Here is a 52,587-nt window from a genome sequence, read left to right as displayed (position 1 = left end):
CTCGATGACGGACGGCTATGACTGCTACCAGAACGCGCTGGCCGAGAGGGTCAACGGGATCCTGAAGATGGAATACCTGCTGCAGACTCCAGCCGATCTCAAGCAAGCGAGGCGCATGGTGAGCGAGTCCGTGCGCCTGTACAACGAGAAGCGGCCACACCTATCCCTAAAATACGAAACTCCCGATGCCAGGCACCGGGCGTCTCTGGCCGCCCACCGGCGGCCGGCAACAAGTCCCGAACAGGTGTCAACCTAAAGCAGGACGGGTCACTGTTCGGCTCAGCGACATAAAGGAGGAGGCGCGGGCGCGGCGCTCACCCGGGGCGCGGGTCTCACCCGCGCCGGGGGACAGTCGCTGAGACGAACAGTCCCGGTCTGATCCGGCAAGAAGGCAGCGAGCGACGCCGAGTGGCCTTGGGCCCTCAGCCCACGACCTTCAAGCTCGGCGCGCCCCGTTCGAACATGTCCCCGAACCGGGCCCGGATCGAAGCCTCGATCCCCGCCGCATCCAGCCCCTGCAGCGCCAGCAGCCGCGCCGGGTCGCCATGCGGGGCGTACTCGTCGCGCAGGCCCAGTTGCAGCACCGGCTTGACGATGCCGGCCGCGTGGAGCGCCTCGGCCACCGCGCTGCCCGCGCCGCCCATGATCACGCCCTCTTCCACCGTGACCAGCGCATCGTGCGAGGCGGCCAGTTGCTGCAGCAGCTCGGTGTCCAGCGGCTTCACCCAGCGCATGTTGGCCACCGTCAGGTCCAGGCGCTCCGCGGCCTGCAAGGCCGGATGGAGCAAGGTGCCGAAGGCCAGCACCGCGACCTTCTGGCCCTTGCGCCGCAGTTCGCCCCGGCCGAAGGGCAGCGGGTGCAGGCCCGCTTCCACCGGGGTGCCGACGCCGGTGCCGCGCGGATAGCGCACGGCTACCGGGTGCGCCTGCTGGTAGGCCGTGGTGAGCAGCTTGCGCGTCTCGTTCTCGTCGGACGGGCAGGCGATGCTCATGTTCGGGATGCAGCGCAGGTAGGCGATGTCGTAGGCGCCCGCGTGCGTCGGGCCGTCGGCGCCGACCAGGCCGGCGCGGTCCAGCGCGAACACCACCGGCAGGTTCTGCAGCGCCACGTCGTGGATCAACTGATCGTAGGCGCGCTGCAGGAAGGTCGAATAGATCGCCACCACCGGCTTCAGGCCCTCGCAGGCGAGGCCGGCCGCGAAGGTCACCGCGTGCTGTTCGGCGATGCCGACGTCGTGGTAGCGGTCCGGGAAGCGCTGGTGGAATTCCACCATGCCGGAGCCTTCGCGCATCGCGGGCGTGATGCCCACCAGCCGGTGGTCCTGCGCCGCCATGTCGCACAGCCACTGGCCGAACACCTGGAAGAAGGCCGGCTTGGGCGGCGTGGAGGGCTTGACCAGGCCCACCGCCGGATCGAACTTGCCCGGTCCGTGGTAGGCCACCGGGTCGGCCTCGGCCAGCTTGTAGCCCTGGCCCTTCTTCGTGACCACGTGCAGGAACTGCGGGCCCCGCAGCTGCTTGATGTTCTGCAGCGTCGGGATCAGCGACTCGAGGTCGTGGCCGTCGATCGGGCCCACGTAGTTGAAGCCGAACTTCTCGAACAGCGTGGCGGGCACGACCATGCCCTTGGCGTGTTCCTCGATGCGCTTGGCCAGCTCGAACAGGGGCGGGGCCACGTGCAGCACCTTCTTGCCGATGTCCTTGGCCGCCGCGTAGAAGCGGCCGCTCATGAGCTGGGCGAAGTAGCGGTTCAGCGCGCCCACCGGCGGGCTGATCGACATGTCGTTGTCGTTCAGGATCACCAGCAGGTCGGTATCGGCCACGCCGGCGTTGTTCAGCGCCTCGAAGGCCATGCCGGCGGTCATGGCGCCGTCGCCGATCACGGCGATGCAATGGCGCTGCTCGCCCTTCTGCCGGGCGGCCACCGCCATGCCCAGCGCCGCGGAGATGCTGGTGGAGGAATGGGCCGTGCCGAAGGTGTCGTACTCGCTCTCGGCGCGTTGCGGGAAGCCGGCCAGGCCGCCCAGCTGGCGCAGCGTGGGCATGCGCTCGCGCCGGCCGGTCAGGATCTTGTGCGGATAGGTCTGGTGGCCCACGTCCCACACGATGCGGTCGTGCGGCGTGTTGTAGACGTAGTGCAGCGCGATCGTGAGTTCCACCGTGCCGAGGTTGGAGCTCAGGTGCCCGCCGGTGCGGGCGACCGATTCCAGCACGTAGGCGCGCAACTCGTCGGCCAGCGGGGCGAGCTGGGTGCGCGGCAGCCGGCGCAGGTCGGCCGGGTCGTTGATGGTTTCCAGCAGCGTAGCCATGTGTTTTGGTTTTCAGTTCTCGCGGTGTACCACCATCTCGGCCAGCGCGAGAAGGGCGCGCGTATCGGCCAGGCCGGTGGTCCGCAGCGCCGCACGCGCCTGCTCGAGCAGTTCCGAGGCGTAGGCGCGGGCGCGGGCCAGCCCCAGCAGCGAGACGTAGGTGGGCTTGTCCTGGGCGGCGTCCTTGCCGGCGGTCTTGCCCAGGGTCGCGGAGTCGGCGGTCACGTCCAGGATGTCGTCGACCACCTGGAAGGCGAGCCCCAGGGCGGCGCCGTACTCCCGCAGCCCGGCCAGCGCCTGCGCGTCGGGCTCGCCGCACGCGGCGCCCATCATCACGCTGGTCTGCAGCAGCGCGCCGGTCTTGAGGCGGTGCATGTGGCGCAGCTCGGATTCGGTGAGCGCCTTGCCGACGGCGGCCAGGTCGATCGCCTGCCCGCCGGCCATGCCCGCGTGGCCGGCGGAAAGAGCCAGCAGGCGGCACAGGCGGGCCTGGGTGTGTTCGGGGATGCGGGCGTCCGCCGGGGTCAGCAGCTCGAAGGCCAGGGCCTGCAGCGCGTCGCCGGCGAGCAGCGCGGTGGCCTCGCCGAACTGCACGTGCACCGTCGGCTTGCCGCGGCGCAGGACGTCGTTGTCCATGCACGGCATGTCGTCGTGCACCAGCGAATAGGCGTGGATCAGTTCGACCGCGCAGCCGGCTCGCAGCGCCGCCTCAGCGTTGCCGCCCACGGCCTCGCAGGCCCCCAGCACCAGCAGCGGCCGCAGCCGCTTGCCGCCATCGAGCACGGCGTAGCGCATGGCATCGCCCAGGTCGGCCGGCGCGTTGGTGGGAACCCAGGCCGACAGGGCCTGCTCCGTCCGATCGAGCCGCTCGGCCGACCAGTCCTTGAGATCGAAGGTCACGGAAAGCACCTCCGAGCTTCGCTCTCCGCTGCGAGCGCCTTCGGGCGGCCGGGCCGCGCTCACTCGCTCGCCCACGGCTTCAGCACGCCCGCATCCAGCACCTTGATCTGCTCCTCCACGGCCTGGAGCTTGTCCCGGCAGAACTTCAGCAGCTCGGCGCCGCGCTCGTATCCGGCCAGGAGTTGTTCCAGCGGGAGCTGCCCGGACTCGATGCGGCCGGTGAGCTGTTCCAGTTCCTCCATGGCCGCTTCATAACTGGCAGGGGGGGCTAGAGGGGGCTTGGACATGAATTCTTGGAGGCGAAACCCTGGATTTTAGATGGACGGGCCCCAAGTCCCCCCGGGGGGTAGAATCCCCCTGCCTTCCTGTCGCGCTTCCACGCGCGGCCCTGCCCCTTCATAGGGGGAGTCTCTAGGTCAGGTGAAATGTCTGATTTAAGTCTTCAGTTACAGCAGGCCGCAAGCCAACTCCCTGTCAGCAGTTATTTCGACGAAGCGCTCTACCAGCGCGAGTTGGAGCTCATCTGGCAGCGCGGGCCCCGTTACCTGGGGCATGAACTGCAAGTGCCCGAAATGGGCGATTACCACACGCTTTCGCACGAAGGCGAGGGGCGCGCGCTGCTGCGCACGCCGCGCGGCATCGAGGTGATCTCCAACGTCTGCCGGCACCGGCAGGCGGTGATGCTGCGCGGCCGCGGCTCGGTGCACGGCAAGCCTTCCTCGGGAGGGAACATCGTGTGCCCGCTACATCGCTGGACCTATAGCGCCGGCCAGCACTGCCAGGCCGGCACGCTGATGGGCGCGCCGCACTTCGCCACCGATCCCTGCCTGAACCTGAAGAACTACGGGTTGCAGGCCTGGAACGGGCTGATGTTCGAGAACAACGGCTTCGACGTCGGCGGCGCTCTGGCGAAGCTGGGCCCCCGGGGCGACCTCGATTTCTCCGGCTACGTGTACGACCGCACCGAACTGCACGAGGTGGACTACAACTGGAAGACCTTCATCGAGGTCTACCTGGAGGACTACCACGTGGGCCCCTTCCATCCGGGCCTGGGCAACTTCGTCACCTGCGACGACCTGCGCTGGGAGTTCGGGCGCGAGTACTCCGTGCAGACGGTGGGCCTGGCCGGCAAGCTGGGCAAGCCCGGCTCCGACGTCTACCGCAAGTGGCACGACCAGGTCCTGCGCTACCAGGACGGCACCCTGCCCCGGCACGGCGCGGTGTGGCTCACGCTGTACCCCAACGTGATGGTGGAGTGGTACCCGAACGTGCTGGTGGTCTCCACGCTGTTCCCCAAGGGCCCGCAGAAGACGGTCAACGTGGTGGAGTTCTTCTACCCCGAGGAGATCGCCGCCTTCGAGCGCGAGTTCGTCGAGGCCCAGCAGGCCGCCTACATGGAGACCTGCATCGAGGACGACGAGATCGCCCTGCGCATGGATGCCGGCCGCAAGGCGCTGATGCAGCGCGGCGACAACGAGGTCGGCCCCTACCAGAGTCCGATGGAAGACGGCATGCAGCACTTCCACGAGTGGTACCGCGATCTCATGGGGCCGAACGCACCCCGTGCCTGAGTGACGTCTCCCGCGAGCAAGGCCTGATGCAGGCCCTCTGGATGCTGGCCGCGTCGCTGTTCTTCGCGACGATGGCGGTCTGCGTGAAGTTCGCCTCGGCGTCCTTCCACGCCTCCGAGCTGGTGTTCTGGCGCGGCGTGATCGGCATGGCCGTGATGGGCCTGTGGGCGCGCTCGCAGCGCACCCCGCTCGCCACCCAGTACCCCGGCATGCACGCCTGGCGCAGCCTGGTCGGCGTGCTGTCGCTGGGGGCGTGGTTCTACGCCATCGCCGGCCTGCCGCTGGCCACCGCCATGACGCTCAACTACATGAGCAGCGTCTGGATCGCGGCCTTCCTGGTGGGCGGCACCCTCATCGCATGGAACCCGCGCTCCGGCCAGCCGCTGCCCGGCCGCCAGGGGGCGCTCGCCATGACCGTGCTGGCGGGCTTCGCCGGCGTCGTGCTGATGCTGCGGCCGACCATGGAGCAGCACCAGGTCTTCGCCGGGCTGGTGGGCCTGCTGTCGGGCCTGCTGTCGGCGTTCGCGTACCTGCAGGTGATGGCGCTCGGAAAGATCGGCGAGCCGGAGGTGCGCACGGTCTTCTACTTTGCCGTCGGCTCCGCGGTGGCCGGCGCCGCCGGCATGGTCGCGGGCGGCATGTCCCCCTGGAACTGGGGCTCGGCCCTGTGGCTGCTGCCGATCGGCCTGTTCGCTTCGCTGGGCCAGTGGTGCATGACGCGCGCCTACAGCCACGGCGCCACGCTGGTGGTGGCCAACCTGCAGTACTCCGGCATCGTGTTCGGCGCGCTCTACAGCCTGCTGCTGTTCGGCGACCGGATCCCGCTGGCGGGCTGGGGCGGCATCGCGCTGATCCTGGGCAGCGGAATCGCCGCGACCGTGCTGCGGGCGCGGGCGGCGCCCGATGCGCCGGCCGAAGAACACTGAAGCAGAATATACGGATGCACACCACCCTCATCTCCGCCGAGCAGCTTCGCGACCTCATGGGCGCCCGGGCCCGCCTGATGGTGTTCGACTGCAGCTTCGACCTGATGGACCACGCGGCCGGGGAGAAGCAGTACCTGCAGGCGCATATCCCCGGAGCGGTGTACGCGCACCTGGAGCACGCGCTGGCGGAGCCGCCGCAGCCCGACCCGAAGGGCAACCTGCTCCCACGCGCGGACGCCGCGTCGGGCGGGCGCCATCCCTTGCCCAGCCGCGAGAAGTTCGCCATGTGGCTGTCGGGCGTCGGCTTCGCCAACGACATGCAGGCGGTGGTGTACGACCGCAACGGCAACAACTACTGCGGCCGGCTCTGGTGGATGCTGAAGTGGGTCGGGCACGACGCGGTGGCGGTCCTCGACGGCGGGCTGAAGGCCTGGAGGGACGCCGGCGGCGAGCTGTGCTCCGGCGCCGAGCCCTCGCACTTCCAGACCAACTTTCTGCCGCGGCCGCCGCTGCGCACGCTGGTGACGACGGGGCAGGTCGCGCGTGCGCTGGGCGAACCGGGGCAGACGCTGATCGATGCGCGGGCCACTGCGCGCTACCGCGGCGACGTGGAGCCGCTCGACCCGGTCGCCGGCCACATTCCCGGCGCCCTCAACCGCCCCTTCGGCAGCAACCTGGGGCCCGACGGCCGCTTCAAGCCGCCGCAGGAGCTGCGGGCCGAATTCGAGCAGCTGCTCGCCGGCCGCGACCCGAAGACCGTGGTGCACCACTGCGGCAGCGGCGTGAGCGCCGTGCCGAACCTGATCGCGATGGAGCTGGCGGGCTTCGGCCCGACCGCGCTCTACGCGGGCAGCTGGAGCGAGTGGTGCCGCACGCCGGGGCTGCCGGTGGAAAAGGGCTGAGGGCCGCCCAGAAAAATGCGCCAGCCGGCGGCTGGCGCTCTCCATGATGCGAGGGGCGCGCTTCAGCGCTGCCCAACCGCGTTGCCGGGCGTGCTGTTCGTGCTGCCGTCCAGCGCGGGGCTGCCGCCCATGGCCGCCGTGCCGGCGTTCGCCTTCTTTTCCGCGTCGAGGCCGCCGTTGAGGCCTTGCCCCGGCAGCGGCTGCGGATTCGTGCCGGCCGCCGTGGTGCCGACCGTCGTGTCGGGGGCCGCATCCGGCCTGGGTTCCACCTGCTTGCCGCACGCACCCAGCGCCAGCGTGCAGGCAGCCACCAGGAGCGCAAGGGCCCCGGAGCTGCGTTCCATCGTCACTGCGTGGTCGTGGTGGCGCTCGGGGTGCTCGAGGACGAGCTCATGTCGCTGCCCGGCGTGGAAGCCGTGCCGGCGCCCATGGAGGTGCCGCTGCCGGTCGTGCCGGTCGTGGTGTCGGTGCTCGAGGGCGTGGTGGGCGCCGTGCTCGCCGTGCTGCTGGTGGTGTCGCTCGGCGGCGTGGTCGTCGACGGCGTGGTGCTGGAGGTGGTCGACTCGGTCGTGGTCGACGTCGCATCCTCGCGCTTGCTGCAGGCGGTCAGGGACAGCGCGGCGATCAGGGCCAGGGCAGCGCATTGCGTGATCGGAGATTTGATCATCAGGAAACTCCTTGAGGGGTTGTATCGAGAGAGGGTGGACAGCGTTCCCGCTGCCTGCGGCTCACTTTAGTGAGGGAGGAGGCCGGCCGTGTCGTCTCGCACTGTCGAAGGCTGTAGGACGGGGCACGGCCGCCGCGAGCCTTGTCACGGCCGTTACGCCTCAGGCACGGGGAAGGCGATGGATGGCGTCGTCCCGCAGCGCTTGGGGCGCGGCGCGTTCGCGATCGCACCGGGCGCCTGGTTCCTCCTGGAGTCCCACTCTAGGAAGGCGGCTGCGGTGCGGTGTGTCGGTGCGCACGGGGCACCGGTGTAGGAAGGGGCATGATGTCAGGCCCGCGGACGGGCCGCACGCAGCGCCTTCTCGTAGGCGGCCATCAAGGGCGTCACGGATACGCCGTGGACCGCGATGGACGTCACCACGACTGCCAGGGTGAGCGCGATGAGGCGCTGCGCCAGCGCCGGGTCCAGCCCGTGGTTCACCGCGAAGGTCAGGTAGTACAGCGAGCCCACGCCGCGGATCCCGAACCAGCCGATCAACCAGCGCTGCCCGCGCGACACCGGCGAGCCCGCCAGGCCCAGCCGCACCGACACGGGCCGGATCCCCAGCAGCAGCAGGGGCACGAACCACCACGCGGCGGGGTCCCACTGCACGGCCCACAGCAAGGCGCCGATGGCGATCACGATGGCCACCTCGCCGATGCGCTCGGCCTGCTCGTTGAATCCCAGCACGGCCTGCGCCATGAAGCTCGGCGCATGCTGCGGGTCCACCGCCACCGTTTCCGCCAGCGTGCGGTCGGGGTGGATGAGCGCCTGTTCGACGGCGGACGCGCTGGCGACCGGCCCGGCCTGGCGCTGCTGCAGCCGGCGCAGGGCCACCCCGGCGGCGAACACCGCGAGGAAGCCGTAGGCATGCAGCAGCAGCGCAACGCCATACGACAGCGCGATCAGGCCGAGCGCGAGGAAATCGTCCAGCCCGACGGCCTCCTTGTGCTCGCGCCGCAGGTGCAGCACGAGCCGGCCGATGGCCATGCCGAGCAGCCAGCCGGTGCCCAGGCCCGCCCCGGTCGCCCACAGCACGTCGACGGCCAGCCAGCGCCAGCCCCACTCGCCCAGCTCGTGCAGGCCCAGCAGGCCCAGGCCCAGCATGACGAAAGGGAAGGCGGAGCCGTCGTTGAGCCCTCCCTCCCCGGTGAGCGCGAAGCGCAGCTTGTCGCGGTCGCTCGGGTCCTGCACCTGCACTTCCGACGCGAGAACGGGATCGGTGGGCGCCAGGATCGCACCCAGCAGCACGCAGGCGCCCAGCGGCAGGTCCAGCCAGAGCCATGCGCTACCTGCGATCAGGCCGACGGTGAGCACCATCGAGCCCACCGCGAGGCGCACGGGCAGCGCCCAGCGCCGGTCGCGCAGGCCGGGACTGAGCTTCAGCCCCGCGGTGAACAGCGACAGCAGCACCACGATCTCCGAAATGCGCTCCAGCACGGGCGCATGGGTGCGGGCGTCGGTGCGCAGCAGTTCGAGCCCGATCGGGCTCACCGCGATGCCGACTAGCAGGTAGAGCATGGCGGTCGACAGCGGCAGCCGCTTGAGCACGGTCGAACCGAGTGCCATCAGCACGAGCAGGAGGCCGACGATCAGGGCCCAGAGCGCGGAGTCCATGCCGGACGATTCTGGGCTAGAGAAGGTCGAGCGCGCGTCGGAACTCTTCGCGATAGAGCGGGAACTCGTGCACGTCGTCGTGCCCAGCGCCCGGCACGACGAGCAGCCGCGCCGACGGCAGCACCTGCTGCAGGCGCTGCGAGTGGCGCAGCGCGATCAGCTTGTCGGCGTCGCCGTGCACCAGCAGCACCGGGCCGGCGATGCCGGGCAGGTGGCTGCCAGTGTCCAGCGGATAGCGCAGCAGCGCGCCGGGCACCCAGGGATAGACCTCCGCCGTCAGCTCGCGCAGGCTCGAGTAGGGCGAGACCAGCACCGTGAGGTCCGGCGCCCGCCCTTCGCGCGAAAGCTGCTCCGCCAGGTCGGCGGCCAGCGCAGTGCCCAGCGATCGGCCGTAGAGGACGAGGCGCTTGCCGGGGTACTGCTGCGAGAACACGTCCCAGACGGCACGCATGTCGGTGCGCAGCTGCTGCACGTCGGAAATGGCGCCGGTGCTCTTGCCGTAGCCGCGGTAGTCGGGCATCACCAGGTCGAAGTTGGCGGCGCGGTAGAAGTCGGCGTTGCTGAACCAGCCGGCGAGATTGCCGGCGTTGCCGTGCAGGAAGAACACCACGCCCTTCGGTTCAGGCAGCTTCAGCTGCAGCACCGACAGCCGCGCGCCGGGCACTTCGACCGTGTGCTCGCGGATGTCCGGCGAGCTGGCGAGCTCGTAGTGCGCGGGCAGCGGCGCCGGGAAGAACATGAGGCTCTCCTGGCGCCACCAGAGGAAGGCGAGGAGCGTGGCGTAGACCAGGAGCACGAACAGCAGCGCGACGGAGACTGCCTTGAGCATGGCAGGAGCTTAGCCCCCCGCCAGTTCCTTCGTCATTCCCCGTGGGGATGACGAAGGGGCATCACAGCCGGTGCAGCGCCGCAGACAAGGCCTTGCGCACCGTCTCGAACCGGTGCACGTCCGAGTGCCCCGCGTCCGTCACGCGCACCAGGTGGGCGCTGCGCATGGCGCTGCACAGTTTCTCGCTGTGGTGGATCGGGATCAGTTCGTCCTTCTCGCCGTGGATCAGCATCACCGGGCCGAGCAGCTTGGCCGCGTGTTCCAGCGTATGCAGCGGATAGCGCAGCACCTGCGTCGGCACCCACGGATAGAGCTCCGCCGCCAGCGCCTTCATGCTGCTGTAGGGCGACACGAGCAGCGTCAGGTCGGGGGCCCGCCCGTCGGAGCACAGCCTCGCGGCCAAGCCCGCCGCCAGCCCGGTGCCGAGCGACTGGCCCGAGATCACGACCCGCCCGCCCTCGTACATGGGGGCCACCTGCTGCCATACGGCTTCCACGTCGGCGCGCAGCTGTTCCTCGCTCTCGATTTCTCCGGTGCTCTTGCCGAAGCCGCGATAGTCGAACATGACCACGTCGAAGTTCGCCTGCCGGAAGGCGTCGAGCTCCACGAACCACTTCTTCAGGTTGCCCGAGTTGCCGTGCAGGAAGAAGAACACGCCGCGCGGGTTCGGCAGCCGCATGTGCGCGCCCGATAGCCGCGCCCCCGGCACGTCGACGAAGAATTCGAAGGTGTCGGGATCGGTGCACACCGGTTCGTCCGGCGGCAGCTTGTCGGGTTCGAACAGCAGCCGTTCCTGGCGGAAGTAGAGCCAGCCGACGGCGCCGGCATAGACCGCGCCGATCGCCAGGAGGACGGCGGCGGAGAACATTGCGTAAACCATGTTGCCTCCCCCGCGCAGGGTCTTAGCGATGACGTTTGGCATCGGGATCGCTCGGTCCGTTGCGGTCGGACATTCCCGGGTTCGGCGAACCCAGCCGGCCCGCGTCGCTCGGGTTCTTCTCGTTCCAGCTGCGACCCGCGTCGGTCACCTTGCCGCGCGGATGGACCATGTCGGTCCCGTCGTCGAAGTCGAGTTCGCCGCCGGCCGCGGGGCGGTCGTCCGCGACGCCGTGGTCCCGCTCGTTGACGCCGGAGGGCGCCACCAGGTCGGGCTGCTCGTCGCTGGTGATGCCGATCTTGCCGGGGCCGTCGCCACGGTAGCCCTGGGTGGAAGCAGATTCGCCGGCCTTCGGCATGCCCTTGCCCTCGCCGGCCTGGGGGCGTTCCTGGTCCTTGCGCGGGATCCCGTCTCGGGGCTGTTCCTGGTTGGCCATGGCGGACTCCTTTGCTGCTGTTTTATCTGGCGGACTTTTGGCCCGCATGCCTCAAAGTGTTGGCGAACTATTCACGGCAGACCTGTCGGGTTTGCCCGGGGAGTTGCGTAGGAGGCTGGCGCGGCGGCCGGCAGGAATGGCAGGAGGCCGGCGCGCAGGAGGGGCGGACCGGGCGCGCAGGCCTTCAGCCCGCGCGGTACAGCGCCCGCAGGCGCTCGCGCTCGGCCGGCCCGAGCGCGAGGCCGTCGCGGAAATAGGCCTCGAGCGAGCCGTGGCTCCGGTCCACCTCGTCGAAGGCCGCGCGGAGGAATCCGGGCTGGACGCGCCATAGAACCATCATGGCCTCGCGCGACAGGCCCATGCGCGGTTCCCGAGGTAACACGAGTCGCTCATTGGTGAGCAGGTAGTCGTGCATGACCTCCTCGTCGCCGGCGCCCACGGCCTTCAGCAGCAGCGCGGCGGCGAAACCGGTGCGGTCCTTGCCGGCGGTGCAGTGGAACACCGTGGGTTCGTCGGACGCCAGGAGATGCGCAAAGAAGTCGGCGAATCGCGCGGTGTTGTGGCGCACGAACCCGCGATAGGTTTCCTGCATGTGGGCGGTGACCTCGTCGCCCGTGAGGCGGTGGCCGGCCGCGAGCAGGTCGGCGAGCTTCTGCACGATCGTGGGTTCGATCGGCAGGGAATGGACCGTGACGCCCGGCAGCCGGCAGGCCGCCGACGCGCGCTCCTGCACGCCGCGGAAGTCCAGCACGCGCGTCACGCCGAGCGCGACGATCTGGCGCGCATCGGCTTCGTCGAGGGCACCGAGGTGGTCGGAGCGGAACAGATTGCGCAATGCGCCGGTGGCCTCGGCGGCGCCGACCCGGCGGAAGTTGGCGGAACTGGCGAAACGCATCTTCCGATTGTCAGGGAGACCGCGGCGCCCCGAAAGGCAAATGCCCGCTTGCTCCTTGGGTCTGTGGATATCGGGGCCGCCGCCGTTTCGACTTCGCTTCGGCCACACGGTCAATCCAGGCAGGCAGGGCGTGGGGCCTGTCGGTACGCTCAGTGCTTCCGCGTAGGAATCGCCCTGCCCGCGGCTTGCTCAGCGCCAGGCGGCGCGCGCGCGGTCGCGCACCTGCATCACCGGCGCCGTGGACGGGGTCGCCGCAAGGCTGCCGGCCGGGGCATGCGGCCACGCCACCGGCTCGAAGTGCTTCGTCATCGCCTCGGTGATGAAGCGCGAGCGCCCCGCGTACACATGGCGGTCGCCGCCACCCGACTGCTGCGAGACGTAGAAGCGCTGCGGCACCAGCAGGTGCAGCTGCTCCTTCGCCCGCGTCATCGCGACGTACAGCAGCCGGCGCTCCTCCTCGATCTCCTCGGTGGTGCCGGTGGCCATGTCGCTGGGGATGCAGCCGTCGACGACGTTCAGCACGTGCACGGCCTTCCACTCCTGGCCCTTGGCGCTGTGGATCGTCGACAGGATCAGGTAGTCCTCGTCGCGCAGCGGCGGGCCGCTCTGGTCGCTGGTCACCTCGGGCGGATCGAGCGTCAGCTCGGTCAGGAAGCGCTCGCGGCTGCCGTAGCCGGCGGCCAGGCGCACCAGCTGCTCCAGGTCCAGCTTGCGCACCTGGGCGTCGTCGTGCAGGCGTTCCAGCACCGGCAGGTACCAGGCCTTGGCCAGCTCCATGTCGGCGGGCCAGGCGAGTTCCGCGTCGTCCAGCTTCGCGTACAGCGACGCGAGTTCCGTCCAGCCTTCCCGGGCCGCGGCGGGCGGCTCGAAGGACTGCAGCGCCTGCTGCGGATCGCCCGCCTCCCCCATGGCATCGAGCAGGCGGGTGGCCGTCGCCGCGCCGATGCCGGGCACGAGTTGCGCCACGCGGAAGCCGGCCATGCGGCTGCGCGGGTTCTGCGCGAAACGCAGCACCGCCATCAGGTCCTTGATGTGGGAGGCCTCCAGGAACTTGAGCCCGCCGAACTTCACGAAGGGGATGTTGCGGCGCGCCAGTTCCAGCTCCAGCGGCGCGCTGTGGTGGCTGGCGCGGAACAGCACCGCCTGCGCCTTCAGCGCGGCGCCGGCCTCGCGCTGGCGCAGCACCTGGTCGGCGACCCAGCGCGCCTGCTGCGCCTCGTCGGGGACGAGCACCAGCTGGGCGCGCTGCGACGAAGCCTTGTCGGTGAACAGGTTCTTGGCGTGCCGCTCGCGGGCGGCGGCGATCACCGCGTTGCTCGCCTCCAGGATCGGCTGCGTGCTGCGGTAGTTGCGCTCCAGCGTGACGACGCGCGCCGGCTGGGCGAAGCGGTGCGGGAAGTCCAGGATGTTGCGCACCGTGGCGCCGCGGAAGGAGTAGATGCTCTGGGCGTCGTCGCCGACGACGGTGACGCCCTGCCCCGACGGCTTCATCCCGAGCAGGATCTCGGCCTGCAGCCGGTTGGTGTCCTGGTATTCGTCGACCAGCACGTGGTCGAAGCGCGCGCCCACCTCCTGCGCCAGCGTGGGCTCGGCCATCATGTCGGCCCAGAACCCGAGCAGGTCGTCGTAGTCCAGCACGTTCTGCTGCTGCTTCGCCTCGACGTAGGCGCCGAACAGCTTCTTCAGCTCGTCCTCCCACTGCGTGCACCAGGGGTAGACCGACTGCAGCACCAGGGCCAGCGGATCGCGCGTGTTGAGCACCCGGGAGTAGATGCCGAGGCAGGTGCCCTTGAGCGGGAAGCGCTTCTTCTGGTCCGAGAAGCCGATCTCGTGCCGCACCAGGCCCATCAGGTCTTCGGCATCGCCGCGGTCGTGTATGGTGAAGTTCTCCTCCAGCCCGATGCGTGGCGCGTACTCGCGCAGCAGGCGCGCGCCGAGGGCGTGGAAGGTGCCGCTCCAGGGCAGGTTGGGCAAGGCCTGCGTACCGGGGAGCCCCAGCGCCTGCTGCAGCACGCCGCCGACGCGCCGCTCCATCTCCTGCGCCGCGCGCCGGCTGAAGGTGAGCAGCATCATGCGCTGCGGGTCGGCGCCCTGCCGGATGAGGGTGGCCACGCGATGGGCCAGGGTGTTGGTCTTCCCCGAACCGGCCCCGGCGATCACGAGCAGCGGCCGCGTGTCCCCGGCCGTGTCGCCCGTGCCGTGGGTCGCCGCTTCGCGCTGCTGCGGGTTGAGGGAGGCGAGCGGGTCGGGGTACGGCGTGTCCATGGCGGCTGTATATTAATCCAGTGATCCCGCACCCCATCCTGGTCGGCACCGCTTCCTGGACCGACAAGACGCTGGTCGCCTGCGGCCGCTTCTATCCGCCCTCCTGCAGGACCGCCGAACAGCGCCTGCGCTTCTACGCGCAGGAATTCCCGCTGGTGGAGGTGGATACGAGCTACTACGCGATGCCGCTGCCGCAGACCGCGCAGGCCTGGGCCGAGCGCACGCCGCCCGGCTTCGTCTTCCACGTGAAGGCCTTCCGGCTCTTCACCGGCCACCCGGCGCTGCCCACCACCTTTCCCCGCGACCTGCAGAAGGCGCTGCCGGCGGGCCTGGGGCGCACCGTCTCCTACGAGCAGCTGCCGGCGGAGTTGCGCGACGAGCTGTGGCGCCGCTTCATCGCCGCGCTCGCACCGCTGCGCGCCGCGGGCAAGCTGGGCGCGGTGCACTTCCAGTTCGCGCCCTGGCTGCTGCGCAACCGCGCGAGCATCGCGCACGTGGAGCACTGCGCGGAAAAGATGGCGGGGCACCTCGTCGCCGCGGAATTCCGCCACGGCACCTGGTTCCACGGCGAGCACCTGGAGCAGACGATCGAATGGGAGCGCCGCCTGGGGCTGGTGCACACGGTGGTCGATTCGCCGCAGGGTTTCGCCAACTGCGTGCCCTGCGTCTGGGACGAGGACCAGGGCCAGGCGAACGCGCGCCTGCTGCGCGACGTGCTGCGGGTAAACGACCGGTAAAAGAGCGGTCGGCGCCGGCCCGGCCGTCGGCAGCCGCTAGACTTCGGACCGCGGTTTCCCTGTTTCCTGGAGTTCCCCCATGCGTCTGCTTTCCTCCGTGCTGGCCCTGGGCCTCGCCCTCGCCGCCGCCGCGGCGCTGGGGCAGACCAAGCCCTCGCCGCGCTTTTCCGAGCCCTCGCTGCTGCCGGCCGTGCCGGCGCTCGTGCCCGCGCCGCAGCGGCCCGCGGCCGCGCCGCCGAAGAGCGAGCACGCCGACCTGGAGAAGGCCGGCCAGACCGCCGCGCATGCCTGGCTGGTGCTGCTGGATCGCAAGGACTGGGGCACCGCATGGGACGCCTCCAGCCAGGTGTTCCGCCAGTCGGTGCCGCTGCCCGCCTGGATGGACAACATCCCCAAGCTGCGCGACCCGTTCGGCGCCTTCGTCGAGCGGGAGCCGGTGGAGGCCGCGTACCGCAAGACGCTGCCCGGCCGCCCCGAGGGCGACTACGTGACCGTGGTGTTCACCAGCCGCTTCGCCGGCAAGGAGCAGGTGCAGGAAACGGTGACCACCGTGCGCGAGCCGGACGGCCGCTGGCGCGTCACCGGCTACACCGCGCGCTGAGGCTTCAGCGAGGCATTCGGCAGCGCCTTGCCGGCCTTGGCGAAGTGCAGGCGCAGGGTGGGCAGCTGCCGCTCCACCCAGGCCTTGAGCACCGGATCCTCGGCGTCGTGGCCGACCCGCTCGTAGTTGGCGATGTCGTCCTGGTACGACTTGATCACGACCTCGTCGACGTAGAGCCGGTCGAACTTCGCGCCACTGAGCTTCGCGAGCTGCTTGAGCACCTTGCCGTGGTGGCTGGTCGCCAGCGGCATCGCCATGCCGCGCGCGTGCAGCAGGCGCAGGAGTTCGGGCTGCGCCGTCTGCTGGCGCGCCAGCAGGCTGTTGGCGAGGTCCTTGACCGCGGGATTGTTGGAGCGCGCGAGGGCCAGGTGCGAGCCCTCGGCCTCGAAGCGCATGTTGGCCGCGCTGATCTGCAGGAAGCGGCGCTCCAGCCGCTGCGGCGGCGCGAGCGGCTTGGCGTCGGCCACGGCCGAGGCCGCGTACGCGGCTGCGACGGCCGTGTTGGCCCTCGCAGCCCAGGACAGCGCCGCCAGCGCGGCCGCCACCCCCATCCGGATCAACGTTCTCCTGCGCATTCCCGGTCTTTCGTCGCGTCACGCGCGAAGGACCGGGATGTTACCGCTTGTTCGCGCCCATCGCTGCCGCATTCTTCCCGGATTGCGGCAGTTTTTCCGCCGCGGCCAGGTGGTCGCGCAGCGTGGGCAGCGTCTTGTCGACAAAGGCCTTCAGCTCGGGGTCCTTCACGTCCTTGCGGGCCTTCTCGAACATCTTGATGTCCTTCTCGTGCGCCTTGAGGCCCACCTTGCGCACGAACTCGCGGTCGAACTCCTCGCCGTTCTTCTTGCCCAGCTTCTCGATCTCGCGCCGCAGCGAACGCCTGGGCGCGGCCGGCAGCTCGACGCCGCGGGCATTGGCGAGCTGGACCAGCTCGTTGTTGGCTGCCGTGTGCTGGTCCACCAGCATGCTGGCGAAGCTCTTGACGTTGCCGTCGTTGGCCTTGGCCGCCGCCAGCTGCGCGATCTGCACCTCGAACATGCCGTTGCCGACCGCCGCTTCGATGAACTTGCGGTCGCCGCGCGCGAGCTGCTGGCTCTGCACGGGCAGGTTGCGGGTGCCGGCGCCGGGCTGCGCCACCGGGGCGGACTGGCCGCCGGTGGCGGAGGTGCCGGTGCCGGGGGTCTGCGCCTGCGCGGCGCCCAGGGCGAAGGCCAGCGCGGCGAGCGCGGTCGCGGCGAGAAGTCGGGTCGGTTTCATGTCGGTGCTCCCTGTCTGTTGGCTGTGAATCCGGTGCTGCCAAAAAAGCGGCGCCGCATCGGCGGCGCCGCTGAGGCTGCTTCGGCTTTCAGGCGATCACTTGCGGGTGCTGCCGGACCCGCTGCTGCCGGTCGTCGAGCTCGAGCCGCTGGTGCCGGTCGAGCCGCCGGTGCCACTGCTGCCGCTCGAACCGGTGCTGCCGCCCGAGCTGCCTGACGTCCCGGAGCTGCCCGAGGTGCCGCTGCCGCCGCTCATGCTGCTGCCCGAGGTGCCGCTGCCACCGCTCATGCTGCTGCCCGAGCTGCCCATGCCGCCGCCGCCGTGCAGGCTGCTCGAGCCGCTCTGGCCGGTGGAGCCGTAGCCGCCGGAGCTGCCGCTGCCGCCCGACAGGCCGCCGGAGCCGGACGGGTTGTTCTGGACCTGGCCGCCGCTGCGGCTGTTGCGCCAGCTGGTGAACTCGTCGCTGAACTTGCGATAACGCTCCTGCCGCCAGGACTGGTAGTCGTTGTCGAGGTTGCGGATCTGCTCCTCGCGCCACTGGTGGTACTCGGGATCGTGGTGCTGGCCGTGGCTGCCCTGGCTGCCATAGCCGCCCTGGCCGCCGTAGCTGCCGCCCTGGCCGTAGCTGCCACCCTGGCCGTAGCCCTGGCTGCCACCTTGGCCGTACCCTTGGCTGCCGCCATAGCTGCCCTGGCCATAGCTGCTCTGGTTGCCCATGCCGCCGCCGAAGCTGCCCTGGCTGCTGCCGTAGCCGCCGCCCTGCCCGCCACCGTACTGGCCGCTGCCATGAGCCTGGCTACCGTAGCTCTGGCTGCCGCCATGGCTGCCCTGGCCCATGCCACCGCCGTAGCTGCCATGCCCCTGGCTTCCCTGCGTGCTGCCGTAGCCGCCGCTCGGGCCGAAGCCCTGGCCGCCGCCGTAGCCGCCGCCCGACTGGCCATAGGTGCCGCTGCCCATCTGGCCATAGCTGCTCTGGTTGCCCATGCCGCCGCCCATCTGGCCGTAGCTGCTGCCTCCCATGCCGCCGCCCTGGCCGTAGCCGCCTTGCAGGCCGCCGCCCTGGCCGCCGCTCCAGCTGCCCTGCTGGCCGCCGTAGCGACCCCAGTCGCTCTGGCCGGACTGGCCGCCCCAGTTGCCCGGGTTGCCCTGGTTGCCACCGCCATAGCCGTAACCGGCCCCGCCACTGCCGTAGCCGGACTGGCCGCCCTGGCCGTAGCTGCCCGCGCCGCCGCCCAGGCCGGACGACTGCATGCCGCCCGCGCCCCGGCCGCCGCCGAATTCGCTGCCTTCGCTCCGGCCCCAGCCGCCGCCCTGCTGGCCGCCGCCCTGCTGGCCGCCGCCCTGCTGGCCACCGCCGTAGTCCGACGAGCCGCGGCCGTAGCCGTGGCTCTCGCCACCGTAGCCGCCGTAGCCCGAGGACTGCTGCGATCCGAATTCGGAACCGGAACGCTGGCCGCCATAGCCGCCCTGCGAGGAGCCCTGTGAGCCCTGCGATCCCTGCGATCCCTGCGAGCCATAGCTGCCCTGCTGCCCGCCCCAGCTGCCGCGCGACTCGCCGCCACCGCCGCCGTAGCCCTGGCCGCGATCCTGCTGCTGCTGGTCGCTGCTGCCCCAGCGGCCCTGGCGGTCGCGGTCTTCGTAGTCACGAGATGCCATCTCATTCTCTCCTTTTCGATGTCGATCCGATGCGTGACGAAGGACTGCCCGGCCTGTACCACGGAAGGGTTCACGTCCTCCATCAACAGGGCAGATTAGGACTGCGGCGCACAGCGACCTGTCGGACAACGTCCGCAGGAATGTAGGACTGCCGGTCCGTGCGGAAACGAACGGCTGCGAGCTTCACCTGCACTTTGCACGGCGCGTCGCTGCGCTTGACACGGCGGGTGCAGGATGGGTGGGTCATCCCGAAGGAGTACACAATGGGAATCACGACTCGCACCGTCACGATCGCGGCCGCGCTGGCGGCGACCGCCGCCCTTTTCGCCGCCCCCGCGCACGCGGGTGGCTCGGTCCACCTTTCGATCGGCGTGCCGCTGGGTTATTCGCAGCCCTACGCGTACGACCCGTACGTCTATAACCAGCCCGCGTACGTCTACAACCAGCCGGCGTATGTCTATTCGCAGCCAAGGTACGTGTATTCGCAGCCCAGCTACGTGTACACGCAGCCGAGCTACATCTACTACGACAACGGGCATGGCCGCCACTACGGCCACCACCGGGGCTGGCGCAACGACCGCGATGGCGACGGCGTGCCGAACCGCTTCGACCGCCGGCCGAACGATCCCTACCGTCGCTGAGCCGGGCTGAGGCTCAGTGGGCGTGCGCGAGCAGGCTCACCAGCGACACCAGGCCGATCCCTACCAGCAGCCACACGATCTGGGCGACCGTCTCGCGGGCGCCCAGCCGTCGTTGCAGTTGCGGGATCAGGTCGGCCAGCGCCACGTAGATGAAGCTGCTGCTGGCGACCACCAGGAAGAACGGCAGGTACACCACCAGGCGGTCGACCAGCCACCAGCCCACCAGGCCGCCTAGCGGCGTCACCGCACCGGCGAGCGACACCTTCACCAGGGCCGCGCGCCGGCTGCCGCTGGTCTGCCGCAGCACGGCGAGGTCGCCGATGTGGTGCGGCACCTCGTGCGCCAGCACCGCCAGCGCGGCCACCACGCCCAGCCGCAGGTCCGCCGCGAAGGCGGACGCGATCAGGATGCCGTCGCCGAAGCAGTGCACGCTGTCGCCGGTGAGCACGGCCCAGCCGCCCGAGCGCACGGCCGGCTCGGCCAGTTGCGGCCGCGGGTGCGCGGGCTGCCGCGAATGCCCGTGCGCGTGGGCATGCGCGACGTGGGTGTTCTCGTGGCCAGGCCCCTCGTCCTCCGGGTGGTGGTGCTCGTGGCCGTGGTGCCACAGCTCCGCCTTGTCCAGCAGGAAGAAGAACACCAGCCCCACCAGCAGCGTGCCGAACAGGGCCTGCGCGTCGTGGCCGCTTTCCAGCGCCTCGGGCAGCAGGTGCATGAAGGCGGTCGCCATCAGGGCGCCGGCGGCCAGGCTCAGGAGGTGCTGCTCGCCCGTCCCGCGCTCCGGGCCGGTGCCGGGCAGCCAGCCGAGGCGCATGAGCGCGGCGGCAAGCCAGACGCTGCCGATGCCGGCAGCCAGCGTGGCGAAGAGGATGGCGATCAGGTTCACATGAAAAGCCGCCCCTCGGGGCGGCTGCGGGCGAGGTCGTTGTTGTTGGGGCTTCAGGCCACGCCGTGCGTCTTGAACCAGTCCAGCGCCCGCTTCCATCCGTCGTCGGCCGCCGCCTGCCGGTAGCTGGGGCGGTAGTCGGCGTGGAAGCCGTGCGGCGCCTGCGGATAAACGACGATCTGCGAGGCCTTGGCGGCCGGGGAACCGGCAGCCAGCGCAGTCTTCATCTTATCAACCGTGTCCAGGGGGATGCCCGTGTCGGCTTCGCCGTAGAGACCCAGCACCGGCGCCTTGAGGCTGGCGGCGAGGTCCACCGGGTTGCGCGGCGTGAGTTCCGACGGCGTGCCGACCAGGCGGCCGTACCAGGCCACGCCGGCCTTCACCGGCGCGTGCGCGGCATACAGCCAGGTGATGCGCCCGCCCCAGCAGAAGCCGGTCACGCCGGCGCGGCCGCCATCGCCGCCGTTGGCAGCGGCCCACTTCAGGGCCCCGTCGAGGTCGCCCATCACCTGCGCGTCGGGCACCTTGGAGACGATGTCGCTCATGATCTTCGGGATCTCCGTGACCTGGCGCGGGTCCCCCTGGCGCTTGTAGAGGTCCGGCGCGATCGCCAGGTAGCCGGCGCGCGCGAAGCGGCGCGCGGTGTCGGCGATGTATTCGTGCACGCCGAAGATCTCCTGCACCACCAGGATCACGGGCAGGTTGGTCTTGCCGGCGGGCGCCGCGCGATAGGCGGGCACCTTGAAGCCGCCCACGTCGTAGCTGACCTCGCCCACGGTGAGGCCGTCGGCCGGCGTGCGGATCGCCGTCTGCGCCATCAACGGCACGGCGGCCGCCGCGTAGCCGACGCCCAGCGCCGCCTTCAGCGCGGTGCGCCGGGTGGCGCCTTCGAGGGTGGATTCGCCCGGCCGCAGCGAATCGAAATCTTTCCGGAAATCATCGCGAAGCATGGAGACTCTCCCTTGGGGGTGGAAAGGAGGCGGAGTCTAGTCAGACCCTGCACAATCCGGGTTTTCTTCACGGAGTAACCCCATGCCGACGATCCGAGTCGAGCTGTTCGAAGGCCGCACGCCCGAGCAGAAGAAGAACCTGGTGAAGGCGCTCACGCAGGCCTGCGTGGAAACGCTGGGCAGCAAGGCCGAATCGGTGGACATCCTGCTGTACGACATCCAGCCCACCGACTGGGCCACGGGCGGCGAGCTGTGGTCCGAGAAGAAGAAGCAGGGCTCGTGAGCGCCGCACGGCCGCCCGGAGGCGCGCGCCCCCGGCTGATCGTCGGCGTCAGCGGCGCCTCGGGTTCCGTCTATGGGATTCGCTTGCTGCAGATGCTGCGGCGGATGGACGTCGAAAGCCACCTGGTGCTGAGCAACTCGGCCCAGGTGACGCTGGGGCACGAGTCCGAGGTGACGGTCGATGCGCTGAAGGCGATGGCCGACTTCAGCTACGCGCAGGCGGACATCGGCGCGCGTATCGCCAGCGGGTCGTTCAAGACGCTGGGGATGGTGGTGGCGCCCTGCTCCATCAAGACGCTGTCCGAGATCGCGACCGGCGTCACGAGCTCGCTGCTCACGCGCGCGGCCGACGTGGCGCTGAAGGAGCGCCGGCGGCTGGTGCTGATGGTGCGCGAAACGCCCTTGCACCTGGGCCACCTGCGCAGCATGGCCGCCGCGACGGAAGCCGGCGCCATCGTCTACCCGCCCGTGCCGGCCTTCTACGCCAAGCCGGCCAGCCTGGAGGAAATGGTGGACCACACGCTGGGGCGCGTCCTGGACCTGTTCGGGCTGGAGTCGGAGTCGGTGCGGCGGTGGGATCCGCGGTGATTCGAGCGAAAACCTGACAGCCGAACGCAGAGGGCGCAAAGGTTACGCAGAGGACGCAGAAGAAGACATGAATTTTTAAGAAATTCGGGTTCCTTCTGCGTCCTCTGCGCATTCTCTGCGCCCTCTGCGTTCGGCTGTCAGGTTTTCGACTGCCTCAGTGCGCCTCTTCCCAGTTCGCGCCCACACCGAACTCCGCCAGCAGCGGCACGCGCAGTTCCGCGACGGCGGCCATGATCCGAGGGATCTCGCCCCGCGCCCACTCGACCTCGTCCTCCGGCACCTCGAACACCAGTTCGTCGTGCACCTGCATGATCATCTTCGTGCGGCGCTGCTCGCGCTCCAGCACCTTCTGCACCTCGATCATCGACATCTTGATCAGGTCCGCCGCCGTGCCCTGCATGGGCGCGTTGATCGCCTGGCGCTCGGCGCTGCCGCGGCGCGGGCCGTTCGGTGAGTTGATCTCCGGCAGGTAGAGGCGCCGGCCGAACACGGTCTCCACGTAGCCGCGGCTCTTGGCCGACAGGCGCGTCTCGTCCATGTACTGCTTCACGCCCGGATAGCGCTGGAAATAGCGGTCGATGTAGTTCTTCGCCGCCGCCGTCTCGATGCCCAGGTTGCGCGCCAGCCCGAAGGCGCTCATGCCGTAGATCAGGCCGAAGTTGATCACCTTCGCATAGCGGCGCTGCTCGTTCGAGACCTGGTCCGGCGCGACACCGAAGACCTCCGAGGCGGTGGCCCGGTGCACGTCCATGGACTCGCGGAAGGCGCGCAGCAGCGCCTCGTCCTCGCTGATGTGCGCCATGATCCGCAGCTCGATCTGGCTGTAGTCGGCGCTCGCGATGCGCGAGCCCGGCGCGGCGATGAAGGCCTCGCGGATGCGCCGGCCCTCCGCCGTGCGGATCGGGATGTTCTGCAGGTTGGGATCGTTGCTCGAAAGCCGACCCGTCACCGCCACCGCCTGCGCGTAGTGCGTGTGCACGCGGCCGCTGCGCGGATGCACCATCTGCGGCAGCGTGTCGGTATAGGTGCCCTTCAGCTTCGACAGGCTGCGGTGCTCCAGGATGCGCGCGGGGAGCGGATAGTCCTCGGCCAGCTTCTCCAGCACCTCTTCGTCGGTGCTGGGCGCACCGCTGGCGGTCTTCTTCACCACGGGCAGGCCCTGCTTGGTGAACAGGATCTCGCCGATCTGCTTGGGGCTGCCGAGGTTGAAGGGCTGCCCCGCGAGCTCGTGCGCCTCGCGTTCGAGCTGCATCATGCGCTGGCCCAGTTCGGTGCTCTGCTGCGCGAGCGCCCGGGCGTCGATCAGCACCCCGTTGCGCTCGACGCGGTACAGCACCTCGCTGCACTGGATCTCCAGGTCGTAGATGAAGCGCAGCTTCGAATCCTTCTCCAGCTTCGGGAACAGGGCCAGGTGCACGTCCAGCGTCTGGTCCGAGTCCTCGCAGGAGTATTCGGCCGCCTTGTCCACCGGCACCTGGTTGAAGGGGATCTGGTGCGCGCCCTTGCCGGCGATGGTCTCGTAGTCGATGCCGGAGCGGCCCAGGTGGCGCTCGGCGAGGCTCGCGAGCCCGTGCGGCTTGTGCACCTCCAGCACGTAGCTTTGCAGCATCGTGTCGTGCACGTAGCCCTGCACCTCGATGCCGTGGTTGGCGAAGGCGTGGCGGTCGAACTTGACGTGCTGCCCGAGCTTGTGCCTTTGCGGGTTCTCCAGCCAGGGCTTCAGGCGCTGCAGCACTTCGTCGCGCGGCAACTGGTCGGGCGCGCCCTGGTAGTTGTGCGCCAGCGGGATGTAACAGGCAAGACCCGGTTCGGTGCTGAAGGACAGCCCGACGATGCCCGACTTGATCTCGTCGAGCGAATCGGTCTCGGTGTCCAGCGCCACCAGCGCCGCCGACTCGATGCGCTCCAGCCAGGGCGTGAACTGCTCCCAGGTGAAGATCGTGTCGTAGTGCAGCGTGGTCGCCTGCGAGAGCCCGGAGAGGTCCGGCTCCTCGAACAGGCCGCCGGTGGGCAGGCGGGCGGCGCGTTCCTTCTGGCGCTGCTCCTTCCTGTGCTCCTCCAGCAGTTCGGGCGAGACCGCGTGTTCGTCGAGCTGGCGCGCCAGGCCCTTGAAGCCGTAGCGCTCGTAGAACTCCTTGAGCTTCTCGACCTCCTGGCCGCCGATCACGATGTCCTGCAGGTCCGGGATGCCGGGGATGTGGTCCTTCAGGTCGCAGTCGGTGCGGATCGTCAGCAGCGCGCGGCCCTTGGGCAGCCACTCGAGCGCGCGCCGCAGGTTCTCGCCCACCGCGCCCTTGACCTTGTCCGCGTTGGCGATCAGGTTGTCGAGGGAGCCCCATTCCTGCAGCAGCTTCACGGCGGTCTTGGGGCCGACCTTGTCGACGCCCGGCACGTTGTCGACCGAGTCGCCGACCAGCGACTGGTAGTCCACCATCAGCCGCGGCGGGATGCCGAACTCCGCCTCCACGCCGGCGATGTCGCGGCGCTTGTCGTTCATGGTGTCGATCACGACGACGTGCTCGTTCACCAGCTGCGACAGGTCCTTGTCGCCGCTGGAGATGATGGTCCGCACGCCGGCGCGCGTGGCCAGGCAGGCCAGCGTGCCGATCACGTCGTCGGCTTCCACGCCGGGGACGTTCAGCACCTTCCACCCGAGCAGCTGCACCACCTCGTGGATCGGCGGGATCTGCGCCCGCAGGTCGTCGGGCATCGGCGAGCGGGTCGCCTTGTACTCGGGGTAGATCTCGTCGCGGAAGGTGGCACCGGGCGCGTCGAACACGCAGGCCGCGTAGTCGGCCCGCACGTCCTTGCGCAGCTTCTGCATCATGTTGATCATGCCGCGGATCGCGCCGGTGGCCGGGCTCGTGGGATCGCCGGGCACGGCGCGCAGGTCGGGCATCGCGTGGAAGGCGCGATAGAGATAGCTGGAGCCGTCGACCAGCAGCAGCACCTTGGGTTCGGGGGTGGGGACTTCGTCCGTCTCGCTCATAGGGAAGGCATTGTGCATCGCTGGGGATCGGGCTTCGCCACCCCCCGCCGGCCTACAATGCGGCATGCGCGCGAGCCTGTTCCTCCTCGTCCTCCTCCCCGCCGGCGTGCTCGCCCAGGCGACCCTCGAGCGCGACACCGAGGTCGACCCGCGCCGGAACCAGAAGATCGAGCGCATCCACATCGAGGATGCCGGCAACAGCATCGAGGAGCTGCGCGTCGGCGGCCAGACGCAGAACGTCACGGTGCAGCCCAAGGCCAACATGCCCGCGTACGAATTGCAGCCGGACGACATGGGCCGCAGCCGCCCGTCGGAGAGCCGCGAGGGCTTCTCCGGGCGCAAGCAGCGCGTCTGGAACGTCCTGGGTTTCTAGAGATGTGCGCCCCCACGCTCCTCACTACGTGTAGTCGCCGCCTCCCGAGGGGGCTCAAGCCTCCCAGAGGCGGCTCGTCGGAGGCTTGATTTGGCAGTCTTCACCGAAGTCTCGGAAGCCGAGGCCAGCGCCCTCCTGCGCGAACTGAAGCTGGGCGAGCTGCGCGAGCTGCGCGGCATCCAGAGCGGCATCGAGAACACCAACTACTTCGTGACCGCGGAGGACATGCTCGGCGCCCGCGAATACGTGCTGACCCTGTTCGAGCGCCTCACCGCCGAACAGCTGCCGTTCTACCTGCACCTGATGAAGCACCTGGCGCAGCACGGCATCCCGGTGCCCGACCCGCAGGCGGACCGCGGCGGCGACATCCTGCTCACGGTCTGCGGCAAGCCCGCCGCGCTGGTGAACAAGCTGGCCGGCAAGCACGAACTGGCGCCGGGCCCGGACCACTGCGCCCAGGTGGGCGCGATGCTGGCCCGCATGCACCTGGCGGGGCGCGACTACAACCGCCACCAGCCTAACCTGCGCGGCCTGCCCTGGTGGAACGAGACCGTGCCGGTGGTGCTGCCCTTCCTGGAAGAACCCCAGGCCGCCCTGCTGCGCAGCGAGCTGGCCTACCAGAACCACGTGGCGGCGAGCTCGGCCTGCGCCGCCCTGCCGCGCGGGCCGGTCCACGCCGACCTGTTCCGCGACAACGTCATGTTCGAGGACGGCCGGCTCACGGGCTTCTTCGATTTCTATTTCGCCGGCGTGGACCCCTGGCTGTTCGACATCGCCGTGTGCCTCAACGATTGGGCAGTCGACCTGCCGACCGGCCGCCACGACGCCGAGCGCGCCCGCGCCTTCGTCCAGGCCTACGCGTCCGTGCGGCCGCTGTCCGCCGCCGAGCGGCAGATGCTGCCGGCCATGCTGCGGGCGGGCGCGCTGCGCTTCTGGATCTCGCGCCTGTGGGACTTCCACCTGCCGCGCGAGGCCTCCCTGCTCAAGCCGCACGATCCCACCCATTTCGAGCGGGTGCTGCGCGAACGGGTCGCGCATCCGGTCACTTCGGCCTCCCTTTGAGGCAGGCGGTCCCGGCCGCGCCGGGGCTTGCGTTAAATTTGCCATGGCGCCCGCCGAGCCGCGGGGCGGGCCGGGCCCCTCATCACCTCCATAACGACTCCTGCTGCGTAGCCCTTCGTGAAACTCAACATCGTTCCCGCCCGCACGGGCCTCGTCTGGGTGAAGCTCGGGATCCAGGCCTTCCTGAAGCAGCCGCTGGCGCTCACCGGCCTGTTCTTCATGTACATGGCCGGGGTGCTGGTGCTGTCGCAACTGCCGCTGGTGGGTTCCCTGCTGGGCGCGATGCTGGTGCCGGCGGCCACCCTGGGCCTCATGGCCGCCACCGCGGAGGCGGCGGGCGGCCGCTTCCCGATGCCCTCCGTCCTGATCAGCGCCTTCCGGGCCGGCCGCCAGCGCGCCCGCGCGATGCTGGTGCTGGGCGCGATCTACACGGTGGGATCGATGCTGGCCACCCTGCTGGCCACGGCGCTGGTGGCCGATTCCAATCCTCCCCTCGCCGCGGACGCCCAGGGCACGCCGCTGGACGCGCGCTCCCTGGTGGCGCTGCTGCTGCACACGCCCCTGGTGATCCTGTTCTGGCACTCGCCCGCCCTCGTGCACTGGCACGGCGTGGCGCCGGTGAAAAGCCTGTTCTTCAGCGCCGTCGCCTGCTTCCGCAACCTGGGCGCGATGCTGACCTACGGCGCGACCTGGCTGGCGGTCTTCTTCCTGGTCGGCTCCGCCTTCAGCATGCTGGGCATGGCGATGGGCGGCGCGGCCGTGGCCCGCAGCGTGATGATGCCCACGGTGCTGCTGCTGGTCGCGATGTTCTCCACCTCGATGTACTTCACGTTCCGCGACAGCTTCCGGGCCGACGACCTCCCGGACGCCCAAGCCACCCCCGGTGAAGAAAGCACGCAATGAACCAGCACACCCGGCAGGGCCGCACCGAAGACGAGCTCTCGTGGTTCCGGCGCCGCGGCTTCCTGCGGGGGGCGGCCGCCTGGGCCGCCCTGGGCGGCTGGGGCGCGGCGGTGGCGCAGCAGCGCAGCAACATCGTGGAGATGCGCGGCGATGCGCTGCTCAATGGGCAGGTGCTGCGTCCGACGCAGTACATCCAGACCGGCGACCGGATCGAGACCGGGCCGGGCGCGCACCTCGTGTTCGTGGTGGGCGACGCCGCGATCCAGCTGCGCGAGAACACGCGGGTGGCGGTGGCGCGCGGCCGGACCTTGCACACGGTGAGCGTGCTGCGCCTGCTGACGGGCGCCGTGGCGGCCGCGTGGGGCAGGGGCACGCCGCGCCAGCTCGTGACGCCCACGCTGACGGCCGGCATCCGCGGCACCGGCCTGTACGCCGAAGTGCGGCCGGGAGAGGACCTGCGCACCTATTTCTGCAACTGCTACGGCGTGATCGACCTGACGGCGGGCCGGGAGCACCTCGTCTCCCAGGCCGACTACCACCAGTCCTTCTGGGCCGAGCCCGCGCCGGTGAACGGCCGCCTGCTGACGCCGGCCCCCGCGATCAACCACACCGACGAGGAAATGGAGTTCCTGGCGCGGCTGCTGGGAGAACGCACGCCCTGGCAGGTGGCGGGTCGGCGGGGAACGAAGGATGGCTCCGGCTCCCTGGACCCGCAGCCGGGGCAGGTGCATCCGGCGGTGCGCTGAAACGCCGTCAGGGCACCGGCGTCAGCTTCGCCACCGCCAGCGCGAGCCACTTCTGGCCGTGGCGCGGGAAGTTGATGTGCGCCCGCGCGTCCTGGCCGCTGCCTTCCAGCGTCAGCACCGTGCCCTCGCCGAACTTGGCGTGGAACACCTTCATGCCGGCCCGCAGGCCGTGCGCGGGTTCGGCCTTCTGCGGCGGCACCGGCGGGCTGGCGAAGGTCTCGCTCGAACGGCCGTAACCGGCCGAAGACCCACGCGAGGTCGGATAGCCCATGCCGAAGCCGAAGGCGGAACCGCCGAAGCTCTGGTTCTTCGGCGTCAGCCACTTGAGCGCGTGCGCGGGCAGCTCGTCGAAGAAGCGGCTGCGCACGTTGTAGCGCGTCTGCCCGTGCAGCAGGCGCGTCTGCGAGTGGCTGAGGTACAGGCGCTTGCGGGCCCGCGTGATCGCGACGTACATCAGCCGCCGCTCCTCCTCCAGCCCCTCGTAGTCGGCCAGCGAACGCTCGCTCGGGAACAGGCCCTCTTCCAGGCCGGTCACGAACACGCAGTCGAACTCCAGGCCCTTGGCGGCGTGCACGGTCATCAGCTGCACCGCGTCCTGCCCCGCCTGCGCCTGGTTGTCGCCCGACTCCAGCGCGGCATGCGTGAGGAAGGCCGCCAGCGGCGACAGCGTCTCGCCCGTCTCGGCATCGGGCGGCACGTAGTCGGGCGCCGGCTCGTTCACTTCCGGCAGGCTCGGATCCAGCCCCTGGCTGGCCGGCGACTGCCGCAGCACCGTGGCGCCGAGCTCGTCGATCGGCAGGGCCACCGCGTCGCGGCCGAAGCCTTCCTGGGTGACGAAGCTCTCCGCCGCGTTGACCAGTTCTTCCAGGTTCTCGATGCGGTCGGCGCCGTCGCGCTCGGCGCGGTAGTGCTCGACGAGGCCGCTTCGCTGCAGCATCACCTCGATGATCTCGCGCAGCGTCAGGCCCTCGGTCTCGGCGCGCATCGCGTCGACCTTGGCGACGAAGGCGGCGAGGTTGGCGCCGGCCTTGCCGGTGGTGGACTTCACCGCGTCGTGCAGCGAGCTGCCGGCCGCGCGGGCGGCGTCCTGCAGCTGTTCGACGGTGCGCGCGCCGATGCCGCGCGCCGGGAAATTCACCACGCGCAGGAAGCTGGTGTCGTCGTTCGGGTTCTCCAGCAGCCGCAGGTAGGACAGCGCATGCTTGATCTCGGCGCGCTCGAAGAAGCGCAGCCCCCCGTACACGCGATAAGGCACGGCGGCATTGAACAGCGCGGTTTCCATCACGCGGCTCTGCGCGTTGCTGCGGTAGAGGATCGCGATCTCGTGCCGCGGCACGTCCTCGCGCACCAGCTGGCGCGCCTCCTCCACCAGCCACTGCGCCTCGGCCATGTCGGTCGGCGCCTCGTACACGCGCACCGGCTCGCCGGGCCCCTGGTCGGTGCGCAGGTTCTTGCCCAGGCGCGACTTGTTGTGCGCGATCAGGGCGTTGGCCGAATCGAGGATGTTGCTGAAGCTGCGGTAGTTCTGTTCCAGCTTGATCTGGTGGGCGACCTGGAACTCGCGCACGAAGTCGGCCATGTTGCCCACGCGCGCGCCGCGGAAGGCGTAGATGCTCTGGTCGTCGTCGCCGACCGCGAACACGGAATTGCCCGGGCCCGCGAACATCTTGATCCAGGCGTACTGCAGGCGGTTGGTGTCCTGGAACTCGTCGATCAGGATGTGGTGGAAGCGCCGCCGGTAGTGTTCGCGGATCGGATCGTTGTCGCGCAGCAGCTCGTAGCTGCGCAGCATCAGCTCGGCGAAGTCGACCACGCCCTCGCGCTGGCACTGCTCCTCGTAGAGCTGGAAGATCTCGACCTTGCGGCGGTCGTCCTCCGTCCGGGTCTCGACCATGGCGGGCCGCAGGCCCTCTTCCTTGGCGCCGGCGATGAACCACTGCAGTTCCTTGGCCGGGAAGCGCTCATCGTCCACGTTGTGCTGCTTCATCAGGCGCTTGATGGCCGAGAGCTGGTCCTGCGTATCGAGGATCTGGAACGCGGGCGGCAGGCCCGCCAGCTTGGAGTGGGCGCGCAGGAAGCGGTTGCACAGGCCGTGGAAGGTGCCGATCCACATGCCGCGCACGTTGACGGGCAGCATGGCGGCCAGCCGCGTCATCATTTCCTTGGCCGCCTTGTTGGTGAAGGTGACGGCCATGACGTTGCCGGGGCCGATCTGGCCGGTGGCCAGCAGCCAGGCGATCCGGGTGGTCAGGACGCGGGTCTTGCCGGAACCGGCGCCCGCGAGGATGAGCGCGTGCTCGCTGGGGAGCGTGACGGCCGCATGCTGCTCGGGATTGAGGTGCTGCAGCAGCGGCGATTCGGCGGCGACTTCTGGGAACATGGGACATTGTAGAAAGCCGCCCGGGAACCGATGCCGCCCCGGCGGCATCTCATGCGCTGTGTTCCGCCTCGCCGCCACCCTCCTGCTCGCGCTGCCGCCCCTGGCGGCGCAGGCGCTGTGCACCAGCGACGAGGTGCCGCCCGTCGGCACGCTGGTCGAGCGCTTCACCCGCGCCGACTGCCTGGCCTGCTGGCGCGACGGTGCCGGGCCCCGGCCGACGGCCGACACGCTCGTCCTCGACTGGGTCGTGCCGGGCCGCAGCGCCCGGGGCGCTGCCATCGCCGCCAGCGACGACGCCATGGAACGACTGGGCTGGCTGCGGCAACGCGCGCCCAGCCGGGCCACCGTCGTCACCAGCCGGCGCGAGGGTGCCCCGGTGCCGCTGCGCATCGCTCACGGGGATGCCTTCAACGACTACGTCGGCACCTCGATCGAGTTGGAGGCCGCCGGCAGCGAGCCCTGGCACGCGTGGCTGCTCCTGGTGGAAAAGATGCCGGCCGGCGCGGACGGCAGCCCGGTCCCGCGGCTCGTGGTGCGCAAGGTCTTCCGGCCGGACTGGCAGGGCAAGGATCGCGGCCCCGGCGCGCTGGCGGAGACCCGCTCGATGCAGGTGCCGGCCCGCAGCCGGCCCGAACGCCTGCGGCTGGTTGCTGTACTACAAGATGGCCGGGGGCGTATGAGGGCTATCACGCAAACCGAATGTCGCGAGTAAGCGCTCGCGGCTAGAATCAATCACCGGGCCCAAGCATTTGTGGCCCGGTCTTCGCTGGCGCGCGCCCGCGAACCGGTCCCCACAGTCCAAGCGTCCACCTGTTCGACAACAGACCTTCGGAGCCTGGAATGGAAATCTTCGACTACGACAAAGTTTTGCTGCTGCCGCGCAAGTGCCGCGTGGAAAGCCGCTCCGAGTGCGACCCCTCGCTGGAATTCGGCGGGCGGCGCTTCAAGCTGCCGGTGGTGCCGGCCAACATGAAGACCGTGGTGGACGAGAAGGTCTGCCTCTGGCTGGCCCAGAACGGCTTCTTCTACGTGATGCACCGCTTCGACCTGGACAACGTGAAGTTCGTCCGGCGCATGAAGGAAGCGGGCGCCTTCGCCTCCATCTCCGTGGGTGTCAAGCCGCCCGACTACGAGACCATCGACCGCCTCGCGGCCGAAGGGCTGGTGCCGGAATACATCACGATCGACATCGCGCACGGCCACGCCGACTCGGTGCAGAACATCATCGGCCACATCAAGAAGAAGATGCCGGCCGCCTTCGTGATCGCCGGCAACGTGGGCACGCCCGAGGCGGTGATCGACCTGGAGAACTGGGGCGCCGACGCCACCAAGGTGGGCATCGGCCCGGGCAAGGTGTGCATCACCCGCATGAAGACGGGCTTCGGCACGGGCGGCTGGCAGCTGTCGGCGCTGAAGTGGTGTGCCCGCGTGGCGACCAAGCCGATCATCGCCGACGGCGGCATCCGCGAGCACGGCGACATCGCCAAGAGCATCCGCTTCGGCGCGACGATGGTGATGGTCGGCTCCATGCTGGCCGGCCACGAGGAGTCGCCCGGCGAGACGGTGGAAGTCGACGGCCGCCTGTTCAAGGAGTACTACGGCAGCGCCTCGGACTTCAACAAGGGCGAGTACAAGCACGTCGAGGGCAAGCGCATCCTGGAGCCGGTCAAGGGCAAGCTGTCGGAGACGCTGCGGGAGATGCACGAAGACCTGCAGAGCTCGATCAGCTATGCCGGAGGGACGAAGCTGATGGACATCCGGAAGGTGAACTACGTGATCCTCGGCGGCGACAACGCGGGCGAGCACCTGTTGATGTAAGCGCGTGCCTGCGGGCTACCAAAACCAAACAGCCGAACGCAGAGGGCGCAGAGAAAGCGCAGAGGACGCAGAAACGACACAAAGAAAACTTCAAAGGGTTTTCTTCTGCGTCTTCTGCGTCTTCTGCGTACCTTTGCGCCCTCTGCGTTCGGCTGTCAGGTTTTTCGAAGCCCCATCAAGCCCGCAGCAGGTCCAGCGCCAGCTGCTGCAGGCGATGGCTCGGCTCCACCAGCGCGTCCAGCACGCTGAAGTGGTGCAGCCCCGGCAGCGTTTCGCACACCGGCACCCGGCGCGTGCCCCACGCTTCCTGGATCAGGCGGTTCTGCCGCTGGAACTCCGGGCTTTCCTCCCCGCCCACCACCGAATAGAGCGTGCCCGCGCGCGGTGCCGGCAGCCGCGCCGGGCTGGCCTGCTCCACCTGTTCCGGCGTGAGCTGCAGCGTGGGCTGCAGGAAGGGCGTGCGCATCATCGGGTCGAGGTCGTGCAGGCCCGAGATCGAGAGCGCGCTGCGGACCGTCTCGCGCGGCAGGGCCGGATCGAGCTGCGGCCACAGGCAGGTGAGCAGCATCGCGGCGAGCTGGCCGCCGGCCGAGTGCCCGGCCACCACGATGCGCCGCGGATCGCCGCCGAAGCGCCTGGCGTTGTGCCAGGTCCAGGCCACCGCGCGCGCCACCTGCAGCGTGATCTGGGGGATCGTCACCGCGGGGCAGAGCGTGTAGTTGGGCACCACCACGCAGGCGTTGTGGCGGCCGAACGCGGTGGCGATGAAGGAATGGTCGCTCTTGTCCAGCGCGCGCCAGTAGCCGCCGTGGATGAAGACCAGCACCGGACCGCCGCCCTGCTGCGCCGGGAAGACGTCGAGCGTTTCACCGGCACCTTCCCCGTACGCGATGTCCAGTTCGCAGGCCAGCTCGCTGCGCGCCCGCTCCGAATCGCTCGCCCAACGGTCGAGGTATTCGGCGTGACCCGGTACCAGCGCCCGGTTGTTGTACATGCGGTCGTACCAGGCTCCATCACCCCACTGCATAGCCAACTCCTCGTCCCACCTTCCCCTTTGGCAACATCTTGTCACACGCTGCTGCAGCAACCCCCGGGTACGTCAGCTTGACCTAACCGTATTCCGTATACAGACTTGCCCGCGATGACCGCATCCGCCCATCTGGTGCAGCTGGAGGCCACGCCGGACCTGGTGGAGCGGGTCTACCGCTCGCTGGGCGACGCCATCAGCAACGGCTCGCTGGCGCCCGGCCAGCGAATCACGCAGGAAGACATCGCGCAGCGGCTCGCGGTGTCGCGCCAGCCGGTGCTGCAGGCCCTGCGGCTGCTCAAGCGCGACGGCTTCCTGCAGGACGCCCCCGGCCGCGGCCTGCAAGTCACGCCCCTGGACGCGCAGTGGATCCGCAACCTCTACCAGGTGCGCGGCGCGCTGGATGCCCTGGCCGCCCGGCTGGCGGCGCAGCGCCGCTTCCGCCTCGACCCGGCCCTGCTGGCCACCGGCCGGCAGGCGAGCCGCGGCACCGACGTGGGCGCCATGATCGATGCGGACCTCGCCTTCCATGCCGCCCTCTACGGCGCCGCCGGCAACCCGCTGATCGAGGAAAGCGCGCAGCTGCACTGGCGCCACCTGAAGCGGGTGATGGGCGCCGTGCTGCAGCACCTCGGCCAGCGCGAGCAGGTCTGGGACGAACACGAGGCGATCGCCCGCGCGATCGCCGCCGGCCGCGGCGACCAGGCCGCGCGCCTGATCGAGGAACACAGCCGCCACGCCGGCGAGGCGCTGGCCACCGTGCTGCAGGCACCCCCGACCCCAGGAGACCTCCTTGAGACTGACGCCAGCGCAACTTGAAAGCTTCGACCGCGAAGGCTACCTGTTCTTCCCCGGCCTCTTCAGCGCCGAGGAAACCCGCGTGCTGACCAGCGCCGTGCCCGCGCTGTACGCGCGCCGCGAGGCGTACAACGTGCGCGAGAAGGGCAGCGACGCCGTGCGCACCAATTTCGCGGCGCACCTGTACAGCGAACCCTTCGCCAAGCTGGCGCGCCACCCGCGCATGGTGCAGCCGGTGATGGAGCTCTTCGGCGAGGAGGTCTACATGCACCAGTTCAAGATCAACGGCAAGATGGCCTTCGAGGGCGACGTCTGGCAGTGGCACCAGGACTACGGCACCTGGCTCAACGACGACCTGATGCCCACCGAGCGGGCGATGAACGTCGCGATCTTCCTGGACGACGTCAACGAGTTCAACGGCCCGCTGATGTTCATCCCCGGCAGCCACAGGAAGGGCGTCGTCGAGGCGAGCCACGACCTCACCACCACCAGCTACCCGCTGTGGACGGTCGACAACGCGCTGATCGCGAACCTGGTGGAGCGCGCCGGCGGCAAGGACGGCGGCATCGTCAGCCCCAAGGGCCCGGCCGGCTCGATGATCCTGTTCCACAGCTGCCTGGTGCACGCGTCCACCAGCAACCTGTCGCCGTGGAACCGCGTGAGCGTGTACCTGAGCCTGTGTGCCGTGTCCAACCACATCCGGCGCTTCAAGCGCCCCGAATACATTGCGCACCGCGATTTCGCGCCGATCGCCTGCCTGCCCGACGATTGCCTGCTCGCGCCCTATCCGGTGGACCTGCCGTGGCGGGAGGGCATGCCCGCCAGCGCGCTCGCCACCTCCAACGACCCCCTGGATCAACTGAAGAAGGCCGCCTGATGTCCCTGCATGCCAAGCTCCAGCAACGCGCCGCCGAAGGACGGCCGATCCGTGTCGGCCTGATCGGCGCCGGCAAGTTCGGCTCGATGTACCTCGCCCAGGTGCCCAACACCCCCGGCGTGCACCTGGCGGCCATCGCCGACCTGTCGCCGCACAACGCCCGCAACAACCTCGCGCGCGTGGGCTGGCAGGCGGAACGCACCCAGGCCGCGTCCATCGACGAGGCGCTGAGGAACGGCGCCACCCACGTCGGCGAGGACTGGCAGGCGCTGGTGCGCCATCCCGCCATCGACGTGGTGGTCGAATGCACGGGCCATCCGATCGCCGCGGTGGACCACTGCCTGGAGGCCTTCGCGCAGCGCAAGCACGTGGTCAACGTCACGGTGGAGGCCGACGCCTTCTGCGGGCCGCTGCTGGCGCGCAAGGCGGCCGAGGCCGGCGTGGTGTACTCGCTCGCCTTCGGCGACCAGCCGGCGCTGATCTGCGACCTGGTGGACTGGGCGCGCACCTGCGGCTTCCCCGTGGTGGCCGCCGGCCGCGGCCACAAGTGGCTGCCGCACTTCAGCGAGTCGACGCCCGACACGGTATGGGACAACTGGGGCCTGACGCCCGAACAGGCGCGGCGCGGCGGCCTCAACCCCAAGATGTTCAACAGCTTCCTCGACGGCTCCAAGCCCTCGATCGAGAGCACCGCCGTGGCCAACGCCACCGGCCTGGGCGTGCCTTCGAACGGCCTGCTCTATCCGCCGGCCAGCATCGAGGACATCCCCTTCGTCACGCGCCCGCGTTCCGAAGGCGGCGTGCTGGAACGCAAGGGCATGGTGGAAGTGATCTCCTCGCTGGAGGCCGACGGCCGCGCGATCCCCTACGAGATCCGCATGGGCGTGTGGGTCACGGTCGAAGCCGAAACCGAGTACATCAGGAACTGCTTCGAGGAATACAAGGCGCACACCGACCCGAGCGGGCGCTACTTCACTCTCTACAAGCGCTGGCACCTGATCGGCCTGGAAGTGGGCGTGTCGGTGGCGAGCGTCGCCCTGCGCGGCGAAGGCACGGGCGTGCCGACCGGCTGGAACGCCGACGTGGTGGCCACCGCCAAGCGCGACCTGCAGCCCGGCGAGATGCTGGATGGCGAAGGCGGCTACACCGTGTGGGGCAAGCTGCTGCCGGCCGAGGCTTCGGTGCGCATGGGCGGCGTGCCCCTGGGCCTCGCCCACGACGTGAAGCTGGTGCGGCCGGTGAAGAAGGGCCAGAGCCTCAGCTGGGCCGACGTCGCGATGGACACGAGCACGCACGCGTACAAGGTCCGGCGCGAGATGGAATCGCTGTTCGCGCGCTGAGCCGTAAACCCTGCCTGAGTTTTGCTACAATAACGGACGTTGTGGGGGGGTAGCTCAGCTGGGAGAGCGTCGCGTTCGCAATGCGAAGGTCGGGAGTTCGATCCTCCTCCTCTCCACCACAATATTCCCAAGGCCTCTTCACGAGGCCTTTTCTTTTTTCGGTGACACGCAGTCGCCGGTCCAGGCGCCGCTGCCGCCTGCCGCCGCGGAACTGGCGGCGGCGCTGGTGCTTGCCGGCGTCCATCCGGACTGCAGCCCGCCGGCGTCGGTGGACAGGGCCTGCGAGGTGCGCACCGGCTCGCGCAGTACCCCGTCGCTGCCGGCGAGTGCGACGATTTCCATGCGCTGGGTCGTCGGCAGCACGTTGCCGAAGATCGAGGCATAGGCGGAATCGGCCGCATCTCGCCCGGAGGTGAGGCGCACGAAGCCCATCGGAATCGCGGTCCCGGAAGGGTCGAACATGTACCAGCGGCCGCCGAGGAACGCCTCCACGTAGGCATGGAAGTCGGTCGGGCCCAGCGCCGGGTCGGCCCCGTAGTCCAGGCCCGTGGTGAAGCGTGCCGGGATGTTGACGCCGCGGCACAGGGCGATCATGAGGTGGGCGAAGTCGCGGCACACGCCCTGGCGCTGCTGCAAGGTCTGCGCGGCGCTGGTGGTGCCGATGGAACTGCCGGAGACGAAAGCCACGTGGCGCTGCACCCAGTCGCAGATCGCCTGCACCCGGCTGTAGCCCTGCCAGAGGCTGCCGAACTCGCGCATGGCGAAGGCGTTCAGCACGTCCGACTCGCAGTAGCGGCTGGGGTAGAGATAAGGCAGCACCGGCCCCGGCAGGTTCGGCACCCAGGTCTCCGCGATCCCGCCGGGATCGTCGGTGCGATGCGTGACATCCACGGTGGCGTGGTAACGCAGGGTGAGCTCGCCCGTGCAGGCACGCAGGCGCAGGAAGCGGCCGGCCGTCGCCGGCTCCGTGTATCCCTGCAGCGGCAGGTGCTGGCTGACGAACAGGCCCTCCTCCACCACGGTCTGCTGCGGCGTGCGCGCCGCCTGGACGTTGAAGATGAAGTCGGCGCCGGAGGCCTGCACCTCGTAGCGCAGTTCCACCTCGTAGCGCAGGCGAAGAGGGACGGCGCTCAGCACGAACGGCGCGCGCGTTCGGCCGGCAGGCCGGTCAGGGAGAAGGCGGAATCGGAAAGCATGCGCACCTCGGCTGGCACAAGTGCGCTGGCAGGATGATCGAGCCGGTGGCTCATCCGCCTCGAGGCACGAGAGGAGGCAGCGGGATCAGGAGGATTCGAGTGTACGCGCTTCGCCGGTTCGGCGGGGTCGGCGGCGGGGGCGGCGGGGGCGTGGCTTCGCCCCGCCGTTGCGCGGCGAGGCGCACAATGGTCCGGACGCCCCGCCCATGAAGATTCCCGACCTCATCGCGGACCAGTTGGGCCCCATCGTGGACGAGTGGGTGGAGTTCGCGCGCACGCGCGTCCCCCTGTCGCACGGCTTCACGCACGAGGAGCTGGCGGACCACGCGAAGGTGCTCCTGCAAGCCATTGCCGCGGACCTGCGACAGACGGAGGATCCGGATGCGAAGTACGACAAGTCCCAGGGCAACGCCCCGGGCAACTCCCCCGACATCACGCGCACGGCACGCGACCACGCGGCGCAACGTTTCCGGCAGGGATTTCCGTTCGATGGCCTGGTGTCCGAGTTCCGCGCGCTGCGCGCCAGCGTCAGTCGCCGCTGGGCCCGGCAGATCGAACAGCATCCCGGGCGCGCGCATGTCGAAGAGTTGACGCGCCTCGACGAGGCCATGGACCAGGCGCTCTCCGAATCGGCCTCGTTCTACGCGCGCAAGGTCGACGACTCGCGCAACCTCCTGCTCGGGATGCTCGGACACGACTTGCGCACGCCGCTGGGCGTCGTGCAGATGAGCGCGACCACCCTCCTGCGCACCGACACGCCCGACGACGCGCAGACCAGGGCGGTGGCACGCATCCTGACGTCGTCGCAGCGCATGGCGGCCATGGTGAAGGACATCCTGGACTTCACGCAGACCACCTTCGGCGTGACTCTGCCCATCTCACCGGCGCCGGCCGACATGGGCGTGATCGCCCGGACCATCGCCGCCGAGATCACCACCGTCCTGCCCGACGCGCGCGTCGAGGTCTCGCTGGAAGGCGATCTCGGCGGACGCTGGGACGCCGGGCGCATCGGCCAGATGATCTCCAACCTGCTGGCCAACGCGGCCCAGCACGGGGACCCTTCGCAGCCCGTGCACGTCCGCATCCGGGGGGATGGCGACGAGGTGAGCGTGCGCGTCGAGAACAAGGGCACGCCCATCTCCCCCGAGGCGCAGAGGACGATCTTCTTACCGCTGCGCCAGGCACCCGCGGCGCAGGGCGAGCTGCGCGCGGGGTCCTCCGGACTCGGCCTGGGCCTCTACATCACGCGCGAGATCGCGCAGGCGCACGGCGGCAGCATCGAGGTCGCCTCGGAGCGCGACCTGACCACCTTCCTGGTCCGCTTGCCCCGGGTGCGACCGGCCTTCGCCGGCCGCAGGCCCGGTCCAGGCGCATGACCCGTCGGCTTTGTGCGCAGGCCTACGGAGCCGCGCCCGCTCACCGGTGCGACCGCATCAGCGCCGCATAGGACGCACGGTCGGACGCATAACAGGAGCAGGCGGCACGCTTCAGCGCGCGCCGGTCCAGCAGTGTCACCACGCCGCGGTGATAGGCGATCAGCCTGCGTTCCTGCAGGCCGGCCGCCGCGCGGGTGACGCCGGCGCGCCGCACCCCCAGGCTGGCGGAGAGGGATTCATGGGTCGCATGCAGGTCCTGGCGGGGGGCGCGGTCCTGCGCCATCAACAGCCAGCGTGCGAGGCGCTCGTCCACCTTGTGATAGCGCGTGCACAGGGCTGCCCGCGCCATCTGCGTGAGCACGACCAGGACGTAACGCTGCAGCCTGGTGCGCAGCGGCCGGCTGGCGAGCAACTGCCGCCGCAGCGGCGCGGCGCCGATGCACAGCGCCGCGCCTGCACGCAACACCGTGACACGCATCGTCGAGGCGCGCACCCCCAGCAGCAGCGGCAGGCCGACCATGCCTTCGGAACCCACCAGGGCCACCTCGAGCCACTGGCGCGTCTCCGGCGGCGCGATGGCGAGGGACAGCACGGCTGAGGTCGGGAACCAGGCGTGGGCCATGGGCTCGCCGGGAGAGGCCAGCACCTGGTCCATCTGCAGCTGGACCTTCTGGCAGCCCGCCAGGAACCGGGCGCGATCCTCGACCGGCAGCGCGGCCAGCAGGCCGTTCGCCGCGCCGGGTGCGTCACGCGGAGCATTCAGGACGTTCTCCTTGCGTGTCGCGGCCGCTCCGTGGCCTCGGTGTCGCGGCCGCTCCGTGGCCTCGGCGTCGCACCGGGGCGACGGGCTCATCGCGGTGCTTCTCGAGGAAGTCGATCGGCATGGCGTCCCCCCGGGTCTGTTCTGGACGACCACAGTAGGACGCCGGTGCGGTCCTGTCGGTACGCCACCGCACGAACGCGATGCGCTGCTCCGTAGTGCGCCCCGCGCACCGTCCGTTCGCTCCCGTACAGACACGAGGCGACTGCGAGCGCAACGTGGTTGCCTGCCTGGCGCCAGCATCGGCCGCATCGGAGGTAAGCACCATGAACACGCAAGACAAGCCTGGCAACGCCGCCGCCGAAGGCGCATTCACGTCCGGAGGGGGACACCTGGCCGACCAACGACCTGCGCGCGAGCGCCTGATGGAGCAGTTCGGCATCGGGTACGACGGGGTCGACTACGGCTTCCACGACTACCACTACGATCGGCTGGAAGACGCCGTCGCGTACGCGAGCCTGCTGCGCTCCCGCCCCGGGCAGGAAGATGCCGGCGGGCCGCCCCGGCGAGCCAGGGCCGTCGCGGTACCCACCGAGGGAGACCGGGCACTCATGGCCGCGCTCGGCATCGCGTTCGAAGCGGGCGCATTCCACTTCCGCAGCTTCCGCTACGACTTGCTGGCGGACGCCGTGCGCTACGCGCGCAGTCACCAGGAAGGAACCTCCTGAGGCTCCCCCCTTCGGCCGACCTCCTCCCATCGAAACTCCCTGCGCGCGCCTCACGGCGCGCGACACGGGATCGAAGAAACGTCAGCTGGGATGGCCCTCGCCCGCGTCCGGCGGATCGGCCGGTCCGCGAGCGCGCGTGCGGGACTGCACCGCCGCCTGCACGGCCTCCTGTTCGGCGTCGCTGAGGGTCTGGTGCGCACCGGGCGGGCGCAGCGGGCCGACGAAGGATCCTGCCAGGTCCACCAGTGCGCCCTCGCCGGCACGGCCGGTGAAGCGCACCGTCAGCCGGTCGTCACCGCCCACCTCCACCACCTGCGGCGGCGAGCCGATCGCGTCCAGGTACCAGTAGAAGCCGGCGTCGTTCAGTTGATTCGCGCTGAGCATCGCCCGTTCTTTCGAGAGGGGGCCCTGCTACTTCTTCGGCCAGCGCGTGACCCGCGCCGGTGCGTGCGCGGCCACGGCGGACTGCGCAGGGAGCGCCGGTGGCGCCGGCGTCTTCTTCGACTTCTTCGCTTCCTTGTTGCCGCGTTGCTGTCCCTTGGGCATGAAAGGCTCTCCCGGTTCGTTGCTTCGACTCTCGGCCGGGCCGGCACCCGCGTCTGTGCGGCAGCGTACGGACGACTGCGTGCTGCCGCTCGAGCGCGCCTCATTCGTCTCCTACCGCACAGACGCCGGCCCGCTTGCGGTCCACCGTAGGATTCCAAGGGAAGGAAGTGCCATGACGATTCCCGTCCAGATCCGATGTGCCGGGCGCACCGCTGCCCGCCCGGGGGCCGGGAGTGCGCAATGATGTCCGGCTTTCTCGCCTGTCACCGCCAGCAGCTGATCGAGCGGTGTGGTTCGACTGGCTCGGTCCTGAAACGAAGCCTGGCGACCTTGGCGAAAGCGGTCGGAGGACCCAGCGTCGATGCCTTGACGAAGGCGTGGGAAGGTAGCGCCTGATGCCCGCCACGAGCTTCGGCACCAACGCGTTCACATCATGAACGAAGACCCCATTCCGGGCCGTGCCCTCCCCCTGCGCCAATGGACGCCCGAGCATTGGTTCGGTGCCGCCGTGGTCCTGATCATCTTCCTCGGATTGGGGCTGGCCATCTGGCCGGGCTGGAACCGCATCGCGCACCTGTTTGGCTGAAGCGGAAGTTCACCAGCAAACAACGCGCTGCGGCCGGTTGTCCGCATCCGTGCCGCTGTGCCACGTACCGCTGTGCCGCGTACCGCTGTGCCGCGTTTCGCGTGTCGCGCAAGTCAAGAACCCGCACGCGCTCCGGCAAACGCCCATACTGGGAACGCGGAGAGCATGCTCACCACAGTGAGCGGAGGTTGTCACCATGCATGAATTCCTGAACCGCAATCGGGATGAACTGATCCGGCGCTGCGAGGGCAAGGTGGCCGAGCGCCCACGCCGTGCTGCCACTCCCGAGCAGTTGAAGCAAGGGGTCCCGCTCTTCCTCGGGCAGTTGACGAACACGCTGCAGGCCGAAAAGGAAGGCCATGCCGCCGACAGCCTGAGGATTTCCGGCCCGGCGGGTGGCGACCCGGGGCCGCCGTCCGAAATCGGCGTATCTGCCACGGCGCACGGAAAGCAGCTGCTCGAACTCGGGTACACCGTGGACCAGGTCGTGCACGACTACGGCGACCTGTGCCAGGCGATCACCGACCTGGCCGTGGAGCGGGATGCCCCGTTCAGCGTGCAGGAGTTCCGGACGCTGAACCGCTGCCTGGACAATGCGATCGCCTATGCCGTGACGGAGTTCAGCTCGCAGCGCGACATGACGCTGGTGCGCCGTTCCTCCTCCGAGTGCAACGAGCGGATCGGCTTCCTCGCCCACGAACTGCGCAATGCCCTGCACACCGCCACGCTCGCGCTCGCCGCGCTCGAAACCGGCCAGTTGCCGATCGCGGGTGCGACCGGCGGTGTCCTGAGGCGCAGCCTCGGCGCATTGACCTCGCTGGTCGACCACTCCCTGCAGGAGGTGCGGCTTGCCGCGGGGCCGCAGTACGCCAGCGAAGTGTTCCCGCTCGCCGCCTTCATCGCCGACGCCGGCAACGCGGCACTGCTGGAGGCCAAGGCGCGGGGCTGTCCGTTCACGGTGAGGAACGTGGACCGCCAGCACGAGATCGAGGGCGACCGCGAGCTCCTCCTCGGCGCGGTGGTCAACCTGCTGCAGAACGCCTTCAAGTTCACCCGGGCTCATACCGAGGTCGCGCTGAACGCGTATGCCGCCGACAATACGGCCATCATCGAGGTAGAGGACCACTGCGGAGGCCTCGCCCCCGACGCCGCGGAGGTCATGTTCCGGCCGTTTTCCCAGCACCACGCGGACCGCACCGGTCTGGGCCTCGGGCTGTCCATGTGCCGCAAGACCGTGGAGGCCGCCGGGGGCACCCTGACCGTGCGGAATGTGCCCGCGACGGGCTGCGTGTTCACCGTCCGCCTTCCCCTGCACCACTAGTCGCTTGCACCGGCTTGTGCGGCGCGCTGCAAGATCCTGACGAAGCCCACCTGCTGTCCCTGCGCATTGCGCAGCGCCAGCCGGCATACGGCGCCCCGGACCGCTGCCGGTCGGCACTTGTGCCGACGCCGAAAGGCCGCGCTGCGCCGTACAGTGGGACCATGGAATCCGTCGAATACACCCGCAAGTCCGGGCAACGACTGACATACCGCATCGAGGCCGACGACCACGGGCGTTTCTGGGTCACCCGCTGCGGGAAGGAGTTGCTGCGCGGACGCGACAGGCTCGCTGCCGTCGGCGGCAGCCACCGCGCACCGAACAAGCGCAAGGTCGCAGGCGCCATCGCACAGGCGCAGCACGCGATCGAAGCGCTGTCGCTGATGGACGAGTCCTGAAGCAGCCTGCCGCCGTGCAAGGTCACGGCCATCGGGCTCGCGAGCCCGATGGCCCGCTACGGCTGCCGCCGACTCACCGAACAGGACACCGAGTCGAGTCGACCCATTGCACCCGCGCGCGCTTGCGGCCGTGCGTCCAGGCCCCACGCGGCGGCCGTGGCGCCCAGGATCCGCAGCAGGTTGCGGCGAGTGGTTCTCCGGTCTTTGTCCTCTTGCGGGCCGCGCCGGCCAGGCTTCGGGATCGACATCGCTTTCCTTCAGGGTGTGTTCCGGTCGGGACGATTCTGTCCACGCGACGGCGCGAAGGAAACGACGGAGATTTCACGAACTTATCCGCATAAGCTCAGGCTCTTCGCGGGCCGGATGACCGGGCCGCGCCCCGCCCTGCTTGCGCAACGACAGCGCATGGCGGATGCTTTCGGCCATGCCACTGCCTCTCACGTCCTTTGACGAAGTCCGCGCCGCGCTGCTGGCGCAGCGCGAGATCGCCCTGCTGGACGTGCGCGAAGAAGACCCGTTCGCGCGCGGCCATCCGCTGTTCGCGGCCAACCTGCCGCTGTCGGGCATCGAGCTCGATGCCTGGACGCGCATCCCGCGCCTCGACACGCCGGTGGTGGTGTACGACAACGGCGAAGGGCTGGCCGCTGTCGCCGCCGGCAAGCTCGTGGCGCTGGGCTACACGCGCGTCTCCCTGCTCGCGGGCGGTCTGCAGGGCTGGCGCGAGGCCGGCGGCGAACTGTTCATCGACGTCAACGTGCCGAGCAAGGCCTTCGGCGAACTGGTGGAGCACGAGCGGCAAACGCCCTCCCTGCCCGCGCCCGAGGTGCTGCGGCTGCTGCGCAGCGGCGCCGACGTGGTGGTGCTCGACGCGCGCCGCTTCGAGGAGTACCAGACCATGTGCATCCCGGGCGGCATCAGCGTACCGGGCGCGGAGCTCGTGCTGCGGGCGCGCGCCATCGCCCCCGATCCGGCGACGCGCATCGTCGTGAACTGCGCGGGCCGCACCCGCAGCATCATCGGCACGCAGTCGCTGGTGAACGCGGGCATTCCCAACCCCGTGGCGGCGCTGCGCAACGGGACGATCGGCTGGGTCCTCGCCGGGCAGGAGCTGGATCGCGGCGCGAGCCGGCGGCCGGGCGCGATCGATGCCGCGGTGCGAGCGGAGGCCACTGCGCGGGCGCGCGCCGTCGCCGCGAAGGCCGGCGTGCGCTCCGCGAGCGATGACGACCTCGCGCGCTTCGCCGCCGAGGCCGGTCGCACCATCTACCGCTTCGACGTGCGCACGCCGGAGGAATACGAGGCAGGCCATCTTCCGGGCTTCCGCAACGTGCCGGGCGGGCAGCTGGTGCAGGAGACGGACCACAGCGCCCCGGTGCGCGGCGCCCGCATCGTGCTGGTCGACGACGACGGCGTGCGCGCGAACATGACGGCCTCGTGGCTGGGGCAGATGGGATGGGAGGCCTGGGTCGTGGCAAGCCCCGCGGCCTTCAGCGAGCGCGGCGCCGCCACCGCGGCGGTGCCGCAGGCCCCGGCCCACCGCACGGTTTCGCCGCCGGAGCTCGCCGGCTGGATGCGCGAAGGGGGCACGGCGGTGCTGGACTTCGCGCCCAGTGCACGGCACGTCGCCGGGCACATCCCGGGCGCCTGGTTTGTGCTGCGTTCGCAACTGGCGCAGGCGCTCGACGCGATCCGCCCCGCCTCGCGGTATGTGCTGACCTGCGGCACATCGGCGCTGGCGCGCCATGTCGCGGCCGAAGTGGCGGCACTGCGCCCGCAGGCCGAAGTGCGGGTGCTGGAAGGAGGCACCCAGGCGTGGAGCGCCGCCGGCCTGCCGCTCGAAAGCGGCGAGCAGCGCCTGGCTTCGCCCCGCATCGACCGCTACCGCCGGCCCTACGAAGGCACGGACGCGCCGCGCGCGGCCATGCAGGCCTACCTCGACTGGGAGTACGGCCTGGTCGCGCAGCTCGGGCGCGACGGCACGCATGCGTTCCGGGTGATCTGACGCGTTGGCGGAGGATGAAGCACACTGGAGCAGCCATGGCCCATCCCCCCGTCATCGACGTCTCCGCCCTGGTGGATGCCAGGGCCTCGCAGGCCGGCAAGCTGGGCGCGGCGCGCGCCATCGACGCCGCCGCGCGCGAATGGGGCTTCTTCTATGCGCAGCACCACGGCGTGGACGCCGCGCTCGTGGACCGCGTGGTGTCGCAGGCGCGCGCCTTCTTCGCGCTGGACGAGGTGCGCAAGCTGCGCATTCCCATGTCCGCCGGCGGGCTGGCCTGGCGCGGCTACTTCCCGGCCGGCGGCGAACTCACTTCGGGTCGGCCCGACTGGAAGGAAGGCCTCTACCTCGGCAGCGAGCTCGGCCCGGACCATCCGCGCGTGCGCGCCGGCGTGATCCTGCACGGGCCCAACCTGTGGCCGGACCTGCCGGGCTTCCGCGAGACGGTCCTCGCCTACCTCGATGCGATGTCCGCGCTGGGCCAGGCCCTGATGCGCGGCTGCGCGCTGGGACTCGGCGTGCCGGAGTCCTACTTCGCCGAGCACGACACGGCGGACCCGCTGCTGCTGCTGCGCTTCTTCAACTATCCGACGCGCGCCGCGCCGGAGAACCTCGACGTGCAATGGGGCGTCGGCGAACACACCGACTACGGCCTGCTCACGATGCTGTGGCAGGACGACGCGGGCGGCTTGCAGGTGCGCACCGACACCGGCTGGGTGGACGCGCCGCCCATCCCGGGCACCTTCGTGTGCAATATCGGCGACATGCTGGACCGCATGACCGGCGGCCGCTGGCGCTCGGCGTCCCATCGCGTCGCCGTCAACACGAGCGGACGCGACCGGCTGTCGATCCCGCTCTTCTTCGATCCGGACTTCGACACCGTGATCGCCCCGGTGCCAGGCGCCGGTCCGGGCCAGGACGACAGCGGCCGCCGCTGGGACGGCGCCAACCTGCAGTCCTTCCGGGGCACCTACGGCGAGTACGTCACGGCGAAGGTGGGCAAGGTGTTTCCCGGGCTGAAGGCGTCGTTGCGCAGGGAGTGAGGCGATCCGCGCGTGGCGTGCTCGAGCGCGAGCGCGCCGTCACCGCCGAGCAGCCCGAAACCACCGTGCTATACTCCGTCCCCATCGCTGCTTCGCAAAGTCGCAGCAAGCGACGTAGAAGGGGTTCTTAGCTCAGTTGGTAGAGCAGCGGACTCTTAATCCGTAGGTCGTAGGTTCGAATCCTACAGGACCCACCACCCATTCGAGGCACGGGCCGCTCCCCCAGGGGAGCGGCCCGTTTCCTTTTGTGCTTGCCCGGACCTACGTGCAAACGCGCGCTTCGCCGTCTCCGGCGCTGCGTTGCCCGCACCTACGTGTTCGGCATCATGCAGATTCTCGACTTGCTGGCCCGCACGGGCGGACTCGAAGCCATGGCGCGCGAGCTGGGCGCCGACCCGCACCAGGTTGCGCACGCTGCCGGAGCGTTGGCGCCCGCTGTGCTCGACGGCTTGCAGCGATGCGCACACGCCGAGCCCGGCGGCCTGATGGATTTCCTGGGCCGGCTCGGCGGCAGCGGCCTCGTCTACGAGGTGCTGGCCCCGGCGCCGACCCACGTCGGCCTCGGCAATGAAGTGCTGCAGCAGATCTTCGGCTCGCCGGACGTGAGTCGCGCCGTCGTCGGGCATGCCGCGCAGCTCACCGGGATCGATCCCGCACTGCTGGCGAGGATGCTGCCCATGCTGGTGATGATGGTGGCCGGCACGATGGCCATGGGCCATGTCGGCAGCCTGGGGCTCCTGCTCGGCGGAGCGAACCAGGCGGTCAACGGCCTGGGCTTCCTGCGCACCCTGCTGGACGCCAACGGCGACGGGAACGTCCTCGACGATATCGTGCGCACGTGCGGCGGCGCGCAAAGCCGTGACGACCCCCCGTACGAATGCCGAAGGGCACCGCGTTCCAGGTTCATCCCACCCTGTGGCCGGCAGCGACCCTCACTCCGCGCCGTTCGGTAGGACCCGTCGCAGCACCGCATCCACCGCCGCGCGGAAGCGCGGACTGTGCAGGCAGGCCGCGCCTGCCAGCCCGATCACGGCGCCGACGACGGTGTCCACGAGCCGCGCCCGCATGATGGCCTGCGAGGCCAGCACGGGCAGCTGCGCCGCCTCCGCCAGCAGGATGGTCAGCGGCGTGATGAACACCGTGGCCAGCAGGTAGTGGCGCACGACGAGGGTTTCGATCACCAGGGTGAGCGCCGTCAGCACGCCGGCCACGCTCCAGGCGTCGAGCGGGAACTGCGCGATCGCCAGGAACACCAGCAGGCCGAGCGCGGTGCCCACGATGCGATGCAGCTGCCTCACCCACGCGGCCCGCAGCGAAGCGCCCTGGATGATGGCGAGGCAGCTCACCGGAACCCAGTAAGGCCGCTCCAGCTGCAGCGCCTGCGCCACCAGCAGCGACAGCCCCACGAAGCCGCCGATCACCACCGAGTCCAGCACGACGAAGCCGAATTCCGGATCGGGGGCCGGGCTGGGCGCCGGCACGCCGCGGCGGCTCACGATGTGCAGGCTGTAGACGAAGGCGATGGCGACCGCCAGCACGCAGCCCAGGGTGAGCGCGCCCACCTGCACCAGCGCGGCACGGCCGTGCGCGGGGCTGTAGGCGCCGATGGCCGCCGCCATCACGAAGAACAGGCTGCCCGGGGGCGGCGACGCGTAGAAGCGGCAGACCATGGTCACCACGATGCTGGTCACGGCGAGCAGCGGCACCAGCAGCAGCGGAAAGAGGTGTCCCAGCAGGCCCAGCGCATAGCAGCCCGTCATGCCGAAGGCGCAGGCCATGAGCCAGGCCATGCGGTGCGACAGGCGCGTGGCGGGCAGGTACAGGAACACGAGGCCGCCCAGCGAGGCGACCAGGCCCAGTCCCAGTTCGCCGCAGGCGGCGCCGATGAAGATCGGCAGCCCGCTCGCGAGCGCGGCCGCCACCGGCATCTCCCAGGGCCGGTCGCTGCGATGGAGGCTGGCGAAGTGGCGCAGCTCGCCGGCGAGCAGTTCCCTCCAGCGGGCGCGGGCGGACGCGGTCAGCTCCCGGGCTCGACGTCCGGCGCCCGCGGACACTGCCCCGGATTCTGCGACTTGGTGTTGTCGAGGACGCCACCGCTGTACTGGCAGTCGTAGGCCGCGCCGTTCGGCACCTGGCCGACCAGCCGGCGCACCCGGCCGCCCTCGTAGTAATAGGTGGCGAGCACCTGCATCGCCTCGGGCCGCGCGCGCTGGCCGTACCACACGCGCTGGCAGCCGGTCACGCCGCGCGCCATGGTCGGCGGCCAGGTCGCGATCTCCATGCCTTCGCGCGTGCCGAACACGGCGCCGCTCGGGACGGCCGCCTTTTCGCAGTCGGCGCCGGCCATCGCGCTGCCACCGGGAGGAGTCTGGCAACCGGTGGCGAGAAGGAGGAAGGAAAGGGAAGTTGCAGCAAGGATCCGCATGTCACACCTGGGCTGAGGAGTCAAGTATTCGCGGCCAGAGTAGCACTGGCAGCGTCCGCCGGGGGCCGCGGAAAATTTCCGCCGCGGGGACGAACGGCAAGCAGCCCGGCGCGGCCGTCCCGCCGGATCGTTTCTAATACGGGTCCTGCCGCGGCATCGTCGCGGCGCGCCCGCCACCGGGCGCCGGCCTCGCGCCACCCCTACCCTGAAACATGTGCAATGCACCGTCACGGTGCCGAGGATTCATTTGCGCAGCAGCTTCAGCCATTCGACGCTGGTCCGCCTGTTGGGCGGCTGGACGCCCGCGGAAGCGGAGCCGTCCGGCCTCGACGTGGCCGAACGCCTGAGCCTGTGGGTGAACGCCTTCGACGCGATCCGCCTGCAGGGCGCGCACCAGGCGATCGCCGGGCTGCGTGGCAGGGCGCACGCCCGCGCGTCCGCCCCGCGTGGCCGCGCACAGGCGCTGGCGGAGGACGTGCAGCGGGTCCGCTCGGTGATGGCCAAGGCGATCGCGCAGGAGCCTCCGCCGGTGGTGGAGACGGCGCTGACGCCGGCCGACCTGCGCCGGCTGGCGCGCGCGGCCGCGAAACCCGTCGAGGACGCCGGGGACGTGAGCTACCTGCCCTGGCGCCAGCGGCACCTGGAGCTGCAGCGCCAGATGGAGCTGATGATCCCGCCGCTGCGCGATCACGTGCGGCAGGCGCTGGCGCAGGCCTCGCCCAGGCTGCGCCAGCTGGCGGCGCTGGACGCGACGATGGAGCAGGTGCTCGCGCCGCGCGAGCAGAAGCTGCTGCCGACCATCGCCGACCGCATGCAGCGGCGCTTCGCCGACCTGCGCTCGGCGCACCTGCAGGCGCTGCAGGACAGCGGCCAGCCGGACGAGCCCGCGGCCTGGCGCCGCCCCGGCGGCTGGCTGGAGCGCTTCGCGCAGGACTGGCGCCAGCTCCTCGCGGCCGAACTGGACCTGCGCCTGCAACCCGTCACGGGCCTCGTGGAGGCCCTGAGCAAGGAATTGAACGAACCGCAATGAGCAAGCGATTTTTTGCCGCCGCCTTCGCCCTCGGCCTCGCCGCCGTGGCCTGGGTGGGATTCGGATTCATCGGGTCGAGCTGGCTGGCGCTGGCGATGACCCTCGCGATCGCCGGCGTGTACCTGCTGGGCGGCTACGAGCTGCGGCAGTACCGCGCCGCGACCGCCGCGCTGTCGCACGCGCTCGCGGACATCCCGCAGCCCCTGCCGGACCTCGCCGCCTGGCTCGAACGCGTGCCCGCGTCCCTGCGCCATGCGGTGCGCCTGCGCATCGCGGGCGAACGCGCGCCCCTGCCCGGCCCGGCGCTCACGCCCTACCTGGTGGGCCTGCTGGTGATGCTCGGCATGCTGGGCACCTTCCTCGGCATGGTCGTGACCTTCAAGGGCGCCGTGTTCGCGCTGGAAGGCTCCACCGACCTGCAGGCGATCCGCTCCGCGCTGGCCGCGCCGATCAAGGGCCTGGGCCTGTCCTTCGGCACCTCGGTCGCGGGGGTCGCCGCCTCGGCGATGCTGGGCCTGATGGCGACCATCGCCCGGCGCGAGCGCCTGGAGCTGGGCCGCCAGCTCGAAGGCCGCATCGCCACCGTGCTGCTGCCCTTCTCGCTGGCGCACCAGCGGCAGGCGACCTACCAGGCGATCCAGTCGCAGGCCCGCGCGCTGCCCGATCTGGTGGAGCGCATGGAAGCGATGATGGAACGCATCGAGCAGCGCAGCCGGCAGCTCGACGAACAGCTCTCCGCGCGGCAGGCGAAGTTCCACGAGGACGTGCGGCTCGCCTACACCGAGCTCGCCGGGCGCGTGGGCACCTCGCTCCAGGACAGCCTCGCCGAAGGCGCGCGCGCCGCCGGCGACAGCATCCGCCCGGTGGTGGCTTCGACGATGGCGCAGCTCGCGCAGGACGCGCAACGCATGCAGGAGCGCCTGGGGGAGGTGGCACAGGCGCAGGTGGACACGCTCTCCGCGCAGTTCGGCGCCACCGCCCGCGGCGTGTCGGACCAGTGGACCGCGGCCCTGGAGCAGCAGGCGCGGGGCGAACAGCAACGCCAGCAGGCCTGGACGCAGGCGCTGCAGGGGATGGCGGTGGAGCTGCAGGCGCAATGGCGCCGCGCCGCCGACGAGGCGATCGCGCAGCAGCAGGCCGTGTGCCGCACGCTCGAACAATCCGCCGGCGAAGTCGCCGAACGCGCCGGCGCGCAGGCGCTGCGCACGCTGGACGAAGCCTCGCGCCTGCTCGCCCGCTCGGAGGAGCTGGTGCGCGCGCGCACGGAGAACGAGGCGCGCTGGCAGGCGCTGCAGGGCGAGCGCATGGAGCAGCTCGCCACGCTGTGGCGCACCGAGCTGGCCGCGCTGCGCGAGCAGGAAGGCGAGCGCGGGCGCGCCGCCGTCGATCGCCTCGACCAGTTGCAGGCGGCCGTCGCGCAGCACCTGGCCACCCTGGGCGCCGCGCTGGAGGCGCCGATCACGCGGCTGCTGCACACCGCCTCCGAAGTGCCGCAGGCGGCCGCCGGCGTGATCGCGCAATTGCGCGAGGAGATGAGCCGTGCCGGCGAGCGCGACAACCTCGCGCTGCAGGAACGCACCGGGCTGATGGAGCGGCTGGGCGCGCTGCTGCAGGCCCTGCAGCAGGCTTCCGGCGAGCAGCGCGAGGCGATCGACACGATGGTGGCGTCCGCTTCCGCCGTGCTGCAGCAGGCGGGCGAGCGCTGGGGGCAGGCCCTGGAGGCGCAGGCGGGCAAGGCCGCCGACACCTCGGCGCACCTCGCCACCAGCGCGCTGGAACTCGGCAGCCTGGCCGAAGGCTTCGCGCAGGCCGTGCAGTCCTTCCAGGCGGGCAACGACAAGCTGGCCGAGACCCTGCAGCGCGTCGAAGCGTCCCTGCAGCGGTCCACGGCGCGCAGCGACGAACAGCTCGCCTACTACGTGGCGCAGGCCCGCGAGGTCATCGACCTCAGCATCGCCTCGCAGCAGGGGCTGGTCGACAACCTGCGCCAGCTGCAGGCGCGCAAGGGCGAGCCGCTGCCCGTCGCCGACGCGGAGCCGGCATGACGGAAGCCGACGAGGGCGAGCTGCACGCGCCGGTCTGGACGGTCTTCGGCGACCTCATGTCGGGCCTGGTCGGCGCCTTCGTGCTGGTGCTGATCGGGCTGCTGGTGATGCAGATGGACCTGGCGGCGAACCTGCAGGCCGAAGTCGAGAAGCGCCAGCAGGAGGAACAGCGCCGCATGGCGCTGGAGAAGGCCCTCGCCGGCCCGCTCGCCTCGGGGCGCGTGACGCTGGCCGACGGCCGCATCGGCATCAGCGGCAGCGTCCTGTTCCCGGTCAACTCCGACGCGCTGCGTCCGGAAGGCCGGCAGCTGCTGCGCAGCCTGGTGCAGCCGCTGCGCCTCTACCTCGGCGAGCGCGGGGAGATGCTGATGGTCAGCGGCTTCACCGACGACAAGCCGGTGCGCGAAAGCAACCGCCTCTTCGCCGACAACCTGGAGCTCTCGGCCCAGCGCGCGCTGACCGTGACGCGCGCGCTGATCGACGAAGGCATGCCTTCCTCGCAGGTCTTCGCCGCCGCCTTCGGCGCCCAGCAGCCGGTCGCCTCCAACGCCAGCGAACAGGGCCGAGCGCTGAACCGGCGCGTGGAGATGGCGCCCGTGCCGAGGACCGCACCGCCCAGCCGATGAGCGAGACGCCGCAGGCCCGCATCGCGTCGCTGCGCAGCGCCGGCGCGTGGCGCTTCGACCCGGTGCGCTTCCACTACCTGGAAGCGCTGGCGCGGCGCGTGGCCGGCCAGCGGGAGCCGCTGCGCGCGCTGCTGCACGAGAAGCTCGCGGCGGCGCTGGCCGAGTACGAACGGCGGCTGCCCGCACCATCCGCTCCGGTGCCGTCCCGCCGCGCGGCGCCGGCCGCACCGGCCTGCACGCCGCTGGCGGAACTGAACGCGCAACTGCGCCAGGCCGCGTCGGCCCGCGTGCGGGCGGTCGCGCCCGACGAGGCCGTGCACGAGCACGAGCTCGCAAGCGTGCGCCGCTTCCGCCAGGCCTGGCACGCCAGCCG

General features: G+C 70.3%; 54 protein-coding genes, 2 tRNA genes and 1 pseudogene (1 of these 57 cut by a window edge). 32 read left to right on the top strand and 25 right to left on the bottom strand.

Going from position 1 to position 52,587, the window contains the following annotated elements:
- On the top strand, positions 1-256 hold a 256-nt coding region (locus JJ685_RS28940), incomplete at its 5' end, for an integrase core domain-containing protein (RefSeq protein WP_201677858.1).
- 166 nt (positions 257-422) lie between these two features.
- On the opposite strand, the gene dxs is transcribed toward JJ685_RS28940, so the two are convergent.
- Genes dxs through JJ685_RS28925 form a run of 3 tightly spaced genes read right to left on the bottom strand, consistent with a single transcriptional unit; the run spans position 423 to position 3,496 of the window.
- On the bottom strand, positions 423-2,309 hold the full coding sequence (gene dxs, locus JJ685_RS28935) for a 1-deoxy-D-xylulose-5-phosphate synthase (RefSeq protein ID WP_201677857.1): 1,887 nt from the start codon (positions 2,307-2,309) through the stop codon (positions 423-425).
- Between the two features lie 12 nt (positions 2,310-2,321).
- Positions 2,322-3,209: a polyprenyl synthetase family protein gene (locus tag JJ685_RS28930; RefSeq protein ID WP_201677856.1), complete on the bottom strand. Its 888-nt coding sequence runs from the start codon at positions 3,207-3,209 to the stop codon at positions 2,322-2,324.
- Between the two features lie 59 nt (positions 3,210-3,268).
- Complete coding sequence (locus JJ685_RS28925; RefSeq protein ID WP_201677855.1) at positions 3,269-3,496, bottom strand: exodeoxyribonuclease VII small subunit; 228 nt, start codon at positions 3,494-3,496, stop codon at positions 3,269-3,271.
- Between the two features lie 138 nt (positions 3,497-3,634).
- On the opposite strand from JJ685_RS28925, the gene JJ685_RS28920 reads away from it, so the two are divergent.
- Genes JJ685_RS28920 through JJ685_RS28910 form a run of 3 tightly spaced genes read left to right on the top strand, consistent with a single transcriptional unit; the run spans position 3,635 to position 6,608 of the window.
- Entirely contained in the window at positions 3,635-4,780 is a 1,146-nt protein-coding gene (locus JJ685_RS28920) for an aromatic ring-hydroxylating oxygenase subunit alpha (protein WP_201677854.1), read from the top strand.
- A 26-nt stretch (positions 4,781-4,806) separates the two neighbouring features.
- Entirely contained in the window at positions 4,807-5,706 is a 900-nt protein-coding gene (locus JJ685_RS28915) for a DMT family transporter (protein ID WP_201677853.1), read from the top strand.
- A 14-nt stretch (positions 5,707-5,720) separates the two neighbouring features.
- Complete coding sequence (locus tag JJ685_RS28910; protein ID WP_201677852.1) at positions 5,721-6,608, top strand: sulfurtransferase; 888 nt, start codon at positions 5,721-5,723, stop codon at positions 6,606-6,608.
- A gap of 62 nt (positions 6,609-6,670) precedes the next feature.
- On the opposite strand, the gene JJ685_RS28905 is transcribed toward JJ685_RS28910, so the two are convergent.
- The 8 genes from JJ685_RS28905 to JJ685_RS28870 all read right to left on the bottom strand — a co-directional run bounded on the left by JJ685_RS28905 (position 6,671) and on the right by JJ685_RS28870 (position 14,233).
- Positions 6,671-6,952 carry a hypothetical protein gene (locus JJ685_RS28905; RefSeq protein WP_201677851.1) on the bottom strand — a complete coding sequence of 94 codons (282 nt, stop codon included), beginning with the start codon at positions 6,950-6,952 and terminating at the stop codon, positions 6,671-6,673.
- 2 nt (positions 6,953-6,954) lie between these two features.
- A complete protein-coding gene (locus JJ685_RS28900) occupies positions 6,955-7,275 on the bottom strand; it encodes a hypothetical protein (protein WP_201677850.1) in 321 nt (106 codons plus the stop codon).
- 327 nt (positions 7,276-7,602) lie between these two features.
- On the bottom strand, positions 7,603-8,931 hold the full coding sequence (locus JJ685_RS28895) for a cation:proton antiporter (protein WP_201677849.1): 1,329 nt from the start codon (positions 8,929-8,931) through the stop codon (positions 7,603-7,605).
- Positions 8,932-8,947: 16 nt separating this feature from the next.
- Positions 8,948-9,760 (bottom strand): alpha/beta hydrolase, encoded by an 813-nt coding sequence (locus tag JJ685_RS28890; protein WP_201677848.1) that lies wholly within the window; start codon positions 9,758-9,760, stop codon positions 8,948-8,950.
- Positions 9,761-9,821: 61 nt separating this feature from the next.
- On the bottom strand, positions 9,822-10,640 hold the full coding sequence (locus JJ685_RS28885; protein ID WP_201677847.1) for an alpha/beta hydrolase: 819 nt from the start codon (positions 10,638-10,640) through the stop codon (positions 9,822-9,824).
- Between the two features lie 22 nt (positions 10,641-10,662).
- The gene (locus JJ685_RS28880; RefSeq protein ID WP_201677846.1) at positions 10,663-11,073 is read right to left on the bottom strand and encodes a hypothetical protein; all 411 of its coding nucleotides are present in this window, start codon (positions 11,071-11,073) and stop codon (positions 10,663-10,665) included.
- Between the two features lie 184 nt (positions 11,074-11,257).
- Entirely contained in the window at positions 11,258-11,968 is a 711-nt protein-coding gene (locus JJ685_RS28875; RefSeq protein WP_201677845.1) for a tyrosine-protein phosphatase, read from the bottom strand.
- A gap of 189 nt (positions 11,969-12,157) precedes the next feature.
- Positions 12,158-14,233, bottom strand: a complete 2,076-nt coding sequence (locus JJ685_RS28870) for an ATP-dependent helicase (RefSeq protein ID WP_201677844.1) — start codon at positions 14,231-14,233, stop codon at positions 12,158-12,160.
- Between the two features lie 20 nt (positions 14,234-14,253).
- Between JJ685_RS28870 and JJ685_RS28865 the strand changes: the two genes are divergently transcribed.
- Both JJ685_RS28865 and JJ685_RS28860 read left to right on the top strand, forming a co-directional pair.
- Positions 14,254-14,970, top strand: coding sequence for a DUF72 domain-containing protein (locus JJ685_RS28865; protein WP_330901870.1), 717 nt, complete (start codon positions 14,254-14,256; stop codon positions 14,968-14,970).
- 79 nt (positions 14,971-15,049) lie between these two features.
- A complete protein-coding gene (locus JJ685_RS28860; RefSeq protein WP_201677843.1) occupies positions 15,050-15,571 on the top strand; it encodes a DUF4019 domain-containing protein in 522 nt (173 codons plus the stop codon).
- Here the strand turns inward: JJ685_RS28860 and JJ685_RS28855 are convergent.
- The 3 genes from JJ685_RS28855 to JJ685_RS28845 all read right to left on the bottom strand — a co-directional run bounded on the left by JJ685_RS28855 (position 15,556) and on the right by JJ685_RS28845 (position 18,481).
- Positions 15,556-16,146, bottom strand: coding sequence for a DUF4142 domain-containing protein (locus tag JJ685_RS28855; RefSeq protein WP_201677842.1), 591 nt, complete (start codon positions 16,144-16,146; stop codon positions 15,556-15,558). The two genes, JJ685_RS28860 and JJ685_RS28855, sit on opposite strands and share 16 nt — an antisense overlap.
- Positions 16,147-16,186: 40 nt before the next feature.
- Positions 16,187-16,825, bottom strand: coding sequence for a DUF4142 domain-containing protein (locus JJ685_RS28850; protein ID WP_201677841.1), 639 nt, complete (start codon positions 16,823-16,825; stop codon positions 16,187-16,189).
- A 96-nt stretch (positions 16,826-16,921) separates the two neighbouring features.
- Complete coding sequence (locus JJ685_RS28845; protein WP_201677840.1) at positions 16,922-18,481, bottom strand: hypothetical protein; 1,560 nt, start codon at positions 18,479-18,481, stop codon at positions 16,922-16,924.
- A gap of 263 nt (positions 18,482-18,744) precedes the next feature.
- Between JJ685_RS28845 and JJ685_RS28840 the strand changes: the two genes are divergently transcribed.
- Complete coding sequence (locus tag JJ685_RS28840) at positions 18,745-19,122, top strand: hypothetical protein (protein WP_201677839.1); 378 nt, start codon at positions 18,745-18,747, stop codon at positions 19,120-19,122.
- A 13-nt stretch (positions 19,123-19,135) separates the two neighbouring features.
- Here JJ685_RS28840 and JJ685_RS28835 read toward each other — a convergent pair whose 3' ends face one another.
- Positions 19,136-20,005: a ZIP family metal transporter gene (locus JJ685_RS28835; RefSeq protein ID WP_201677838.1), complete on the bottom strand. Its 870-nt coding sequence runs from the start codon at positions 20,003-20,005 to the stop codon at positions 19,136-19,138.
- 53 nt (positions 20,006-20,058) lie between these two features.
- Positions 20,059-20,955, bottom strand: a complete 897-nt coding sequence (locus JJ685_RS28830) for a dienelactone hydrolase family protein (protein ID WP_201677837.1) — start codon at positions 20,953-20,955, stop codon at positions 20,059-20,061.
- A 79-nt stretch (positions 20,956-21,034) separates the two neighbouring features.
- Between JJ685_RS28830 and JJ685_RS28825 the strand changes: the two are divergent.
- Both JJ685_RS28825 and JJ685_RS28820 read left to right on the top strand, forming a co-directional pair.
- Positions 21,035-21,238 (top strand): annotated as a pseudogene (locus tag JJ685_RS28825) (4-oxalocrotonate tautomerase); the annotation flags it as partial.
- Positions 21,235-21,825: a UbiX family flavin prenyltransferase gene (locus JJ685_RS28820; protein WP_330901869.1), complete on the top strand. Its 591-nt coding sequence runs from the start codon at positions 21,235-21,237 to the stop codon at positions 21,823-21,825. The pseudogene JJ685_RS28825 and the gene JJ685_RS28820, both read left to right, overlap by 4 nt.
- 154 nt (positions 21,826-21,979) lie before the next feature.
- Here JJ685_RS28820 and polA read toward each other — a convergent pair whose 3' ends face one another.
- Complete coding sequence (gene polA, locus JJ685_RS28815) at positions 21,980-24,814, bottom strand: DNA polymerase I (RefSeq protein ID WP_201677835.1); 2,835 nt, start codon at positions 24,812-24,814, stop codon at positions 21,980-21,982.
- Positions 24,815-24,878: 64 nt separating this feature from the next.
- Between polA and JJ685_RS28810 the strand changes: the two genes are divergently transcribed.
- From JJ685_RS28810 to JJ685_RS28795, 4 genes are all read left to right on the top strand, one after another.
- A complete protein-coding gene (locus JJ685_RS28810; RefSeq protein WP_201677834.1) occupies positions 24,879-25,187 on the top strand; it encodes a hypothetical protein in 309 nt (102 codons plus the stop codon).
- Positions 25,188-25,277: 90 nt separating this feature from the next.
- Positions 25,278-26,249, top strand: coding sequence for a homoserine kinase (locus tag JJ685_RS28805; protein ID WP_201677833.1), 972 nt, complete (start codon positions 25,278-25,280; stop codon positions 26,247-26,249).
- A 117-nt stretch (positions 26,250-26,366) separates the two neighbouring features.
- On the top strand, positions 26,367-27,152 hold the full coding sequence (locus JJ685_RS28800) for a BPSS1780 family membrane protein (protein ID WP_201677832.1): 786 nt from the start codon (positions 26,367-26,369) through the stop codon (positions 27,150-27,152).
- Entirely contained in the window at positions 27,149-27,898 is a 750-nt protein-coding gene (locus tag JJ685_RS28795) for a FecR domain-containing protein (RefSeq protein ID WP_201677831.1), read from the top strand. The genes JJ685_RS28800 and JJ685_RS28795 overlap by 4 nt, the downstream gene beginning before the upstream one ends.
- 7 nt (positions 27,899-27,905) lie before the next feature.
- On the opposite strand, the gene JJ685_RS28790 is transcribed toward JJ685_RS28795, so the two are convergent.
- Complete coding sequence (locus JJ685_RS28790; RefSeq protein ID WP_201677830.1) at positions 27,906-30,278, bottom strand: UvrD-helicase domain-containing protein; 2,373 nt, start codon at positions 30,276-30,278, stop codon at positions 27,906-27,908.
- Between the two features lie 58 nt (positions 30,279-30,336).
- Here JJ685_RS28790 and JJ685_RS28785 point away from each other — a divergent pair, with 58 nt between their 5' ends.
- Positions 30,337-30,990, top strand: a complete 654-nt coding sequence (locus JJ685_RS28785) for a hypothetical protein (protein WP_201677829.1) — start codon at positions 30,337-30,339, stop codon at positions 30,988-30,990.
- A gap of 128 nt (positions 30,991-31,118) precedes the next feature.
- Complete coding sequence (locus JJ685_RS28780) at positions 31,119-32,096, top strand: GMP reductase (RefSeq protein ID WP_201677828.1); 978 nt, start codon at positions 31,119-31,121, stop codon at positions 32,094-32,096.
- A 175-nt stretch (positions 32,097-32,271) separates the two neighbouring features.
- Here JJ685_RS28780 and JJ685_RS28775 read toward each other — a convergent pair whose 3' ends face one another.
- The gene (locus JJ685_RS28775; protein ID WP_201677827.1) at positions 32,272-33,123 is read right to left on the bottom strand and encodes an alpha/beta hydrolase; all 852 of its coding nucleotides are present in this window, start codon (positions 33,121-33,123) and stop codon (positions 32,272-32,274) included.
- A gap of 114 nt (positions 33,124-33,237) precedes the next feature.
- On the opposite strand from JJ685_RS28775, the gene JJ685_RS28770 reads away from it, so the two are divergent.
- From JJ685_RS28770 to JJ685_RS28755, 4 genes are all read left to right on the top strand, one after another.
- The gene (locus JJ685_RS28770; protein WP_201677826.1) at positions 33,238-33,942 is read left to right on the top strand and encodes a GntR family transcriptional regulator; all 705 of its coding nucleotides are present in this window, start codon (positions 33,238-33,240) and stop codon (positions 33,940-33,942) included.
- Complete coding sequence (locus JJ685_RS28765) at positions 33,917-34,798, top strand: phytanoyl-CoA dioxygenase family protein (protein WP_201677825.1); 882 nt, start codon at positions 33,917-33,919, stop codon at positions 34,796-34,798. The genes JJ685_RS28770 and JJ685_RS28765 overlap by 26 nt, the downstream gene beginning before the upstream one ends.
- Complete coding sequence (locus JJ685_RS28760) at positions 34,798-36,138, top strand: NAD(P)H-dependent oxidoreductase (protein ID WP_201677824.1); 1,341 nt, start codon at positions 34,798-34,800, stop codon at positions 36,136-36,138. Before JJ685_RS28765 ends, JJ685_RS28760 begins: the two co-directional genes overlap by 1 nt.
- 43 nt (positions 36,139-36,181) lie before the next feature.
- Positions 36,182-36,257: transfer RNA gene (locus tag JJ685_RS28755), tRNA-Ala, on the top strand.
- A 19-nt stretch (positions 36,258-36,276) separates the two neighbouring features.
- Here the strand turns inward: JJ685_RS28755 and JJ685_RS28750 are convergent.
- Positions 36,277-37,275 (bottom strand): transglutaminase-like domain-containing protein, encoded by a 999-nt coding sequence (locus JJ685_RS28750; protein WP_330901868.1) that lies wholly within the window; start codon positions 37,273-37,275, stop codon positions 36,277-36,279.
- A 265-nt stretch (positions 37,276-37,540) separates the two neighbouring features.
- Between JJ685_RS28750 and JJ685_RS28745 the strand changes: the two genes are divergently transcribed.
- Entirely contained in the window at positions 37,541-38,710 is a 1,170-nt protein-coding gene (locus JJ685_RS28745; RefSeq protein WP_201677823.1) for a sensor histidine kinase, read from the top strand.
- Between the two features lie 40 nt (positions 38,711-38,750).
- On the opposite strand, the gene JJ685_RS28740 is transcribed toward JJ685_RS28745, so the two are convergent.
- A complete protein-coding gene (locus JJ685_RS28740; protein WP_201677822.1) occupies positions 38,751-39,563 on the bottom strand; it encodes a Crp/Fnr family transcriptional regulator in 813 nt (270 codons plus the stop codon).
- 233 nt (positions 39,564-39,796) lie between these two features.
- Between JJ685_RS28740 and JJ685_RS28735 the strand changes: the two genes are divergently transcribed.
- Positions 39,797-40,198 (top strand): hypothetical protein, encoded by a 402-nt coding sequence (locus JJ685_RS28735; RefSeq protein WP_201677821.1) that lies wholly within the window; start codon positions 39,797-39,799, stop codon positions 40,196-40,198.
- Between the two features lie 81 nt (positions 40,199-40,279).
- Here JJ685_RS28735 and JJ685_RS28730 read toward each other — a convergent pair whose 3' ends face one another.
- Positions 40,280-40,582 (bottom strand): hypothetical protein, encoded by a 303-nt coding sequence (locus tag JJ685_RS28730; RefSeq protein WP_201677820.1) that lies wholly within the window; start codon positions 40,580-40,582, stop codon positions 40,280-40,282.
- A 27-nt stretch (positions 40,583-40,609) separates the two neighbouring features.
- Positions 40,610-40,744 (bottom strand): hypothetical protein, encoded by a 135-nt coding sequence (locus JJ685_RS30180; RefSeq protein ID WP_269117456.1) that lies wholly within the window; start codon positions 40,742-40,744, stop codon positions 40,610-40,612.
- Positions 40,745-41,177: 433 nt separating this feature from the next.
- On the opposite strand from JJ685_RS30180, the gene JJ685_RS28725 reads away from it, so the two are divergent.
- The 7 genes from JJ685_RS28725 to JJ685_RS28695 all read left to right on the top strand — a co-directional run bounded on the left by JJ685_RS28725 (position 41,178) and on the right by JJ685_RS28695 (position 47,041).
- Positions 41,178-41,330 (top strand): hypothetical protein, encoded by a 153-nt coding sequence (locus JJ685_RS28725; RefSeq protein WP_201677819.1) that lies wholly within the window; start codon positions 41,178-41,180, stop codon positions 41,328-41,330.
- A gap of 196 nt (positions 41,331-41,526) precedes the next feature.
- Complete coding sequence (locus JJ685_RS28720) at positions 41,527-42,651, top strand: sensor histidine kinase (protein ID WP_201677818.1); 1,125 nt, start codon at positions 41,527-41,529, stop codon at positions 42,649-42,651.
- 161 nt (positions 42,652-42,812) lie between these two features.
- On the top strand, positions 42,813-43,046 hold the full coding sequence (locus JJ685_RS28715; RefSeq protein WP_201677817.1) for a hypothetical protein: 234 nt from the start codon (positions 42,813-42,815) through the stop codon (positions 43,044-43,046).
- Positions 43,047-43,470: 424 nt separating this feature from the next.
- Entirely contained in the window at positions 43,471-45,048 is a 1,578-nt protein-coding gene (locus JJ685_RS28710; protein ID WP_236599367.1) for a rhodanese homology domain-containing protein, read from the top strand.
- A 35-nt stretch (positions 45,049-45,083) separates the two neighbouring features.
- Entirely contained in the window at positions 45,084-46,088 is a 1,005-nt protein-coding gene (locus tag JJ685_RS28705; RefSeq protein ID WP_236599366.1) for an isopenicillin N synthase family dioxygenase, read from the top strand.
- Between the two features lie 121 nt (positions 46,089-46,209).
- Positions 46,210-46,285 (top strand) — tRNA-Lys (locus JJ685_RS28700).
- Between the two features lie 129 nt (positions 46,286-46,414).
- On the top strand, positions 46,415-47,041 hold the full coding sequence (locus JJ685_RS28695; protein ID WP_201677814.1) for a DUF937 domain-containing protein: 627 nt from the start codon (positions 46,415-46,417) through the stop codon (positions 47,039-47,041).
- Here the strand turns inward: JJ685_RS28695 and JJ685_RS28690 are convergent.
- Both JJ685_RS28690 and JJ685_RS28685 read right to left on the bottom strand, forming a co-directional pair.
- Positions 47,021-48,142, bottom strand: a complete 1,122-nt coding sequence (locus tag JJ685_RS28690) for an FUSC family protein (RefSeq protein WP_330901867.1) — start codon at positions 48,140-48,142, stop codon at positions 47,021-47,023. The two genes, JJ685_RS28695 and JJ685_RS28690, sit on opposite strands and share 21 nt — an antisense overlap.
- Positions 48,106-48,435: a hypothetical protein gene (locus JJ685_RS28685; protein WP_201677813.1), complete on the bottom strand. Its 330-nt coding sequence runs from the start codon at positions 48,433-48,435 to the stop codon at positions 48,106-48,108. Before JJ685_RS28685 ends, JJ685_RS28690 begins: the two co-directional genes overlap by 37 nt.
- A gap of 325 nt (positions 48,436-48,760) precedes the next feature.
- Here JJ685_RS28685 and JJ685_RS28680 point away from each other — a divergent pair, with 325 nt between their 5' ends.
- The 4 genes in view from JJ685_RS28680 to JJ685_RS28665 are tightly spaced (each overlapping or abutting the next) and all read left to right on the top strand, a layout consistent with a single transcriptional unit that may run on beyond the window.
- Positions 48,761-49,543 carry a DUF3348 family protein gene (locus tag JJ685_RS28680; protein ID WP_201677812.1) on the top strand — a complete coding sequence of 261 codons (783 nt, stop codon included), beginning with the start codon at positions 48,761-48,763 and terminating at the stop codon, positions 49,541-49,543.
- A complete protein-coding gene (locus tag JJ685_RS28675) occupies positions 49,540-51,588 on the top strand; it encodes a coiled-coil domain-containing protein (RefSeq protein WP_201677811.1) in 2,049 nt (682 codons plus the stop codon). The genes JJ685_RS28680 and JJ685_RS28675 overlap by 4 nt, the downstream gene beginning before the upstream one ends.
- Positions 51,585-52,214: an OmpA family protein gene (locus tag JJ685_RS28670; protein ID WP_201677810.1), complete on the top strand. Its 630-nt coding sequence runs from the start codon at positions 51,585-51,587 to the stop codon at positions 52,212-52,214. The genes JJ685_RS28675 and JJ685_RS28670 overlap by 4 nt, the downstream gene beginning before the upstream one ends.
- Positions 52,211-52,587: the 5' portion of a DUF2894 domain-containing protein gene (locus JJ685_RS28665; protein ID WP_201677809.1), read on the top strand. The gene runs 250 nt beyond the window's last position; 377 of the gene's 627 nt are visible here — the first part of the coding sequence; the start codon lies at positions 52,211-52,213; its stop codon lies off the right edge, out of view. The genes JJ685_RS28670 and JJ685_RS28665 overlap by 4 nt, the downstream gene beginning before the upstream one ends.

Origin of the sequence: Ramlibacter monticola (assembly GCF_016722785.1) — a bacterium.
GTDB classification, from domain to species: Bacteria; Pseudomonadota; Gammaproteobacteria; order Burkholderiales; family Burkholderiaceae_C; genus Ramlibacter; species Ramlibacter monticola.
The sequence above is the reverse complement of the archived record's forward strand: the minus strand, read 5'-3'. Positions and strand labels throughout refer to the sequence as shown.

Coding starts and splice junctions, on each gene's coding strand:
- dxs (WP_201677857.1), bottom strand. CDS start 2,309: ATGGCTACGCTGCTGGAAACCATCAACGACCCGGCCGACCTGCGCCGG.
- JJ685_RS28925 (WP_201677855.1), bottom strand. CDS start 3,496: ATGTCCAAGCCCCCTCTAGCCCCCCCTGCCAGTTATGAAGCGGCCATG.
- JJ685_RS28920 (WP_201677854.1), top strand. CDS start 3,635: ATGTCTGATTTAAGTCTTCAGTTACAGCAGGCCGCAAGCCAACTCCCT.
- JJ685_RS28915 (WP_201677853.1), top strand. CDS start 4,807: ATGCAGGCCCTCTGGATGCTGGCCGCGTCGCTGTTCTTCGCGACGATG.
- JJ685_RS28910 (WP_201677852.1), top strand. CDS start 5,721: ATGCACACCACCCTCATCTCCGCCGAGCAGCTTCGCGACCTCATGGGC.
- JJ685_RS28905 (WP_201677851.1), bottom strand. CDS start 6,952: ATGGAACGCAGCTCCGGGGCCCTTGCGCTCCTGGTGGCTGCCTGCACG.
- JJ685_RS28900 (WP_201677850.1), bottom strand. CDS start 7,275: ATGATCAAATCTCCGATCACGCAATGCGCTGCCCTGGCCCTGATCGCC.
- JJ685_RS28895 (WP_201677849.1), bottom strand. CDS start 8,931: ATGGACTCCGCGCTCTGGGCCCTGATCGTCGGCCTCCTGCTCGTGCTG.
- JJ685_RS28890 (WP_201677848.1), bottom strand. CDS start 9,760: ATGCTCAAGGCAGTCTCCGTCGCGCTGCTGTTCGTGCTCCTGGTCTAC.
- JJ685_RS28885 (WP_201677847.1), bottom strand. CDS start 10,640: ATGGTTTACGCAATGTTCTCCGCCGCCGTCCTCCTGGCGATCGGCGCG.
- JJ685_RS28880 (WP_201677846.1), bottom strand. CDS start 11,073: ATGGCCAACCAGGAACAGCCCCGAGACGGGATCCCGCGCAAGGACCAG.
- JJ685_RS28875 (WP_201677845.1), bottom strand. CDS start 11,968: ATGCGTTTCGCCAGTTCCGCCAACTTCCGCCGGGTCGGCGCCGCCGAG.
- JJ685_RS28870 (WP_201677844.1), bottom strand. CDS start 14,233: ATGGACACGCCGTACCCCGACCCGCTCGCCTCCCTCAACCCGCAGCAG.
- JJ685_RS28860 (WP_201677843.1), top strand. CDS start 15,050: ATGCGTCTGCTTTCCTCCGTGCTGGCCCTGGGCCTCGCCCTCGCCGCC.
- JJ685_RS28855 (WP_201677842.1), bottom strand. CDS start 16,146: ATGCGCAGGAGAACGTTGATCCGGATGGGGGTGGCGGCCGCGCTGGCG.
- JJ685_RS28850 (WP_201677841.1), bottom strand. CDS start 16,825: ATGAAACCGACCCGACTTCTCGCCGCGACCGCGCTCGCCGCGCTGGCC.
- JJ685_RS28845 (WP_201677840.1), bottom strand. CDS start 18,481: ATGGCATCTCGTGACTACGAAGACCGCGACCGCCAGGGCCGCTGGGGC.
- JJ685_RS28840 (WP_201677839.1), top strand. CDS start 18,745: ATGGGAATCACGACTCGCACCGTCACGATCGCGGCCGCGCTGGCGGCG.
- JJ685_RS28830 (WP_201677837.1), bottom strand. CDS start 20,955: ATGCTTCGCGATGATTTCCGGAAAGATTTCGATTCGCTGCGGCCGGGC.
- polA (WP_201677835.1), bottom strand. CDS start 24,814: ATGAGCGAGACGGACGAAGTCCCCACCCCCGAACCCAAGGTGCTGCTG.
- JJ685_RS28810 (WP_201677834.1), top strand. CDS start 24,879: ATGCGCGCGAGCCTGTTCCTCCTCGTCCTCCTCCCCGCCGGCGTGCTC.
- JJ685_RS28795 (WP_201677831.1), top strand. CDS start 27,149: ATGAACCAGCACACCCGGCAGGGCCGCACCGAAGACGAGCTCTCGTGG.
- JJ685_RS28790 (WP_201677830.1), bottom strand. CDS start 30,278: ATGTTCCCAGAAGTCGCCGCCGAATCGCCGCTGCTGCAGCACCTCAAT.
- JJ685_RS28780 (WP_201677828.1), top strand. CDS start 31,119: ATGGAAATCTTCGACTACGACAAAGTTTTGCTGCTGCCGCGCAAGTGC.
- JJ685_RS28775 (WP_201677827.1), bottom strand. CDS start 33,123: ATGCAGTGGGGTGATGGAGCCTGGTACGACCGCATGTACAACAACCGG.
- JJ685_RS28770 (WP_201677826.1), top strand. CDS start 33,238: ATGACCGCATCCGCCCATCTGGTGCAGCTGGAGGCCACGCCGGACCTG.
- JJ685_RS28760 (WP_201677824.1), top strand. CDS start 34,798: ATGTCCCTGCATGCCAAGCTCCAGCAACGCGCCGCCGAAGGACGGCCG.
- JJ685_RS28745 (WP_201677823.1), top strand. CDS start 37,541: ATGAAGATTCCCGACCTCATCGCGGACCAGTTGGGCCCCATCGTGGAC.
- JJ685_RS28740 (WP_201677822.1), bottom strand. CDS start 39,563: ATGAGCCCGTCGCCCCGGTGCGACGCCGAGGCCACGGAGCGGCCGCGA.
- JJ685_RS28735 (WP_201677821.1), top strand. CDS start 39,797: ATGAACACGCAAGACAAGCCTGGCAACGCCGCCGCCGAAGGCGCATTC.
- JJ685_RS28730 (WP_201677820.1), bottom strand. CDS start 40,582: ATGCTCAGCGCGAATCAACTGAACGACGCCGGCTTCTACTGGTACCTG.
- JJ685_RS30180 (WP_269117456.1), bottom strand. CDS start 40,744: ATGCCCAAGGGACAGCAACGCGGCAACAAGGAAGCGAAGAAGTCGAAG.
- JJ685_RS28725 (WP_201677819.1), top strand. CDS start 41,178: ATGAACGAAGACCCCATTCCGGGCCGTGCCCTCCCCCTGCGCCAATGG.
- JJ685_RS28720 (WP_201677818.1), top strand. CDS start 41,527: ATGCATGAATTCCTGAACCGCAATCGGGATGAACTGATCCGGCGCTGC.
- JJ685_RS28715 (WP_201677817.1), top strand. CDS start 42,813: ATGGAATCCGTCGAATACACCCGCAAGTCCGGGCAACGACTGACATAC.
- JJ685_RS28710 (WP_236599367.1), top strand. CDS start 43,471: ATGCCACTGCCTCTCACGTCCTTTGACGAAGTCCGCGCCGCGCTGCTG.
- JJ685_RS28705 (WP_236599366.1), top strand. CDS start 45,084: ATGGCCCATCCCCCCGTCATCGACGTCTCCGCCCTGGTGGATGCCAGG.
- JJ685_RS28695 (WP_201677814.1), top strand. CDS start 46,415: ATGCAGATTCTCGACTTGCTGGCCCGCACGGGCGGACTCGAAGCCATG.
- JJ685_RS28685 (WP_201677813.1), bottom strand. CDS start 48,435: ATGGCCGGCGCCGACTGCGAAAAGGCGGCCGTCCCGAGCGGCGCCGTG.
- JJ685_RS28675 (WP_201677811.1), top strand. CDS start 49,540: ATGAGCAAGCGATTTTTTGCCGCCGCCTTCGCCCTCGGCCTCGCCGCC.
- JJ685_RS28670 (WP_201677810.1), top strand. CDS start 51,585: ATGACGGAAGCCGACGAGGGCGAGCTGCACGCGCCGGTCTGGACGGTC.